The sequence below is a fragment of the Lysobacterales bacterium genome, from assembly GCA_016721845.1.
Taxonomy (GTDB): Bacteria; Pseudomonadota; Gammaproteobacteria; order Xanthomonadales; family Ahniellaceae; genus JADKHK01.
Genome location: JADKHK010000013.1, coordinates 1 through 54971 on the forward strand (window position 1 = coordinate 1; position 54971 = coordinate 54971).

Annotated in this window: 56 protein-coding genes, 3 pseudogenes and 1 riboswitch (1 of these 60 running past the window's edge); of the genes and pseudogenes, 33 read left to right on the top strand and 26 right to left on the bottom strand. The window is 65.3% G+C overall.

Translation table 11 applies throughout. From position 1 onward, the window contains the following. Positions 1-653: 653 nt before the first annotated feature. From IPP28_07305 to IPP28_07320, 4 genes are all read right to left on the bottom strand, one after another. The gene (locus tag IPP28_07305) at positions 654-1085 is read right to left on the bottom strand and encodes a hypothetical protein (protein MBL0040840.1); all 432 of its coding nucleotides are present in this window, start codon (positions 1083-1085) and stop codon (positions 654-656) included. Positions 1086-1276: 191 nt separating this feature from the next. After that, on the bottom strand, positions 1277-1882 hold the full coding sequence (locus tag IPP28_07310; protein ID MBL0040841.1) for a hypothetical protein: 606 nt from the start codon (positions 1880-1882) through the stop codon (positions 1277-1279). Beyond that, entirely contained in the window at positions 1857-2507 is a 651-nt protein-coding gene (locus IPP28_07315; protein MBL0040842.1) for an FAD-dependent monooxygenase, read from the bottom strand. Before IPP28_07315 ends, IPP28_07310 begins: the two co-directional genes overlap by 26 nt. 106 nt (positions 2508-2613) lie before the next feature. Next, positions 2614-3663, bottom strand: coding sequence for a DUF4215 domain-containing protein (locus tag IPP28_07320; protein MBL0040843.1), 1050 nt, complete (start codon positions 3661-3663; stop codon positions 2614-2616). A 129-nt stretch (positions 3664-3792) separates the two neighbouring features. Here IPP28_07320 and IPP28_07325 point away from each other — a divergent pair. The 3 genes and pseudogenes from IPP28_07325 to IPP28_07335 all read left to right on the top strand — a co-directional run bounded on the left by IPP28_07325 (position 3793) and on the right by IPP28_07335 (position 7546). After that, a pseudogene (locus IPP28_07325) lies at positions 3793-4762 on the top strand (sodium-dependent bicarbonate transport family permease). A 45-nt stretch (positions 4763-4807) separates the two neighbouring features. Further along, a riboswitch (TPP riboswitch) is annotated at positions 4808-4905 on the top strand. A gap of 41 nt (positions 4906-4946) precedes the next feature. Further along, positions 4947-6822: pseudogene (gene thiC / locus IPP28_07330) on the top strand (phosphomethylpyrimidine synthase ThiC). Between the two features lie 118 nt (positions 6823-6940). Next, the gene (locus IPP28_07335; GenBank protein ID MBL0040844.1) at positions 6941-7546 is read left to right on the top strand and encodes an outer membrane beta-barrel protein; all 606 of its coding nucleotides are present in this window, start codon (positions 6941-6943) and stop codon (positions 7544-7546) included. 6 nt (positions 7547-7552) lie between these two features. Here the strand turns inward: IPP28_07335 and IPP28_07340 are convergent, their stop codons facing one another. From IPP28_07340 to IPP28_07350, 3 genes are read right to left on the bottom strand one after another with little or no spacing between them, the layout of a single operon-like run. Beyond that, positions 7553-8143 (bottom strand): LON peptidase substrate-binding domain-containing protein, encoded by a 591-nt coding sequence (locus IPP28_07340; GenBank protein MBL0040845.1) that lies wholly within the window; start codon positions 8141-8143, stop codon positions 7553-7555. After that, the gene (gene mpl, locus IPP28_07345; protein MBL0040846.1) at positions 8140-9498 is read right to left on the bottom strand and encodes a UDP-N-acetylmuramate:L-alanyl-gamma-D-glutamyl-meso-diaminopimelate ligase; all 1359 of its coding nucleotides are present in this window, start codon (positions 9496-9498) and stop codon (positions 8140-8142) included. Before mpl ends, IPP28_07340 begins: the two co-directional genes overlap by 4 nt. Continuing rightward, positions 9495-10022: a hypothetical protein gene (locus IPP28_07350; GenBank protein ID MBL0040847.1), complete on the bottom strand. Its 528-nt coding sequence runs from the start codon at positions 10020-10022 to the stop codon at positions 9495-9497. Before IPP28_07350 ends, mpl begins: the two co-directional genes overlap by 4 nt. A gap of 31 nt (positions 10023-10053) precedes the next feature. On the opposite strand from IPP28_07350, the gene IPP28_07355 reads away from it, so the two are divergent. Further along, a complete protein-coding gene (locus tag IPP28_07355) occupies positions 10054-10290 on the top strand; it encodes a sulfurtransferase TusA family protein (GenBank protein ID MBL0040848.1) in 237 nt (78 codons plus the stop codon). Between the two features lies 1 nt (position 10291). Here IPP28_07355 and IPP28_07360 read toward each other — a convergent pair whose 3' ends face one another. After that, the gene (locus IPP28_07360; GenBank protein MBL0040849.1) at positions 10292-10861 is read right to left on the bottom strand and encodes an adenylate kinase; all 570 of its coding nucleotides are present in this window, start codon (positions 10859-10861) and stop codon (positions 10292-10294) included. A gap of 202 nt (positions 10862-11063) precedes the next feature. Between IPP28_07360 and IPP28_07365 the strand changes: the two genes are divergently transcribed. Next, positions 11064-12332, top strand: coding sequence for a 6-phosphofructokinase (locus IPP28_07365; GenBank protein ID MBL0040850.1), 1269 nt, complete (start codon positions 11064-11066; stop codon positions 12330-12332). Positions 12333-12382: 50 nt separating this feature from the next. Here IPP28_07365 and IPP28_07370 read toward each other — a convergent pair whose 3' ends face one another. The 3 genes from IPP28_07370 to IPP28_07380 form a co-directional block, all read right to left on the bottom strand. Then, entirely contained in the window at positions 12383-13111 is a 729-nt protein-coding gene (locus IPP28_07370) for a hypothetical protein (protein ID MBL0040851.1), read from the bottom strand. Between the two features lie 79 nt (positions 13112-13190). Then, positions 13191-14138 (bottom strand): cation transporter, encoded by a 948-nt coding sequence (locus tag IPP28_07375; protein MBL0040852.1) that lies wholly within the window; start codon positions 14136-14138, stop codon positions 13191-13193. Positions 14139-14170: 32 nt separating this feature from the next. Then, a complete protein-coding gene (locus tag IPP28_07380) occupies positions 14171-15277 on the bottom strand; it encodes an acyltransferase (GenBank protein MBL0040853.1) in 1107 nt (368 codons plus the stop codon). A 152-nt stretch (positions 15278-15429) separates the two neighbouring features. Between IPP28_07380 and IPP28_07385 the strand changes: the two genes are divergently transcribed. The 3 genes from IPP28_07385 (at position 15430) to IPP28_07395 (ending at position 18959) form a co-directional block, all read left to right on the top strand. Then, positions 15430-17472: a sodium-translocating pyrophosphatase gene (locus IPP28_07385; GenBank protein MBL0040854.1), complete on the top strand. Its 2043-nt coding sequence runs from the start codon at positions 15430-15432 to the stop codon at positions 17470-17472. A 121-nt stretch (positions 17473-17593) separates the two neighbouring features. Continuing rightward, positions 17594-18142 carry an inorganic diphosphatase gene (ppa, locus tag IPP28_07390; protein ID MBL0040855.1) on the top strand — a complete coding sequence of 183 codons (549 nt, stop codon included), beginning with the start codon at positions 17594-17596 and terminating at the stop codon, positions 18140-18142. A gap of 43 nt (positions 18143-18185) precedes the next feature. Beyond that, the gene (locus tag IPP28_07395) at positions 18186-18959 is read left to right on the top strand and encodes a hypothetical protein (GenBank protein ID MBL0040856.1); all 774 of its coding nucleotides are present in this window, start codon (positions 18186-18188) and stop codon (positions 18957-18959) included. Here IPP28_07395 and IPP28_07400 read toward each other — a convergent pair. Next, positions 18956-19996: a DUF2333 family protein gene (locus tag IPP28_07400; protein MBL0040857.1), complete on the bottom strand. Its 1041-nt coding sequence runs from the start codon at positions 19994-19996 to the stop codon at positions 18956-18958. The genes IPP28_07395 and IPP28_07400 overlap by 4 nt on opposite strands. A gap of 130 nt (positions 19997-20126) precedes the next feature. Here IPP28_07400 and gap point away from each other — a divergent pair, with 130 nt between their 5' ends. Further along, on the top strand, positions 20127-21140 hold the full coding sequence (gene gap / locus IPP28_07405; protein ID MBL0040858.1) for a type I glyceraldehyde-3-phosphate dehydrogenase: 1014 nt from the start codon (positions 20127-20129) through the stop codon (positions 21138-21140). A gap of 93 nt (positions 21141-21233) precedes the next feature. Continuing rightward, entirely contained in the window at positions 21234-21629 is a 396-nt protein-coding gene (locus IPP28_07410) for a hypothetical protein (GenBank protein ID MBL0040859.1), read from the top strand. Positions 21630-21748: 119 nt separating this feature from the next. On the opposite strand, the gene IPP28_07415 is transcribed toward IPP28_07410, so the two are convergent. Further along, on the bottom strand, positions 21749-24400 hold the full coding sequence (locus IPP28_07415) for a M1 family metallopeptidase (GenBank protein MBL0040860.1): 2652 nt from the start codon (positions 24398-24400) through the stop codon (positions 21749-21751). A 177-nt stretch (positions 24401-24577) separates the two neighbouring features. On the opposite strand from IPP28_07415, the gene IPP28_07420 reads away from it, so the two are divergent. From IPP28_07420 to IPP28_07440, 5 genes are all read left to right on the top strand, one after another. Next, entirely contained in the window at positions 24578-25723 is a 1146-nt protein-coding gene (locus IPP28_07420; protein MBL0040861.1) for a glycosyltransferase family 1 protein, read from the top strand. A 62-nt stretch (positions 25724-25785) separates the two neighbouring features. Beyond that, on the top strand, positions 25786-26259 hold the full coding sequence (locus tag IPP28_07425; GenBank protein ID MBL0040862.1) for a phosphatase PAP2 family protein: 474 nt from the start codon (positions 25786-25788) through the stop codon (positions 26257-26259). A gap of 74 nt (positions 26260-26333) precedes the next feature. Continuing rightward, entirely contained in the window at positions 26334-27167 is an 834-nt protein-coding gene (locus IPP28_07430) for a 23S rRNA (adenine(2030)-N(6))-methyltransferase RlmJ (protein ID MBL0040863.1), read from the top strand. Continuing rightward, positions 27149-27628: a Slp family lipoprotein gene (locus IPP28_07435; protein ID MBL0040864.1), complete on the top strand. Its 480-nt coding sequence runs from the start codon at positions 27149-27151 to the stop codon at positions 27626-27628. Before IPP28_07430 ends, IPP28_07435 begins: the two co-directional genes overlap by 19 nt. A 16-nt stretch (positions 27629-27644) precedes the next feature. After that, positions 27645-28103 (top strand): SET domain-containing protein, encoded by a 459-nt coding sequence (locus tag IPP28_07440; protein ID MBL0040865.1) that lies wholly within the window; start codon positions 27645-27647, stop codon positions 28101-28103. On the opposite strand, the gene IPP28_07445 is transcribed toward IPP28_07440, so the two are convergent. Further along, positions 28100-29008: a cation transporter gene (locus IPP28_07445; GenBank protein MBL0040866.1), complete on the bottom strand. Its 909-nt coding sequence runs from the start codon at positions 29006-29008 to the stop codon at positions 28100-28102. The genes IPP28_07440 and IPP28_07445 overlap by 4 nt on opposite strands. Before the next feature lie 97 nt (positions 29009-29105). Between IPP28_07445 and IPP28_07450 the strand changes: the two genes are divergently transcribed. Next, positions 29106-29687: a GNAT family N-acetyltransferase gene (locus IPP28_07450; protein MBL0040867.1), complete on the top strand. Its 582-nt coding sequence runs from the start codon at positions 29106-29108 to the stop codon at positions 29685-29687. Here IPP28_07450 and IPP28_07455 read toward each other — a convergent pair. Next, positions 29679-30032: an MmcQ/YjbR family DNA-binding protein gene (locus IPP28_07455; protein ID MBL0040868.1), complete on the bottom strand. Its 354-nt coding sequence runs from the start codon at positions 30030-30032 to the stop codon at positions 29679-29681. The two genes, IPP28_07450 and IPP28_07455, sit on opposite strands and share 9 nt — an antisense overlap. Positions 30033-30100: 68 nt before the next feature. Here IPP28_07455 and IPP28_07460 point away from each other — a divergent pair, with 68 nt between their 5' ends. Then, positions 30101-30784 carry a DUF1275 domain-containing protein gene (locus IPP28_07460; protein MBL0040869.1) on the top strand — a complete coding sequence of 228 codons (684 nt, stop codon included), beginning with the start codon at positions 30101-30103 and terminating at the stop codon, positions 30782-30784. Here IPP28_07460 and IPP28_07465 read toward each other — a convergent pair. After that, positions 30776-31525 (bottom strand): murein L,D-transpeptidase, encoded by a 750-nt coding sequence (locus tag IPP28_07465; GenBank protein MBL0040870.1) that lies wholly within the window; start codon positions 31523-31525, stop codon positions 30776-30778. The genes IPP28_07460 and IPP28_07465 overlap by 9 nt on opposite strands. A 65-nt stretch (positions 31526-31590) precedes the next feature. Between IPP28_07465 and mfd the strand changes: the two genes are divergently transcribed. Further along, positions 31591-35031 (top strand): transcription-repair coupling factor, encoded by a 3441-nt coding sequence (mfd, locus tag IPP28_07470; GenBank protein ID MBL0040871.1) that lies wholly within the window; start codon positions 31591-31593, stop codon positions 35029-35031. 27 nt (positions 35032-35058) lie between these two features. On the opposite strand, the gene IPP28_07475 is transcribed toward mfd, so the two are convergent. The 3 genes from IPP28_07475 to IPP28_07485 are packed head-to-tail and all read right to left on the bottom strand — an operon-like array spanning position 35059 to position 37281. Beyond that, positions 35059-35688 (bottom strand): HAD hydrolase-like protein, encoded by a 630-nt coding sequence (locus IPP28_07475; GenBank protein ID MBL0040872.1) that lies wholly within the window; start codon positions 35686-35688, stop codon positions 35059-35061. A 1-nt stretch (position 35689) separates the two neighbouring features. Beyond that, positions 35690-36112: a hypothetical protein gene (locus IPP28_07480; protein MBL0040873.1), complete on the bottom strand. Its 423-nt coding sequence runs from the start codon at positions 36110-36112 to the stop codon at positions 35690-35692. Continuing rightward, positions 36109-37281, bottom strand: coding sequence for a phosphoglycerate kinase (locus IPP28_07485; protein ID MBL0040874.1), 1173 nt, complete (start codon positions 37279-37281; stop codon positions 36109-36111). Before IPP28_07485 ends, IPP28_07480 begins: the two co-directional genes overlap by 4 nt. Before the next feature lie 148 nt (positions 37282-37429). On the opposite strand from IPP28_07485, the gene hemN reads away from it, so the two are divergent. The 4 genes from hemN to IPP28_07505 are packed head-to-tail and all read left to right on the top strand — an operon-like array spanning position 37430 to position 41312. Further along, complete coding sequence (hemN, locus tag IPP28_07490) at positions 37430-38824, top strand: oxygen-independent coproporphyrinogen III oxidase (GenBank protein MBL0040875.1); 1395 nt, start codon at positions 37430-37432, stop codon at positions 38822-38824. A 3-nt stretch (positions 38825-38827) separates the two neighbouring features. Continuing rightward, positions 38828-39583, top strand: coding sequence for a helix-turn-helix domain-containing protein (locus IPP28_07495; GenBank protein MBL0040876.1), 756 nt, complete (start codon positions 38828-38830; stop codon positions 39581-39583). A 37-nt stretch (positions 39584-39620) separates the two neighbouring features. Further along, complete coding sequence (locus IPP28_07500; GenBank protein MBL0040877.1) at positions 39621-40022, top strand: SirB2 family protein; 402 nt, start codon at positions 39621-39623, stop codon at positions 40020-40022. Between the two features lie 39 nt (positions 40023-40061). Then, positions 40062-41312: a DUF4010 domain-containing protein gene (locus IPP28_07505; GenBank protein MBL0040878.1), complete on the top strand. Its 1251-nt coding sequence runs from the start codon at positions 40062-40064 to the stop codon at positions 41310-41312. Between the two features lies 1 nt (position 41313). Here IPP28_07505 and IPP28_07510 read toward each other — a convergent pair whose 3' ends face one another. Then, entirely contained in the window at positions 41314-41856 is a 543-nt protein-coding gene (locus tag IPP28_07510) for a hypothetical protein (protein MBL0040879.1), read from the bottom strand. Positions 41857-41952: 96 nt separating this feature from the next. On the opposite strand from IPP28_07510, the pseudogene pyk reads away from it, so the two are divergent. The 4 genes and pseudogenes from pyk to IPP28_07530 all read left to right on the top strand — a co-directional run bounded on the left by pyk (position 41953) and on the right by IPP28_07530 (position 45415). Further along, positions 41953-43433: pseudogene (gene pyk, locus IPP28_07515) on the top strand (pyruvate kinase). A gap of 148 nt (positions 43434-43581) precedes the next feature. Beyond that, positions 43582-43983 carry a DUF1801 domain-containing protein gene (locus IPP28_07520; GenBank protein ID MBL0040880.1) on the top strand — a complete coding sequence of 134 codons (402 nt, stop codon included), beginning with the start codon at positions 43582-43584 and terminating at the stop codon, positions 43981-43983. Positions 43984-44016: 33 nt separating this feature from the next. After that, positions 44017-44301 (top strand): MoaD/ThiS family protein, encoded by a 285-nt coding sequence (locus IPP28_07525; GenBank protein ID MBL0040881.1) that lies wholly within the window; start codon positions 44017-44019, stop codon positions 44299-44301. Between the two features lie 4 nt (positions 44302-44305). Beyond that, entirely contained in the window at positions 44306-45415 is a 1110-nt protein-coding gene (locus IPP28_07530) for an exo-alpha-sialidase (GenBank protein MBL0040882.1), read from the top strand. Positions 45416-45524: 109 nt separating this feature from the next. Here the strand turns inward: IPP28_07530 and IPP28_07535 are convergent, their stop codons facing one another. The 4 genes from IPP28_07535 to IPP28_07550 form a co-directional block, all read right to left on the bottom strand. Continuing rightward, positions 45525-47639 carry a S9 family peptidase gene (locus IPP28_07535; GenBank protein ID MBL0040883.1) on the bottom strand — a complete coding sequence of 705 codons (2115 nt, stop codon included), beginning with the start codon at positions 47637-47639 and terminating at the stop codon, positions 45525-45527. A gap of 164 nt (positions 47640-47803) precedes the next feature. Further along, positions 47804-48160, bottom strand: a complete 357-nt coding sequence (locus IPP28_07540; GenBank protein ID MBL0040884.1) for an HU family DNA-binding protein — start codon at positions 48158-48160, stop codon at positions 47804-47806. A 104-nt stretch (positions 48161-48264) separates the two neighbouring features. Further along, a complete protein-coding gene (locus tag IPP28_07545; GenBank protein ID MBL0040885.1) occupies positions 48265-49554 on the bottom strand; it encodes a PrsW family intramembrane metalloprotease in 1290 nt (429 codons plus the stop codon). 4 nt (positions 49555-49558) lie between these two features. Next, entirely contained in the window at positions 49559-50041 is a 483-nt protein-coding gene (locus IPP28_07550; protein MBL0040886.1) for a hypothetical protein, read from the bottom strand. Between the two features lie 114 nt (positions 50042-50155). Here IPP28_07550 and IPP28_07555 point away from each other — a divergent pair, with 114 nt between their 5' ends. The 6 genes from IPP28_07555 to IPP28_07580 all read left to right on the top strand — a co-directional run bounded on the left by IPP28_07555 (position 50156) and on the right by IPP28_07580 (position 53628). After that, complete coding sequence (locus IPP28_07555) at positions 50156-51379, top strand: RNA polymerase sigma factor (protein MBL0040887.1); 1224 nt, start codon at positions 50156-50158, stop codon at positions 51377-51379. 73 nt (positions 51380-51452) lie between these two features. Beyond that, positions 51453-51731: a PepSY domain-containing protein gene (locus IPP28_07560; GenBank protein MBL0040888.1), complete on the top strand. Its 279-nt coding sequence runs from the start codon at positions 51453-51455 to the stop codon at positions 51729-51731. A gap of 8 nt (positions 51732-51739) precedes the next feature. Then, positions 51740-52306, top strand: coding sequence for a cytochrome b/b6 domain-containing protein (locus tag IPP28_07565; GenBank protein ID MBL0040889.1), 567 nt, complete (start codon positions 51740-51742; stop codon positions 52304-52306). 167 nt (positions 52307-52473) lie between these two features. Continuing rightward, positions 52474-52890: a glyoxalase/bleomycin resistance/extradiol dioxygenase family protein gene (locus tag IPP28_07570; GenBank protein ID MBL0040890.1), complete on the top strand. Its 417-nt coding sequence runs from the start codon at positions 52474-52476 to the stop codon at positions 52888-52890. Position 52891: 1 nt separating this feature from the next. Then, positions 52892-53251 (top strand): YciI family protein, encoded by a 360-nt coding sequence (locus tag IPP28_07575; protein ID MBL0040891.1) that lies wholly within the window; start codon positions 52892-52894, stop codon positions 53249-53251. A gap of 14 nt (positions 53252-53265) precedes the next feature. Further along, positions 53266-53628 (top strand): DUF1428 domain-containing protein, encoded by a 363-nt coding sequence (locus tag IPP28_07580; protein MBL0040892.1) that lies wholly within the window; start codon positions 53266-53268, stop codon positions 53626-53628. Positions 53629-53644: 16 nt separating this feature from the next. On the opposite strand, the gene yedA is transcribed toward IPP28_07580, so the two are convergent. Beyond that, positions 53645-54487, bottom strand: coding sequence for a drug/metabolite exporter YedA (gene yedA / locus IPP28_07585; protein ID MBL0040893.1), 843 nt, complete (start codon positions 54485-54487; stop codon positions 53645-53647). Positions 54488-54519: 32 nt separating this feature from the next. Further along, positions 54520-54783, bottom strand: a complete 264-nt coding sequence (locus tag IPP28_07590) for a hypothetical protein (GenBank protein ID MBL0040894.1) — start codon at positions 54781-54783, stop codon at positions 54520-54522. 52 nt (positions 54784-54835) lie between these two features. Here IPP28_07590 and IPP28_07595 point away from each other — a divergent pair, with 52 nt between their 5' ends. Next, positions 54836-54971, top strand: partial view of a Rieske 2Fe-2S domain-containing protein gene (locus tag IPP28_07595; GenBank protein ID MBL0040895.1) — the start only. The gene runs 227 nt beyond the window's last position; only the first 136 of its 363 coding nucleotides appear in the window; the start codon lies at positions 54836-54838; its stop codon lies off the right edge, out of view.

Genomic DNA, 54971 nt, shown 5'->3' on the forward strand with positions numbered 1-54971 from the left:
GCTGATGTACTTCCGGTCGAGCAGTTGGCGATGGCGTTCGAGCCTGGCGTCGGCCAGCGCAAGATCTGCTTCGGCCGAGGCCACGGCTTCCTCGCTAAGCGCTGACTTGCAGGTTCAAGTCGTCGGGGACGAGGGTGAGAGTGCTCACTCTTTGCGCACGCGGGAACCTTCACATCGACCAGCCGCTTTGCCGATCTTGCCGGCGACCCGTGCCCAACGTGCTCTGCACGCGCGCACGCACGTCGCCGGCATAGGTTTCCTGATCGCCACGGCTTCGAGTGGGAATCGGCTTGACCACGATCGCGGCTTGGCCGGCTCCAGCGGTTTGCCGGAGCCGCCACAACCGGCTGCAACGAGAACGAACATGGACACGAGTGCAGCAACGACAGGCGCGCGGGCAAGGACACGGCAGATTCCGGTGGACGGGTTAATGAACCGGCATGGCATAGCATGGTTACTAAACCGAACTGTCCAGTATTGTTGCGACCAAATCCGTGAAGCCCGTGTCGAAGAAAAACCGCATGCCAGGGGCGGCCCAAGGACATGGGCAAGCGGATGCCATCCCTCGACGCCGCTAGCACCATAGTTCGACACCCATGGCTTCGACGGTACCAGCATGGACACGATCGCGAAAGTCGCCGAGGTGTCCAAACTCACCGTCTACACGCCTCACTTTCGGCGAGAAGGACGCACTGTTCAAGGCCGCGGTCGAGTCGAAGTGCGAGCAGCAGATGCCGGGCGGCGATCTTCCACGAGCCGGATGGTGCGCCGATCCGCGACGCCCTGCTCGATTGCATTACGGCTTTCACGGCCTGATTCATTGCAGTCCGGAATCGTTGTCCTTGCATCGCATGATGATCGCGAATGCCGGGCTTTCGACGCCCATCTGGCCGAGTTGTTCGACGCCGGTCCAGCAAGACATTGTCGGATTTCCGAGCGATTTCGAACCAGGCGATCGCCGCCAGCCTGACATCCTCGATCCGCCGCGCGCTGCGCAACACTTCTTCCGCCTGCCTGGCGCAGTGGTCATCCAGCAACCGTGCGGGCTGCTCGAAGCCGGTGCCGCGCGAAATTGCCGCGCACATCGACAGCGTCGTAGATGTTCCTTGCGCGCCTACGGGCGGCCCAGCGCGGATCGCGGTCGCTGACTGCGGTGCTGGCAGCGTGACCCGTCTCCGCGCGCTGATCCCGGGTCAGCCGACGTCGCAGGCACCACGAGTTCTCCCGAGAGCACGGTGCGGCAACGCAGTTCGAGCGCAGCGGCGGCGCTGCCGGATTAACAGCGCGCCCGTCCTGGCAGCAATGCCGCCAAGCGTGCGATCAGGCGCAGCGGCATCGGCGGGCGCGTTTCGCGGCCAGCCAGTCCGCATGAGCAGATCCGGAACGGCGCTGGCATGCCCGGCGACGCAGCAATGCCCGACGCAGGACACGCATCAACGGACGGTCGTCGCCGTACAGGTACGACCGACAGCGTCGCGAGATAGAGCGGGTGCGCGATGGCGCGCAGGTCACGCTTTAAGTCGACCAGCACATCCATGGCCGCGAAATCGCGACCGCGACGTTGCGCGAGCAGGATGCGGTCGGCCAGCAAGGCGATGCCGCGCAGGCCGAGGTTGTAGCCGTGCGGTGATCGGGCATGCCGATCGCGGCGTCGCCGATGCAAGCGAAGCGTTCGGCCACGACGCGTTCCCGGCGCCACGCCGACCAGCGGATAGACATGGCGTTCGCCGACCAGATGCATCGCGCCGAGCCGATGCGCGTAATGGCGCGCGACCTCGTCGTTGAACGCTTCGGGCGACAGCGACTGCAGACCTGCGATGTCCGCGGGCGGCAAGGTGATGACCACCGAGGCGAGATCATGCTGCAGCGGCAACAGGGCCAAGGTCTGGCCATACGCCAGCCACTCCCAGGCGATGCCGGGCTGCGGTTTTCGAGGCGCATGCGACAGACCAGCATGCTGCGCCTGAAATCGCGATGACGCGGCAATGCCGGCGGCGCGGCGACTGCTGGAGAAGCGGCTGTCGGCCGCGACCACGAGCCGGGCTCGGCAGAGCGTTCCATCGTCGAGTGTGACTTGAGCATGCGTGGCCTCGTTCCTCACCTCGACGACCTTGCGCCCGAGCCGCCAGTCGATCCCCTCCTGCGCCGTCGCCACCGCGTAAGCGACGCGACGCAGCGCGTGGTTGCTGGCCATCCAGCCGAGCGCGGCCGCGCCCTGCGGTGTCGACACGCGCATCGGCTCGGTCGAATCGCCGTCGAAGACTTGTGCCTCGCGCAGTCGCGCGAATTCGTCGGAGCCGAGCAGCGGCCATTGCCCCAGTCTCGAGCAATTGCCGCGACAGTGGGGTCAAGGCGATCTCGCGGCCATCGTCCAGCGGTTGCGCCAGCGATTCGCGCGTGCCCGGGTCCACGATGCAGACTGCCAAGCCCTGGCGCGCGAGCACGCCGGCCAGGCTTAGGCCGGCCGGGCCGGCACCGATGACGAGAATGTCGTGGATATCGTGCATGGCCGCGCTCCGTGGGATGCGGCATCGTCGAGCATGGCCCGCGGCCGTGCGTTGACTCAGATCAGGTCGGCGCGGCGCGCATCGACTCGGTGTCGGCGGGGGTGCGTCACTGCGACACGCACAGGGCCAGCAACCACGCATTCAAGGTCCCGATGTCACCGCTCGCGTCGTCAGCAATGCGCAGCTGCCAGGCGCCTTGGGCCTGTTTCCCGTTGAACGCGACATAGGACGACTCCGGGCGGAAGCAGCCCGTAAATGGCGCCGATCCGCTGGTGATCGCGGTGGCACAGGCCGAGTTGAATATCGTGTTCGTGTAGTTGGCGCCTGAGGCACCATTGTCGGTGGAGGTCTCGACGCTGGTGGCGTCCGGTGCGAGCAGGGCGATGTCGAGGTCCGAATCGAACGTGTGGGTTGCGTTCAACCGCATCACCACGCGCTGCACCTGTCCTCGCCCGCCGACCGCGATTGCGCTGCCGACGCCGACGGGCTGGTTGTCCGGGATCGACTTGGGGACATCCGCGGAGGTGTACACCACGGCGGTCTGGCCCGCGGCGCATGCACCCACCGATGCATTGCAGTGCAGGGCACAACGGGCGTCGGCACAGTCGATGAGTCCGTTGCCATCGTTATCGAGGCTGTCGTTGCAGTTGATTTCGAACGGCGACTGGCAGACAGAAGGGCTGCCGATGCAGGTATAGGGTGCCTCGATCGTGCACGTGTCCGAACAGCCATCGTTGTTCAGCAGGTTGTCGTCGTCGCACTGCTCGTTGCTGGCAATCACGCCGTCGCCGCAGATCGACAGGCAGACCGACGGTTCCCCGATGCATTGGTAGCCGGTTTCGACGAAGCAGAATCGGCGATTGCAGCCGTCGCCGCCGTCCGGGTTGCCGTCGTCGCATTCTTCGTAGGGACCGTCGAGCACCCCGTCGCCGCAATTGAAGAATCGGCAGTTGGCGGCGCAACCGTCATTCGCTTCCGCGTTGTTGTCGTCGCACTGTTCCGCATCCTGGACGATGTTGTCCGGACAGAGCGACGCCTCCATGCTGGTTCTGAACAAGGGCGAGAACACATCGCCGACGCCGCTGTCGCCGGCAAGAACGACAGGGCTCGACGCGACGCCGAACACGAGCAAGCTTGCGATCAGGTTCCGAGTCAAGACGGGTTCTCCGGCGACGCCGCGAGCGTAGCCGGGACGAAAACCGCAGTCACGCCGCTCGAGCCCGTCGGATTGACGCGTTCGCGACACGCGTGATGAAACAATCGTGCGGTTTACTTCGAGGTTGCCATGCAGAATCTGCTCGACCCCGCCATCCTGTTCTTCGTGTTCGGCTTGCTGGCCGGATTCGTTCGCTCCAATCTCGAGATCCCCGCCGATCGCACGGTTCCTGTCCCTGTACCTGCTGATGGCGCTGGGTCTGAAGGGCGGCTTTGCGTTGCGCGAATCCGGCCTTACCCCGGATGTGGTCTCCAGTTTGGCGCTAGCGGTGTTGATGGCCGTCAGCGTTCCTGCGCTCGGCTACCTGATCTTGCGTCGGTTCCTCAACGGCTATGACGCGGCGGCGTTGGCGGCGACCTACGGTTCGGTGAGCGCGGTCACATTCATCACGGCCGTCCAGTTCCTCGAGCAGAACCACGTGTCGTATGGCGGACATATGGCGGCGGCCATGGCGCTCATGGAATCACCGGCCATCGTCATGGCGGTCATGCTGGCGAACTGGACGCGGCAGCAGCAAGCCGGTGGCGAGGGGTCGCGGTCGGCGATCTCGCCGTCCAAGGTCCTGCATGAGTCCTTCACCGATGGCGCGCAGCTGCTGTTGCTGGGCGCGATGGTCGTGGGTGTAGTGACGGGGGAGTCCGGCGAACGCGCCATGCAACCGTTCTCGGGCGATCTCTTCAAGGGCATGCTGTCGTTCTTCCTGCTCGACATGGGCCTGCTCGCTTCGCGCAACATCGGTGAGCTGCGCGGCAAGTCGCCGTGGTTGCTGCTCTACGCCTTGCTGGCGCCCTGGGTCCATGCCGCCATGGCCCTGGGGCTGGCGCGGGTTGCGGGCTTGTCCGTCGGCGACACCACCCTGCTCATGGTGCTGGCCGCCAGCGCGTCCTACATCGCCGTGCCTGCGGTAGTCCGACAGGCGATCCCCGAGGCGAATCCGTCGCTGTACTTCGGCATGTCGCTCGGTCTGACCTTTCCCTTCAACATCCTGTTCGGCATTCCGATTTACCACGCGGTGGCGCGATGGGCTGCTGAACAGTGAGCGCCTGCGACGCGACTCCCGCCTGGCCCTGAAACCTGCTTCAATGCGCGCCAGCGGGGGTGCCGCGCCATGCGCCGGCTGAGAGAGACCCTTTGAACCTGATCCGATTCGCATCGGCGTAGGGAAGCTTCGATGAGGACTTGCGTCCGGCATCGGCACTCCGCATCCATTCCGAGGAGTTGCCATGAATGCGTTGCCCAGCGATCTGATCCGTCGAACCAGCGAGTTGTCCGAGGCGGTGACCCAGCCGATCCCTGGCTCCCGCAAGATCCATGTCGAAGGGCCAGGCGGCGTGCGGGTGCCGATGCGCGAGATCGCGTTGAGCGACACGCCGAAGGTGTTCGGTGCCGAGAAGAATCCGCCGTTCGCCGTCTACGACACCTCGGGACCGTATACCGATGACTCGGTGCGCATCGACCTGACGGCCGGCCTGGCCGAGCTGCGTGCGCAGTGGATCGACGCGCGCGACGACACGACGCGTCTGCCCGACCTCAGTTCGCAGTACGGGCGCCAGCGCGCGGCCGATCCGAAACTCGCCGCGGTGCGCTTCCCGCGCGTGCATGCGCCGCGTGTCGCGAAGTCCGGCGCCAACGTCACGCAGATGCACTACGCGAAGCGCGGGATCATCACGCCGGAGATGGAGTACATCGCGATCCGCGAGAACGCGAAGCTCGAATCGCTGCGCGCGCTCGGCGGTTTCAAGCAGCATGCAGGCGAGTCGTTCGGTGCGGCGATCCCGAACCTGATCACGCCCGAGTTCGTGCGCGACGAAGTCGCTCGCGGCCGCGCGATCATCCCGAACAACATCAACCATCCGGAAACCGAGCCGATGATCATCGGCCGCAACTTCCGGGTGAAGATCAACGCCAACATCGGCAACTCGGCGGTGACGAGTTCGATTGCCGAGGAAGTCGAAAAGATGGTGTGGGCGATCCGCTGGGGCGCCGATACGGTCATGGACCTGTCGACCGGCAAGCACATCCACGAAACCCGCGAATGGATCATGCGCAATTCGCCGGTGCCGATCGGCACCGTGCCGATCTACCAGGCGCTGGAAAAAGTGGACGGTCGCGCCGAAGAACTGACCTGGGACATTTTCCGCGACACCCTGATCGAACAGGCCGAGCAGGGCGTCGACTACTTCACGATCCATGCCGGCGTGCGTCTCGCCTACGTGCCGCTGACCGCGCGTCGCGTCACCGGCATCGTCTCGCGCGGCGGTTCGATCATGGCCAAGTGGTGCCTGGCGCATCACCGGGAATCGTTCCTGTACACGCATTTCGAAGAGATCTGCGAGATCATGAAGGCCTACGACGTCGCCTTCTCGCTCGGCGACGGCCTGCGTCCGGGCTCGATTGCCGATGCCAACGATCGCGGCCCAGTTCGCCGAACTGGAAACGCTCGGCGAACTGACCAAGATCGCCTGGAAGCACGACGTGCAGACCATGATCGAAGGCCCCGGCCACGTGCCGATGCAGCTGATCAAGGAGAACATGGACAAGCAGCTGCGCGAGTGCGGCGAAGCGCCGTTCTACACGCTCGGCCCGCTGACCACCGATATCGCGCCCGGCTACGACCACATCACCAGCGCGATCGGCGCGGCGATGATCGGCTGGTACGGCACCGCCATGCTCTGCTACGTCACGCCCAAGGAACACCTCGGCCTGCCGAACAAGCAGGACGTGCGCGACGGCATCATCACCTACAAGATCGCCGCGCACGCGGCCGATCTCGCCAAGGGTCATCCGGGCGCACAGGCCCGCGACAACGCGCTCAGCAAGGCGCGTTTCGAGTTCCGTTGGCAGGACCAGTTCAATCTCGGTCTCGATCCCGAGAAGGCCAAGGAATTCCACGACGAGACCTTGCCCAAGGAAGCCGCCAAGCACGCGCATTTCTGTTCGATGTGCGGCCCGAACTTCTGCTCGATGAAGATCACCCAGGACGTGCGCGACTACGCCGCCGAACAGGGCGTCGACGATCAGGCTGCGCTCGAGAAAGGCATGGCTGACAAGGCGCGGGAATTCCGCGAGCAGGGTGCGGAGATCTATCGGCCGGAGTGATTTCACTCCGGCTTCGCACGCGTGAAATCGATCGCGACGATTTCTTGGCGCGGCCTTGAGTTCTCTCCGTGTTGAATGCGGCCACCCGAAAGGGCCCACAACAACCGAGGAGAACCCGATGAACACCGCAATCCGCAATACCGCATTGGCCTTGGCCCTGCTGCTGCCGCTGTCGGCATCGGCAGAAGGCTTCCGTGCATCGCTGAGCGCCTTCAACCTGAACCCGAAATCCGACAACGGCGCGCTCGCCAACGGCGCGCTCGACGTGTCGGTCAACAGCGAAACCAACTTCACCCTGGCCGGCGAATACGCCTTCACCGACAACTGGAGCGTCGAAGTGCAATACGGCTTCGGCTTCGACCACGAAGTCAGCCTCAACGGCGCCAAGTCGCTCGAGATCACACACAAGCCGCTGACCGTGGCCGGCAAATACACGTTCGGCGGCGACAAGCTGCGTCCGTATCTCGGCCTCGGCCTCAACCGCACCAGCTTCGGAGATGAGCGCGAGTTCGGACCGATCGCCGGTACCAATACTTCGCTGGACGATTCGACCGGACTGGCTGCCCTGGCCGGTGTGGAGTTCGCACTGAACGAGCGTTTCGCGTTGCGCGGCGAAGCCCGCTTCATCGACATGGACACGGATGTGGCTGTCAACGGCGATGATGTCGGTACGGCGAACGTGGATCCGCTTCTGATCGGCGTGTCGGCTGTCCTGAAGTTCTGATCGCGCTCAGTCCGACTGGAAGCGCGGCAGCTGTTCGATGATCCATTGCAGGCGCTGGAGCGGGTCGCCCTGTTCCAGCGCCTGCTGCTTTTCGGCAGTGTCGAGCGGCAGGCGCTCGATCACGCGCCAGCTCACCCAGTCGGCATCGTCGAAGCGCGCCTTCTCGGCGGCTGCGAGTTGCGAATGGCCATGTTCGGCGAGGCGTTCGAGGATCGTCACCAGCACGGCGTATTCGACCGGAACCGGCATCGCGGGTGCGGGCTCGGACCATGCCACCTCGGCGACGCGCAGGCCGTTTCCCTCGACCTGACTGTCGAGGACGCGAAATCGCCGGGCCCCTTCGACGCGGATGCCGAGCAGGCCGTCGGGCAGCGTGTTGAAGTCGATGATGCGTGCCTCGCAACCGACCGCGTGAATCGTGCTGCCGGCATCGGTGTCTTGTCCTTCCTGGATCAGCACGACGCCGAATCCGCAGCCCTTACGGCTGCAGTCGCGGACCAGATCGAGGTAGCGCGTTTCGAAGATGCGCAAGTCCAGCCAGGCACCCGGCAGCAGCACCGAATTCAGCGGGAACAACGGCAACGTGTCGTGGCTCATGCGCCGATCCTTTGCGCGTACCGGCGCGGCGCATTGTCGAAGCCGCCGTTGGACATGAACACCACGCTGTCGCCGGGGCGAGCGCGCATTTGCAATTCGTCCAGCAGTGCATCGACGGTCGTGACCGCGATCGCGGCGCCACGGACCGCAGCGATGACCTGGTCGGCATGCCAGGGCAATTCCGGGCGCGCGAGAAAGACGACGACATCGGCATCGGCCAACGAGGGTGCCAGTCCGTCGGCATGTGCGCCCATGCGCATCGAATTCGAGCGCGGCTCGATCGCGACGACGATGCGGCCCTCGCCGACTTTGGCGCGCAATCCGGCGAGCGTGGTCGCGATCGCGGTCGGGTGATGCGCGAAGTCGTCATAGACGCGGATGCCACTGCGATCGGCCACCCGTTCCATCCGACGTTTCGGATTGCGGAAGCCGGACAAGGCCTCGACTGCACGTGCCGGTTCGATGCCATAGGCCGCTGCGGCCGCGACCGCCGCGAGTGCGTTCATCACGTTGTGGCGGCCCAGGGTTTCCCAATGTGCGTCGCCGATCGCGACGCCGCGATGCAGGACGCGGAATGCACTGCCGTCGGGCGCGAGCAGTTCGGCGCGCCATTCGGCGTCGCGGTCGATCGCGAAGCGTTCGACGGGTGTCCAGCAGCCTTTCGCGAGCACGCGCGCGAGTGCATCGTCTTCGCCGTTCACGATCAGGCGGCCATTGCCGGGCACGGTGCGGACCAGATGATGGAACTGGCGCTCGATGTCGGCGAGCGAATCGAAGATGTCGGCGTGGTCGAATTCGAGATTGTTGAGCACCGCGATCTCGGGCCGGTAATGCACGAACTTCGAACGCTTGTCGAAAAAGGCGGTGTCGTACTCGTCGGCTTCGACGACAAAGGCGTCGCCGGCACCGAATCGCGCCGAGACGCCGAAGTTTTCCGGCACGCCACCGACCAGAAAGCCGGGATGCGCGCCGCAGGCGTCCAGAAGCCATGCGAGCAGGCTGGTGGTCGTGGTCTTGCCGTGGGTGCCGGCCACCGCGAGCACACGCTTCGACGCGAGCACCCGTTCGCCCAGCCATTGCGGCCCGGAGATATAGCGCAGGCGCTGGTCGAGCGCGTATTCCATGGCGGCATTGCCGCGCGAGATCGCATTGCCGACGATGGTCAGGTCCGGTGCCGGCTGCAGGTGTTCGGCGCGATAACCCTGCAGCAAGGTGATACCGAGTTGTTCGAGCTGGGTGCTCATCGGCGGATAGACGTTCTGGTCCGATCCGGCGACGGTCTCGCCAAGCTCGCGCGCCAGTGCGGCGATGCCGCCCATGAACGTGCCACAGATACCGAGGATGTGCAGGGTCATCGAAAAGCCTGTGCGAAGAGGAGGGCGATCACGAATTCGGCGGCGGCAATCAGCAGGACCAGGGCAAGTGCCCGCGACCAGGCGATGTCCAGCGCCTGGCGCAGCACATGCACTCGCAGCGCCAGGTACCAGATCAGCAGCGGCATCATCAGGCCCATCAACACGGCCTGTCCGGGCTTCAGATCCTCGGGATTCTTGGGGATCGGCAGCACCGCGGCCAGCAACACCAGCGTCAGCAGCGACAGCGCCACACGCACCAGCAGCAGTGCGGTCGCGGTCTGCACGAAGCGTGCCCGCTTGTCCGCCATCGTGAGCAGACCGTGGATCAGCAGCAGGGCAACGCCGTTGTTGATGGCGGCCAGCAACGGATCTCCGGCCTGACCGGTCAATGCGCGGGCCGCGACGGCGTCGATCACGATCATCGCGATGAACAGCACGGGCAGCAGGCTCGGCGCGTACGGCACATCGGCCGGGCCGCGGCGGAACAGGAACAGATCGCGGAGCACGCTCAGCCAGACATTCATGTCATGCGCTCGCCGATGGCATGATGGTGCGATGGACCAGCCCGAACCCATCATCGTCGACGCACGCGGACTGCAGTGTCCGCAGCCCGTGTTGCAGGCGCGTGCGAGCTTGCGTGGCCTCGCCCCTGGCGCGCAGATCGTGCTGCTCGCGACCGATCCGCTGGCCAGCGTCGACGTTCGTGCATTCTGTCTGCGCGCCGGTCATCGCATCGTGTCGGAAGAACGGGTCGGCGATCATCTGCGCTTCACGCTCGCGCGCGGCGACTGACTCAGGCGACGGCCTTGACCGCCGCGAGGATGCGCGCCGTCACGTCGGCCAGTTCGCCCACGCCGTCGATCTCGACCAGCTTGCCGCTGCGCGCGTAGAACTCGGCGACCGGGGCGGTCTGTTCGGCATACACGGCGAGACGGCCGCGCACGACTTCCGGGTCATCATCCTTGCGGCCCTGTTCGGCAAAACGCTTGGCGCAGCGCGCGAGAATGGCCTCGTTCGGCACGTTGAGTTTGATCACGATGTCGAGCGGCTGCCCGATGCGCGCCAGCAAGGTCCCGAGCGCATCGGCCTGGACCAGGTTGCGCGGATAGCCGTCAAGGATGAAGCCGGGCTTGGCGTCGGCTTCGGCGAGGCGGTCTTCGAGCATGCCGAGCACCAGGTCGTCGGACACCAGCTGACCGGCTTCCATCACCGCCTTGGCCTTGCATCCGAGTTCGGTGCCGCGTGCGACATGACCGCGCAGCAAGTCTCCGGTGGAGATATGCGGAATGCCGAACGTGCTCTTGAGGATTGCCGCCTGCGTGCCCTTGCCGGAGCCGGGCGCGCCAAAAAACACGATGCGCATGAGAATTCCAGGACGGTCGAACCGGCCAAAAGCAAGGCTGGACGCGGCTCGGGTGAAAGGGGATGACGGCACCGTAGCGGCTGGCCTGCCTTGCGTCAATGAAGCCGGGCGGGCACTGTTCATGCAGGAAAATCAAACGCTTGAATCGAATGGGCGGTCTGGCCGATAGTCGGGCTGTCCAAGGTTGGAGAAGGAGCATTTCATGGCCGCAGGGAACCTGTTGTACGCACAATCGGGCGGTCCGACCGCGGTGATCAACGCGACGGCCGCCGGCGTCATCGACGCGGCGCGCAAGCACAGGAAGGCCGTCGGCAAGGTCTTTGCCGCGCGCAACGGCATCATCGGTGCGCTGCGCGAGCAGCTCTACGATCTCTCCGGCGTCGACGCGACGTGGACGCGACAATTGCGCACGACGCCGGGCAGCGCCTTCGGCTCCTGCCGCTTCAAGCTCAAGGGCATCGACGAGAGCCGGGCCCATTACGAGCGGCTGATCGAGGTCTGCCGTGCCCACGACATCCGCTATTTCCTCTACAACGGCGGCAACGATTCCGCCGACACCGCGAACAAGATCGCGCAGATCGCGTCGCAGTTGGGCTACAGCCTGCAGGGCATCGGCGTGCCGAAGACGGTCGACAACGACCTAGTCATCACCGACAACTGCCCGGGTTTCGGATCGGCGGCGAAATACACCGCGATCTCGATGCTCGAAGCCAGCATCGACGTCGAGGCGATGTACGAGTCCTCGACCAAGGTGTTCGTGCTCGAAGTGATGGGCCGCCACGCCGGCTGGCTCGCGGCCGCGGCCGGCCTGGCCGGGAAGAAGCCGGACGAGCCGCCGCAGATCATTTTGTTTCCGGAAGTGCCGTTCGACGAAGCGACGTTTCTTGCAGCGGTGAAGCGCAGCGTCGATCGCAATGGCTACTGCTCGATCGCCGTTTCCGAGGGCGTGCGCTACGCCGATGGTCGACTGCTCGCCGAAACCGGCACGCGCGACGCCTTCGGCCACGCGCAACTCGGCGGTGCCGGCGAACTGATCGCGAAGCTCGTGAAAGACCGCCTCGGTCTCAAGTACCACTTCGCCGTGCCGGACTACCTGCAGCGTTCGGCGCGCCACGTCGCGTCGAAGACCGATGACGAACAGGCGTATGCGGTCGGCCAGGCCGCGGTGCAATACGCGGCAGCCGGGATGAATGCGGTGATGCCGACGATCAGGCGCGCACCGGGCAGGACTTATCGCTGGACCATCGAGCCGGCACCGCTGGCGAAGATCGCCAACCATGAAAAGATGATGCCCAAGAACTTCATCCGCAGCGACGGCTACGGCATCACCGCCGCCTGCCGCAAGTACCTCGAACCGCTGATCGCCGGCGAAGCCTATCCGCCCTACGAGAACGGCATCCCGGCCTACCTTCGCGTGCCGAAGAAGTTCGTGAAGCGCAAGCTGGGTGAATATGTGATCGCGGACAAGTGACTTGGAATCAGAGACGGGCTCCGGGGGATTTCCCAGAGCCCGTACCGGCATCAATTGTCGGACTTGCCTCGCAGTTTTGGTGCGTTGGCAACACGTTCAGCCATTCGCTCCAGTGAGTCTTTGAGTGCGAGTCTGTAGGCCTCGGCGAAGACATTTGCGGCATCTCCGCAGGCTCCGCCCGCATCACCATCAAAGGTCTTGCTTGATCCAACGGAAGTCCCAAGCATCCTGCCGTCGGGACCATTCACTTCAATCCCAAAAGACAGATCTGCGGTTGCGGTACAAGTGGCAGACCAAAAACCCTGTTGACAGGCAAGTCTCGGTTGGAATGAATCCAATCGGACGATAACAACGCCGGCCAGAGAATTTGCCTTGATTTCTTCGGCAGTAGGAGCGGAGGATCTTGTTACAACTTCGTGGAAGACATTACCCATCGTCTGTGTAATCGACGACTTGATGGTGTCGCCAGCGCTGAAGGGGTACTTGTGAGCACTGCAGACATAGGTTGAAGGTTTAATTTCACGCTGAAATTCAGCGCTGGGGTCGACAACCAGCACCCACGTCCCAGCAATCTTCGAGTCATAAGAAGAATAGACGTTCACCGCAGGCGCGGCAGTTGGTGCGACGTTGTAGGCACAGCCGCTTAACGCAACGGCGATGGTGAGGCAGCAGAGTGACATTGCAGATTTCATCGGTTTCCCCAGTGGTTGATGATGTTCCCCCGAACCCCATTCTGAATACTCAGTCGATGTATTTCCGTCAAGGTTCACATTCTTCATCTGCCGGCAATTGTTGAGTCAAGTGTCAACGAAGACTTAGCACGTGCCAAATAGCGAGACTGCTGCGGGTTCGCTGCGCTCAGTGCGTACCTTCGCAGTGCCGATCGCAGCCGATGTTCTCGAGTTGGATGGTGGTGTGCGAGATGCCGAAGCGTTGCTGGATCGCGGCTTCGGCATCGCGCAGCAGGGCATCGCCGTCGCGGGTGCCATCGTGCTCGACGTGGGCGGTCAAGGCGTTCACGGTCGTCGACAGCGGCCAGACGTGCAGGTCGTGCACGTGGCGTACGCCCGGGACGTCGCGCAGTGCGGCTTCGATGGTCGCGACGTCGAGCCCTTTCGGGACCGCGTCCAGTGCCAGTGCCAGGGATTCGCGCAGCAAGCCGAAGGCGCCAAGCGAAATCGCGATGGACACCAGCAGGCCGGCGAGCGGATCAAGCCAGTACCAGGGCTTGAACATCAGGATCAGGCCGACCACCAGCACGCCGAGCGACACTGCGGCATCGGCGACCAGATGCAGGAAGGCCGCGCGCAGGTTGCTGTCGTGCTTGCTGCCGCTCCAGAAGGCCGCGGCCGAGCCGGCATTCACGATCAGGCCGACGGCCGCCGCGATCATCACCCAGAATCCCGGCACCGCCACCGGATCCCCGAAGCGGCGGATGCTTTCGACCGCGAGTGCGCCACTGGCGATCAGCAGCAGGGCCGCGTTGATGTTCGCGGCGAGAATCGTCGAGCGGGCGTAGCCATAGGTGTGGCGTGCGTCGGGCTTGCGTTTCGCGAGCCGCATCGCCCATAGCGCCAGGATCAGCCCGAGCACGTCGCCGGCGTTGTGGCCGGCATCGCCGAGCAGGGCCATCGAACCGATCGCGAAGCCGACCGCGGCCTGGACGATGACCAGCAGGATATTGAGTGCGACGCCGATGTAGTAGCGCCGGTTCGCGCCGGCGTGGGCGATGGCATGGCGATCATGCGGATCGTCGTGCGCATGGCCGTGGTCGTGGTCGTGGGCGCCGTGATGGTGGTTATGCATGCGTGGATTGTCCTGCGACCCGGGCCGCGTTGTCACCGCGCGCGCGCGAACTCAGGAACGGCCGCTCGAACAGGCGGTACGCGATCCAGGTCGCGACGGCCGTCAGCGCCAGCGCGATGACGGCACGTGCCGCCAGCGGCCAGCCGGACACGACGGGGGCGTACTTGAACACCCACACGAAGATCGGGAAATGCCAGAGGTACAGCGAGTAGCTCATGGTCCCGGCGAGCAGGGCGATCCTGCCTTCGAAGCATCGGGCCAGTGGCCGCCAGCCCGCGGCGATGGCCAGAATGATCATTGCCTGCGGAATCGCCGGCGGTGTAGTTGACGTACATCCAGGGCCGGATCGCGTCTTCGAACCAGCGCGGAACGAACCATCCGACATGGATGAACACGATCGCGAACAGCCCGAGGCCGATCCATCCGATCCGACGCGCCTGGTCGGCGCTCAGTCCGCGCTCGAAGAACCATGCCGCGAGCACGCCGATGGCGAACTGGTCGAAACGCGACCTCAGGTGGCGGAAATCCAGCGGTTGCCACCAGAACGAGGTGTCGCCGGCGAAGAAATGCTGGACCAGGCTCCAGCGCGTCCACAGTACGAAGGCCATCACCAGGGTGAGCCACAGCCAGATCGGCAACCGCTTCAGCGCCAGCACCAGCGGCGGCAGCAGGAAGTACGCCCACCACTCGACCGGCAGTGTCCACCAGACCGGATTCAGGATCAGCGACTGGTCCGGCAGCGTGTACCAGAACAGGAACCCGAGATAGCCGAAGTACTCGAGCGCGCTCATCGGCGAGCCGCCCGTACCCGCCCAGATGAACAATGCGAGCAGGCTGACGTTGGCCCAGTACGCGGGCACGACGCGTCGCACCCGGCGCATCAGGTACTGACCGAACGCCGGCATCCGGCCCAGTCCCTGGGCGGCGCGGACATAGGGGCGCACGACCAGGAATCCGGATAGCACGAAGAACATGTCCAGGCCGAAGTAGGCGTTCTTGATGAACGGCCGGAGGTCCAGGCCGCCGGCGGCGATGGCCGGGAAGCCGATGAATTCCCAGAAATGATGGGTCAGCACCCACAACGTGGCGAGGCCGCGCAGGCCGGTCAGGGCAGGGATGTCGTCCGGGGTTCGGTTCATGGCGGTTTCGGGACAAGCCGTGCAGCCTAGCAACAGGACCCGGTTCGGGCCATGTCCGGTTTGCCGCCGTTCATCCCACCCCGTAGAATCGACGGGCTTTGTTATCGCTTCCGGCAGTTCCGCCGGGGTTCCTCTGCTTGTGGGAGACAGAAATGCTGGAACAAAACGGTCTTTGGATCGCGATTGCCTGCGGCTTGTTGGCCGTGGTCTATGGCGCGATTTCGGTGCAATGGATTCTCGCGCGCAGCGCCGGCAATGAACGCATGCAAGGGATCGCCGCGGCGATCCAGGAAGGCGCGGGTGCTTACCTGCGTCGTCAGTATCAGACGATCGCGATCGTCGGCGTGATCCTGTTCCTCGTCATCGGCTTCGCCCTGAAGAGCTGGCCGACCGCGACCGGTTTCGCGATCGGTGCGGTACTGTCAGGTGCGGCCGGCTTCATCGGCATGTTCGTCTCGGTGCGCGCCAACGTGCGGACCGCGCAGGCCGCTACCGAGGGATTGAACGCGGCACTCGCGGTGTCGTTCCGCGGTGGTGCCGTCACCGGCATGCTGGTGGTCGGTCTTGGCATCATCGGTGTCGCCGGCTACTTCATGTATGTGATGGGCGGCAAGCAGATCGACGCGGAAACGCTGAAAGTTGCGCTGCAGCCGATGATCGGCCTGGCCTTCGGGTCCTCGCTGATCTCGATCTTCGCGCGTCTCGGCGGCGGCATCTTCACCAAGGGTGCGGACGTCGGTGCCGATCTCGTCGGCAAGGTCGAAGCGGGCATTCCGGAAGATGATCCGCGCAATCCGGCGGTGATCGCCGACAACGTCGGCGACAACGTCGGCGACTGCGCCGGCATGGCCGCTGACCTGTTCGAAACCTATGCGGTGACCATCATCGCGGCGATGCTGATCGCCGGCATCGTGTTCGGCACCTACGGCTCGGCCGGCGTGATCTATCCGCTGATCCTCGGTGCGGTCTCGATCATCGCCTCGATCGTCGGCACCTATTTCGTCAAGGCGCGCGAGGGCGGCAAGATCATGAACGCGCTGTATCGCGGCCTCGGCGTCTCGGGCCTGATCTCGGCGATCGCGTTCTATTTCGTGTCGAAGGAAATGTTCGCCGCCGAACTGGCCATGCCGCTGTTCTACTGCGCGATGATCGGCCTGGTGCTGACCGCCGCGATGGTCGTCATCACCGAGTACTACACCGCCACCGAATACGCGCCGGTGCGTCAGGTCGCCGCTGCATCGGTGACTGGTCACGGCACCAACGTCATCGCTGGCCTGGCGATCTCGATGAAGTCGACTGCACTGCCGGTGCTTTCCGTCGCTGCCGCGATCTGGGGCTGCTACGAAATCGCCGGCCTGTACGGCATCGCCATTGCCGCCACCTCGATGCTGTCGATGGCCGGCATGATCGTCGCGCTCGACGCCTACGGCCCGATCACCGACAACGCCGGCGGCATCGCCGAAATGAGCGAGCTCGGCCCGGAAATCCGCAAGGTGACCGACGCGCTCGACGCGGTCGGCAACACCACCAAGGCGGTGACCAAGGGCTACGCGATCGGTTCCGCCGGCCTCGCTGCGCTGGTGCTGTTCGCGGACTACGCGCACAAGCTCAAGGACAAGATGGGGGACGGTTATTCCGATGCGATCTTCGCGATCAATGACCCGAAGGTCGTGATCGGCCTGCTGATCGGCGGCATGATTCCTTACCTGTTCGGTGCCTATGCGATGCAGGCTGTCGGCCGCGCCGCCGGCGCGGTGGTGGAAGAAGTCCGCCGCCAGTTCCGCGACATCAAGGGCATCATGGAAGGCACCGGCAAGCCGGAATACGACAAGGCCGTCGACCTGCTGACCAAGGCCGCGATCAAGGAAATGATCTTTCCGTCGATGCTGCCCCTGTTCATTCCGGTGCTGGTCGGCGTATTCCTCGGCCCAGGTGCGCTCGGCGGCCTGCTGATGGGCACCATCGTCACCGGCCTGTTCGTCGCGATTTCGATGTGCACCGGCGGCGGCGCCTGGGACAACGCCAAGAAATACATCGAGGAAGGTCATCACGGCGGCAAGGGCAGCGATGCCCACAAGGCCGCGGTCACCGGCGACACCGTCGGCGACCCGTACAAGGACACCGCCGGCCCGGCCGTGAACCCGCTGATCAAGATCATCAACATCGTCGCCCTGCTGCTGATCCCGATGCTGTAACGGCATCCGTCCACGCAAGGCACACAAGAACCCCGCTCCGGCGGGGTTTTTGTTGGGCGACTAGAGTCGACGTTCAGCGCCACGTGGCTAAGATCGCCGGCCTTTGCTGCAGGAGTACGCCATGGGTCTGGATCTCGTTGAAAGCGGCCGTTCGGTGCCGGACGACGTCAATGTGATCATCGAGATTCCGATGAATTCGGAGCCGGTGAAGTACGAAGTCGACAAGGCCAGCGGCGCGATCTTCGTCGACCGCGTGCTGATGACGCCGATGCGCTACCCCTGCAACTATGGTTACATCCCGCACACGCTGTCGGGCGATGGCGATCCCGCCGACGTGCTGGTGATCATGCCTTTGCCCTTGCTGCCGGGCTCGGTGATCCGCTGCCGCCCGATCGGCATGCTGAAGATGACCGACGAAGCCGGCGCCGACACCAAGATCATCGCGGTGCCGGTCGACAAGGTGTTCCCCGCCTATTCGAAGATCGCCACGGTGCAGGACCTGCCCGAGTACACGCTTGACCGGATTCGCCATTTCTTCGAGCACTACAAGGATCTGGAAAAGGGCAAGTGGGTGAAGGTCGAAGGCTGGGAAGGACCGGACGCGGCGCGTGCGGAGATCATGGCCTCGATCGAGAGCTACCAGGCCGCGCCGGACAAGCCGCACTTCTGATCGTCGCTTGCGAAGCCCGCGGCGATGGCAGCATGATCGCCGCATGGCCCAGGCATTCCTCAGTGGCGGCAGCCCTCCCACGATCGGCGTGAATCATCGTCGGCGCGCGGTCTACACGGCGCTCACCGACGTGCTGAACGACGCGACGCGCGTGCATGACCTCTTCAGTTTCTGCGAAGCCTTCTGCACGGTCGAGCCGAAGTTCCTGGTCAATCGTTTCCTGCTGCATGCCGAACAGCGCAAGCTGATCGACGACCGCGAACGCCATCGCGTCGCCAAGGCGATGTATTTCGCGATGGCGAAGCCCTATGACGCGCTGTCGCGTTATCCGGCGCACCTGGTCGGTCTGGAGGAAGCGCCGGAGGAGTCGCAGCCGATCCCGGCCGAGATCAGCGCGTTCGCGGATTTCGGCCTGCACTCGATTCCGGAATCCGCCCTGGTCACGCATCGTGATGCAGCCCCTGCGGCGCACAAGGTGTTCCAGACCGTGATGGCGCACCTCGCCACCGACCTGTTCCGGAATTTCGGCCATCGCGTCGCCCGCATCACGCTGGCGATCGGCGACGCGCGTACCCAGGTCGGGGCCGGCGACGACGTGCTGTCGATGCTGGTCGACTGGCTCGATGGCGACCTGCACGAAGACGCGATCCCCGATCATCTCGCGCTCGCCGAAATGCGCACCGCGATGCGGGTGTTCTATCTCGCCTCGACCAATCTCGTCGGGCGCACCGCCGCCGCGCGCACGCTCGCACAGGCCCTGCGCCTCGCCGGCAACTTGCGCGAGTCGCAGGTGTTCGCGCCGAGGTTGCTGGTCTAACCGCGCTCCAGCAGCTTCCGCAACTCGATGATCGAGGCGTTGGCGCGGGCGATGTAGTTCGCCATGACCAGTGAATGGTTGGCGAAGAAGCCGTAGGGCGAGCCGTTGAGGATGATCGGGCTGCCCAGCGGTTCCTGGGTGGCTTCGAGTTCGCTGATGATCTGGCGCAGCGTCACGGTCGCGTTCTTGTCCTTCAGCACCTCGGCGAAATCGTGCTCGATCGCCTTGAGGAAATGCACCAGCGCGAAGCAACTGCCGCGGGCTTCGTAGAACACGTCGTCGATGTCGCGCCAGGGCGTGCGAACCTCGCGTGGCGTGCCGGTCGGCTTCGATTGGCGCGCGCTCGGATCGTTGGCGAGATCGGTGTCCTGACGGGTCGGGCCGACGGCCGCGGACAGACGCTGCGACAGGCTGCCGAGGCGTGCCTCGACCATGCCGAGGTAATTCGCCAGATTGTCGGCGCGAGCGTAGAACTGCGCATCGTGGGTGTCGCCATCGCCAAGGCGCACCCGATAGGCATCGATATGCGCAACCGCGGCGCGATACTGGCTTTCGGTCGACGGCAGCAGCCAGCGGTCGTTGGTGGTCGAGAACAGCGGCTGCGCCTCGGCCAGATCCTTGTCCTCGATCGATTGCGTGAGCGAGCGCGAAAAATCGCGACGCAGCGCCAGGGCCAGGTCGCGGCTTTGCTCGATCACGCCGAATTCCCAGTTCGGCATGTCGTCGAGGAAGATGCCCGGTGGCATCACGTCGTTCGAAATGTAGCCGCCGCCCTTGTCGAGCAGGAGTTCGCCGACGCGGGCCAGCGCGGCCGTGGTGGTGACGCCGACCACCAGTGCGCCGCTGCCGTTGCGCGACTTCGCCTGCAGCAGCGGGTCGAATGCCCGCGGCGGCGTGCTCCAGCGCCACATCAGTACCGCGAGCGCGGTCGCAAGCAACAGCAGCACGGCCAGCAGCAGGCGCCAGAGCCAGCGCCGGCGAGGCGCGACGACCGGCGCGTCGGTCGCGGCCGAGGTGACGGGTGGTAGAGGTTCCATGGCGCGATCCCGATGCGGAGACGGCTTAGTCTAGCCAGCCGTCGCCCGGAATTTGACCGGCTTCGGGGTACCGGCCCGCTGACCCGGCCGGTAGAATCGTTGCCCCTTTGTCCTGTTCCCGGAGAGCGTCATGGCGATCAAGGTCGCGATCAATGGCTACGGCCGCATCGGCCGCAACATCCTGCGTGCGTTGTACGAATCGGGTCGCAATGGCGAGATCCGGATCGTCGCGATCAACGACCTCGGCGACGCCGAGACCAATGCGCACCTGACCCGCTACGACACCGCGCACGGCAAGTTCAACGCCCAGGTCAGTGTCGAGGGCGATCACATGATCGTCAACGGCGACCGCATCCGGGTCTGCGCCGAGCGCGATCCGGGCAAGCTGCCTTGGGCCGAGCTGGGCATCGACGTGGTGTTCGAATGCACCGGGCTGTTCACCTCGAAGGCCAAGGCCGGCGCGCACCTCACCGCCGGCGCGAAGAAGGTGATCATTTCCGCGCCGGGCGAAAAGGACGTCGACAACACCGTCGTGTTCGGTGTCAACGACGGCACCCTGAAAGCCTCCGATACCGTCATCTCGAACGCGTCCTGCACGACCAATTGCCTGGCGCCGCTGGCCAAGGTCCTGCACGAGAAGATCGGCATCGTGCATGGCCTGATGACGACCATTCATGCCTACACCAACGACCAGGTGCTGACCGACGTGTTCCACAAGGACCTGCGGCGCGCCCGTTCGGCGACGATGTCGCAGATCCCGACCAAGACCGGCGCCGCCGCCGCGGTCGGGCTGGTGCTGCCGGAATTGAACGGCAAGCTCACCGGCTTCTCGATGCGCGTGCCGACCATCAATGTCTCGGTCGTCGACCTCAGCTTCGTCGCGAAGCGCGAGACCACGAAGGACGAAATCGACGCGGTCGTGAAGGCGGCATCGGACGGAGCGCTCAAGAACATCCTCGGCTTCAACACCCAGCCGCTGGTCTCGGTCGACTTCAACCACGATCCGCACAGCTCGATCTACGACAGCACGCTGACCCAGGTCATGGGCGGCACCCTGGTCAAGGTCTGCGCCTGGTACGACAACGAGTGGGGTTTCAGCAACCGCATGCTCGACACCACGCTGGCGCTGATGGCCGCGAAGTAAGCCACGCCGTCGACGTTGCACATGAAAAGGCCGCTGCATCGCTGCAGCGGCCTTTTGTTTGTCGGATCATTCATTTGCGATCGGAGTCCATTGATGAATGCAGAATTGAGTACAGACCATGCGGGCAGGTTGCTTGGACTCCGTTGTCACGATGGCTACCTGATTGCAGTATCGGTGAGCGAGCCGCATTCTGCTCGACTCGACTTTCGTCGTCTCGACGGCTCGCTTGCAATGCTCAGTCTGTCGGGTGTCCGATATCTTGCCGTCGATAGTTTCCTACATGGGAATATTGTGGACACGGCCTACCTTTGGCCAGTTCTTGAAGCGCCGAAGTATCAGCGTCTGGACGCAGCCAAGGCATTCTCGATCAACGAGCCTTCGTTGGATCGGGAAAACTCGCTTGGAGCGACTTCGCTCTTCGTGCTCGAATGTTCATATGGTGCGACCGTGCATGCATTGATCTCGAATGCGGTGATGTCCGAGGGATAATCGAAGCATGATTCGTCATGGATGCGAATAGATCCGCATCTGTTTGGACGACTCGGATTGCCGATAACGAAAAGGCCGCTGCATCGCTGCAGCGGCCTTTTGTTTTGGTGCAGGGCGGATCAGTGCTGTTGGTGCTTGGCGACGCGCGCGGCGCAGAGCTTCACGCCTTCGACCGACTGCGCAACCGCGCGCGGGCCGCCGTCGAGGTTCTTCGCACGAGCGCCGAAGAACTGCTGCAACTGTTCGGCGCCTTGCGGCGTGCAGGCCGCGACCGACGCGTAGTAGACGACCTTGCCCTGCCACACCGACGGCACCTTGGCGACGAAAGCGTCGTAGTGACCGATCACGAAGTCCCACAGCAGCGGATGCAGTGCGGGATCGCTTGCGGCACTGAAATAGATGCGGCCCATCTCGCCGGACTTCACGTGCGTCCCAAGACCCAGCGCCAGCGCGCGCTTCATCAGCGCGACGTCCTTGCTGCTCGTCAATGCCGCCATCAGTGCCGAGCGCACGACCGAGTCCTCGTTGCGGGCGAGATGTTGCTCGGCGAGATCGAAGGCTTTGGCACCGTCCGTCATCACCGCGGCGCGCAGCGACGGCGCGAGCAGGTCGCGATGCACACTGTCGATGGCGAGACGACCGTCGCCGCCGAGGCCGAGCACGCGACGACCGCGTGCGGCGAGCTCATCCATCAGCCACTTCGGTTGACCGTGTTCGATCAATGCATCGACGAGATCCGTGCGCAGGGACTTGGTCGACTCGCTCTCGGTGGCGCCCGGCTCGATGCCGAGTTTGCGCAAGTGTTCGCCCCAGATATCGCGCAGCATCGCGTCGATGCGATCGCGCTGCGCCGCAGTCGCGACACGTTCCTTGATCCATTCGAGGTTGCCGAGCGGGGCCGTGATCACGTCACCCTGGGTCGCGGTCGCGAAGCGCGGCGCGGCGTCGAGGTATTCGCTGACGCTCAGCGCGCCGGCGTCGAAGGCGGCACCGACGCTGTCGGCCAGCACGCGCTGTTCGAACGGATTGAGCTTGGCGAAGGCGGCATTCAGCGCGGTCTGTGCCGCAGGATCCAGGCGGAAGCGGTAATAGCCGGCGCCGTCGGCATTCGGATGGACGTAGTCGGGGCAGGTGTCGCCCGACAATGCGACCGAACTGTTCGCGGCATCGAGCAGATGGCATTCGACCGCACTGGCGTCGCCGCGACCAACGCGTACGCACATCGGCACGAGCCACGTGCCCGTGCCGGGAAAGCTGGCGCCGATCGGCGCATAGCGCGATTGCGCCACGCGGAGCGTCGCCTTGCCGTCGGTACAGGCCAGCGTGGTATCCAGCATCGGCACGCCGGGCTGGTCGGTGAAACTGGCGAAGGCCTTGCGCAACACATCCGGTTGGTCGCTCTGGGCCGACAGCGAATCGGCGAGGTCGGTGCTGGTCGCGTTGGCAAAGGCGAACTTGCGCATGTGTGCGCGCAACGCGGCGCGGAATTTGTCCCGGCCGAGATAGCGTTCCATCATCGACAGCACGGCGCCACCCTTCTGGTAGGTGATGCCGTCGAACGTGCTGCTGACCTCGGTCCAGTCGTCGACCGGGTTATGGATGCGGCGCGCGGTCGCGAGGCTGTCCGAGCCCATCGCGTCGAGGCCGCGGCCGAGCAGGTCCATGTCCGCTTCCAGCTCCGGGTAGAGGCCGTGCGTGATCTTGGCCGAAATCCAGGTGGCGAAAGCTTCGTTCAGCCAGATGTCGTCCCACCACGGCATGGTGACGACGTCGCCGAACCACTGGTGGCCGAGTTCGTGCGCGTGCGTGCCGATGGCACCGCGGCGCTGCGAAGTGGCCGACTTCAAGTCGACGAACATCAGCGAATCGCGATAGGTGATCAGGCCCGGGTTCTCCATCGCGCCGTAAGCGAAATCGGGCGCGGCCAGCAAGTCGAGCTTGTCGTAGGGATAGGCGAAGTCGAAGTAGTCCTCGAGCGCGATGACGATCTTGGCCGTCTCGCCCAGCATGTAACGCATGCGCGGGCTCTGGCCCTTTGCGGCCACACCGCGCAGGGGAATGACGTGATCTCGCAACGCGGTCTTCGGAATCGCGTCGAACTCGACCAGTTCCCACGGCCCGACCGCGAACGCGATCAGGTAACTCGGCAGCGGCTTGGTCTGTGCGTAGCGGTGCTTGACCCAGCCGTCGGCAAGCGTTTCGACGCCGGTTTCCTGCGTATTGAAGATCGCGGTATCGCCCTTCGGTGCCGAAATCGTGAACGTCCACGGCGTCTTGAAGGCCGGTTCGTCGAAGCTCGGAAATGCATTGCGCGCACCCAGCGGTTCCATCTGCGTCATCACGTAGTCGGCGCCGCCGGTCTTGACCTTGTAAGCGCCCTGCAGGCGCTGGTCGTAGGGCGCGTCGAAGCGCAATTGCAGCTGCCAGTGCCCGGGCGTGATCGGCTGCGTGCTGTCGACGCGCACGGTGCCGCCGGCGGCGTCGACCGTTTCGGTCTTCGCGGCGATGCTCGGCGTGCCTGCGCGAACCAATTGCACGTCGGCCATCGTGCTGCCGCGGGCGTGGATGAAGAAATGGTCGGTCGCTTCCTTCACGTCGAGATCGATGCGGACGACGCCGCTGTAGCGATCGGCGCGGGCGTCCATGCGCAGATCGACCTCGTAGGCGGTCGGCACGACTTGCCGCGGCAACTTCCCGCGCGGTACGTCGGATGGGGCCGCAGACGCATTCACTGCAACGAAGACGGCAGCAAGCAACAGGGTTCTGAACATGGGCGATCCTCCGTAATCCGCCGATGCTAACGAGGCGGCGTGTGCGCAAACGTGACGCGGGACGGATCGTGCGTGCGCTGCGGCTGGCCGTGGCCCGGACGCGTCATGGCGGCGTCATCGTCGCTTCATCGCAACGTCAAGCACGAGCGCCAGCATGCCGGGAAACCGGAGCACTGCATGCGCATCGCTGTCGTCACCGAGACCTATCCGCCCGAGATCAACGGGGTTGCGTTGACGGTGCAGAATTTCGTCGAGCAACTTGCAGCCCTCGGTCACGACGTGCTGCTGACGCGCCCCGGCCAGCCCGGAATGGACGATCCCGCGATGCCCGCGGGCGTACGTGAGCATCGGGTCCGCGGCGCAGCACTGCCGCGCTATCCGGGTCTGAGCTTCGGGTGGCCGGCCGGCGCCGCGCTTCGGGCTTTGTGGCAATCCTGGCGCCCGGATGCGGTCTATATCGCGACCGAAGGGCCGCTCGGCTGGTCGGCATTGAACGTCGCCAACCACTACGCCATTCCGGCCGCGACCGGATTTCATACCCGCTTCGACGAATTCGTCGCGCATTACGGCGCCGGTGTGTTGACGGCGCTGGCGTTCGCGTGGATGCGCCGCTTCCACAACCGCGGGCAGGCCACCTTGGTGCCGACCGGCGAGTTGCAGCAGTTCCTCGAAACGCGCGGCTTCCGCCATGTGCGTCAGCTGGCGCGTGCGGTCGACACGCGTCAGTTTCATCCCGATCGCCGCAGCGAGGCGTTGCGTGCGCAATGGGGCCTGACGCGGGGGCAGCTTGCGGTGATCCATGTCGGGCGCATCGCGGCGGAAAAGAATCTGGCCTTGCTGGCGCGCAGCTTCGATGCGATCCAGGCGGCGCGTCCGGATGCGCGCTGCATCGTCGTCGGCGATGGTCCGGCCTTGCCGGCCCTGCGTGCGCAGCAGTCCGGGTTCGTCTTCACGGGCATGCGTCGCGGCGACGATCTGGCCGCGCATTTTGCGTCCGGGGATCTGTTCCTGTTTCCGAGCCTGACCGAGACCTTCGGCAACGTGACCCTCGAAGCCATGGCCAGCGGCGTTCCGGTGGTCGCGTTCGACTATGGTGCGGCGCGCGAACATCTGCGCGACCGCCACTCCGGTGCGGCGGTGGCGTTTGGCGACGCGGATGCCTATGTCGGGGCCGCCGTGGGCCTGGCCTTCGACGACGATTTGCGACGGCGCTGCGCACTCGCGGCACTCGATCGCGTGCGTGGACTGAGCCAGCGCGCGGTCGCCGAGGCGCTGGTGCGCTTGCTGTCCGAGCCGCGGACGGGCACGGCGAGGGCGGTCTGATGCGCCACGTGCCGCGCTTCGATCACCCGGTGACCGCACCCGAATTGCGCCTGTGCCTGCGCATGAATCGCTACGGCGCGGCGCCTGCGGTCCGTCGCGGCTTCGCCTTCGTCAGTCGGCTCGGCGATGGCGTGCTCTGGTATGCGCTGATGCTGCTGTTGCCCCTGTTCGACGGACTCGCCGGCCTGCATGCCAGCCTGCACCTTGCCTTCGTCGGCCTGATCGCGCTCGGGTTGTATCGCGGGCTCAAGCACTGCACGCGGCGGCCGCGACCGTTCGCGCGACACCGTTCCATCACGGCGCACATCGCGCCGCTGGACGAATTCTCGTTTCCTTCCGGGCATACCCTGCATGCGGTCGCATTCACCCTGGTCGCGACGCATTACTACCCGGCGCTCGGGCTCCTGCTGTGGCCGTTCGCGATCCTGGTGGCGCTATCGCGGGTGGTGCTCGGACTGCATTACCCGAGCGACGTGCTCGCGGCGACGGTCATCGCCCTCGGGCTTGCCCGCGGCAGCATCGCCTTCATCGCCTGATCCGCATCCGGCCCTTGCGGTCCGGGGTGCCCCTTGCCGATACTGGCGGTTGCCGTGTCCATGGAAAGGGGCCGATGAATTACCGCCACGTCTATCACGCAGGCAATTTCGCCGACGTGCTCAAGCATGTCGTGCTGATTGCGCTGATCGAAGCGTTGAAGACCAAGCAGACGCCGTTCGCCGTGCTCGATACGCACGCCGGTGCCGGGCGCTATTCGCTGGCCTCGGAAGAGGCGCTGAAAACCGGTGAATTCCGTGATGGTGTGATGCGCCTGCTGGCGGCCGAACGCCTGCCGACCCTGGTCCATGCCTATCTCAACCTGGTGCGGCCGCAGAATGGCGTGCAGCATTATCCGGGCTCGCCCTTGATCGCTGCGCAGTTGCTGCGCGACAGCGATCGCCTGATCCTGTGCGAAGTGCAGGACACCGAAGTCGAGTCGCTGCGGCAATTGTTCGCCCGCGATGGCCGCGTCGCCGTGCACCAGCGTGATGGCTATCAAGCGATGGCCGCACTGTTGCCGCCGGCGGAAAAACGCGGCCTGGTCTTGATCGACTCGCCGTTCGAGGCGCAGGAACAGGAATTCCGCATCATCGAGGGGGCGCTTGCCGCGGCGCACAAGCGCTTCGCGAACGGTGTTTACGCAGTCTGGTATCCGATCAAACTGCGCCAGTCGGTGCTGCCTTTCCATCGCTGGCTGAAGGAATCGGGCATGCGCAAGGTGCTGGTGGCCGAGATCTGCGTGCATCCGGACAATTCCGCGCTGCGCCTGAATGGTTGCGGCATGGCCATCATCAATGCGCCGTACAAGCTCGATCGCACGCTGGCGGAAATGTTGCCGACGCTCGCGACCACCCTGGCACAAAGCCGCTACGCGCAGTTCAAGCTCGAATGGCTGGTCGAGGACTGATCGCGGCGGCGCTGGCCGCCCTGCTTGCCGCCTGCGCGGCGCCGGCGCCCTTCGTGTCCGACGGTGCACGCGTCGATGTCCCGGCTTATGCCGCGGCCCAGGCGGACGTGGGTGACATCGAGGTGATCTGGGGCGGCATGATCGTCGCGGTGCGCGATCATGCCGACGGCAGCGAGATCGAGGTGCTGGCGCAACCGCTCGATCGCCGCCAACGGCCGATCACGCAGGCGCCGACACAGGGTCGGTTCGTGATTCGCGTGACGCAGCGACTCACGCGCTTCGACGCACCCGAGGGTCGTTACCTGACCGTACGCGGCCGCATCATCGGCAGCGCCGAGGGACACATCGGCCAGGCGCCGTATCGCTATCCGATCCTCGCCGACGCGCGTTGGGCGTTGTGGAAGTCCGGATTCCAGTTCGACGACGCGCAATGGTCGCTCGGCGTCGGCGTCTCGCTGTGACAACGCCGTCATGAGTGTGCCGCGCATCGTCGTGCGGCGCTCGCCGATCCATGGTCGCGGCGTGTTCGCGAATGTCGACCTGCCGGCGCGGACGCGCGTGCTCGAATACCGCGGCGAACGCATCGACAGCGCCGAAGCCTTTCGCCGTCATGGCGACAACAGCGGGCTCGGTGAAACCTACCTGTTCGCAGTCAACGCGCACTGGCTGATCGACGGCAACGTCGGTGGCAGCAGTGCACGTTTCGTCAACCACAGCTGTGCGCCGAATTGCGAAGCGTTGGTCTGGGTCGACATCGACGGCGACGAACGCCGCGACCGTGTCTACATCGAGACCTTGCGCCGGATCCGCAAGGGCGAGGAACTGGTGTTCGACTACGCACTCGAACTCAGCCATGAAGTCTCGCGCGCCGAGCGCGAACGCTGGCGTTGCCGCTGCGGTGCCAGGCGTTGCCGCGGCAGCATGCTCGCCGCCTAGTCGAGCGTGTCCGGCTCGACGAAGCTGAAGCGGATTTCCGGGTGCTGCCGGCGCACTTCGACTTCGACCCGATTGATCGCGGCGCAGGCGTCTTCCATGCTGCCGTTCGTGGCAAGTTCGATCTTCGCGGCCAGCATCACGTCATTGCCGAGCTGCAGCGTGATCAGGTTGAACACGCGCTTCACTTCCGGCTGCTGTTCGATCAGCGTGCGCAGCTGATGATCCAGCGCCGGGTCGGCGCTCTGGCCGATCAGCAGCGCTTTCACTTCGACCGAAATGAAAACGGCGACCACGATCAGCAGGACGCCGATGCCGAGCGTGCCGTAGGCGTCGTAGGCCGGATTGCCGGTGGCCATGGTCAGCAGGATCGCGACCAGCGCGAAGCTCAGGCCGAACAGGGCGGCGAGGTCTTCGCCGAAGATCACGATGAGCTCGCTTTGGCGCGAGTCGCGGAACCAGCGCCAAAGGCTCTGGTCACCGCGCGACTTGTTCACTTCACGCAGGCAGCCCCACATCGAGAAACTCTCGGCGACGATGCCGAACGCGAGTACGCCGACCGCCAGCCAGGGCAAACGCAGCGGTTCCGGATGCTGCAGCTTGTGCAGGCCCTCGTAGAGCGAAAACATGCCGCCGACCGAGAACAGCATCAGCGCGACCAGGAAGGACCAGAAGTAGATCGCCTTGCCGAAGCCGAGCGGGAAGTCCGGCGTGGGCGGTCGCTTCGAGCGCTTCAGTCCCCACAGCAGCAAGGCCTGGTTGCCGCAGTCGGCCAGCGAATGCACGGCCTCGGCCATCATCGCGCCGGAGGTGGTCAGCACCGCGGCAAACAGCTTGGTCGCGAAGATCGCGAAGTTCGCGCCCAGCGCATACAGAATCGCCCGGGTCGAATCGCCTTTGCCGGCCATGTGCACGCCTTGTGTTCGAGTAGGCCGCCGATTATGACCGATGGTGACGGAAACCGAGCAGGGACTCGGATTGCTGCAGTGCATAATCCGCCCCGACATGAACGCTGCATTGCAATTGCCGGTCGCCCCCGGGTCGATCCGGCGTGAACGCATCGGCACCTGGCGCGAGCGCCTGTGGCTGCCGGATGGTCGCGAACTGCTGATGCGACCGATCGCGCCGATCGACGCCGAGCCGCTGCGCCGCAGCTTCGCACGCCTGAGCCCCGAAGAAGTGCGGCTGCGTTTCCTGCACCCGATCACCGAGATGACCGCGGCGTTCGCGCGCCAACTGTGCGAACTCGAACGAGATACCGGCTTCGCGCTGGTGGTCACCGAGCCCTTGCCGGCCGGCGAGGCCCTGATCGGTGCCGTCGCACGCCTCGCGCTCGATCCCGAACAGCGCAAGGCCGAATTCGCGTTGATCGTCGGTCGCGAGATCGCCGGACAGGGCGTCGGCACCTTCCTGATGAAGCGCCTGATCGACTACGCCCGCCGGCGCCGGATGCTGGAACTCTGGGGTGACGTACGCGACGACAACGCGGCGATGCTCGCGGTCTGCGACGAACTCGGTTTCAGCCGCAGCCACGCCAGCGACGAGCCCGGCGTCGTGCACGTGCGCAAGCCGCTGCGCTCAGCCTGAGCCGAGTTCGCGCTGGGTCTTCTTCGGCAGCTTGGCCCGCACCAGCACATAGGAATGGCGCACCAGCGCCTTCAGTTCGTCGATAGGCATGGCGGCCGACGACAGCACCGAGATCCAGTGCGCGCGCGCCATGTACGGCGCCGGGATGACGTGCGGCCGGTCGGTGAATTCGAGAAAGCGCTCGTCTTCCACCTTGAACGAGACCTGGCCGCGATGCTGACCCTGAAAACAGAACACGCAGAACATCTTGCCGGCGACCATGAACACGAGATCGTCGTGCCATTTGATGTCCTGCGTGACGCCGGGCCAGTCGCGTACCCAGGATTCGATCGTCGCCTGATCCATGCCTTGCTCCCGCGTTTCGCCACAGTCTAGCGGTGTCGCACTCGCTCGCTGCGCGCTAGATTCGGAGGATGATTTCGAAACTGCCGACCTGGGTCTGGATCTGGGCATGGTGGCTGGCCTTCATGGCCGGCATGATGAATGTCGTCGGCTTCCTGAGCTTCGAGCCGCAGGCGATCTCGCACATGACCGGCACCACCTCCCTGCTGGCGATGGCGCTGGCCCAGCAGGACGTCGCCAAAGCCTGGCACTGGCTGTCGATCATCGCCGCCTTCGTGTTCGGCGCCATGCTCAGCGGCCTGCTGTTGCGGCACAGCGCATTGCGGCTGGGGCGCCGCTACGGCGTTGCGCTGGTCATCGAAGCGGTCCTGCTGGTCGTCGCCGCGCGGATGCTGATGCACCACAACGCTGTCGGCATCTACCTGGTCGGCATCGCCTGCGGCCTGCAGAACGCGATGGCGACGACTTACAGCGGCACGGTGCTGCGCACCTCGCACCTCACCGGCATGTTCACCGACCTCGGCATCACGCTCGGGCATGTGCTGCGCGGGTCCGGTTACGACAAGCGCCGCCTGCAACTCTGCCTGATCGTCATCTCGGCGTTCTTCATCGGCGGCATCGCCAGTGCGTTGCTGTTCGCGCGCATCCGTTACGCCACCCTCTACGTCCCCGCTGCCCTCGCGCTGTTGTTCGCAGGCAGTTATGCGGTGTATCGGTGGCGGAAATCAGCTCAGGTCGTCAGCCTGTCAGAGTGAGTATCGCTTGCCTGTCACCCGCACACTTGGCGGCACATGCTCCGAGTCGAAGCGCGCATCGATGGCGGCCAGGTCGCGCCAGAAATCGCGCCAGGGGGAATCCCGCTGCGCCTGTTCCCAACCGGGCGCGAAGCGGAAGGGCAGGGCGTGCACCTGCACCTGAGCCTGGCCGTGTGCGAGCGCAGCGGCGACGACGGAATAGATCTCCTCGATGCCGGCGTCGGTCATCGCGTAACAACCGATCGAGACACAGCTGCCATGCACCATCAGGTACGAACCGGTGCGCGCGTGGGCGCGATCGAAGGCGTTCGGATAACCGAGGTCGAAGCTCAGGTGGTAACTGCTCTGCGGATTCAGTTGTCCTGCGCCGACCTGATAGATGCCCTCCGGCGCCTGGCCATCGCCCTCGCGTTGCTTCGGACCGAGTGCCCCCGAATACCTGCAGATCGGCCAGGTATCCAGCAACGCGTACGGGCCGGCGTCGGTTTGCGCCCAGACTTCGAGTTCGCGTTCCTGCTTGTAGATGCGCACGAAGACCGGTGCACCCCAGTGCGAGTCGATGGCACGCAACCGTCGGGTGACATCCTCGCGCACGCGGGCTTCGGCTGCCGTCGCACGCCGGGACGAGGCCAGGCCGGTCGCGGCCAATACCGAGTGTCCGATCAGCGGCCACAGGCACAGCGCGATGCTGGCGACCGACAGTACGAAGAACAACAGCCCGCGACGGCGTGAAGGGAACATGTCGTGAGCATATCGCGGGCTGCTGCCGCTATCCTTCGCCCCCGATTTTTGCGTGGTTATCCGACGTGAGTTCAGTGTTTGATCCGGTGTTGCCGGGCGGTTCGCAGTTGCGTGCGTATTGGCGCGCACCGGAAGGTTCGGCGCTGGCCCTGGCCCTGGTGCAGGCGGCGCGCAAGCATCCTGGCCTGCTGGTCGCGGTGACCGCCGATACCCACGCGGCTCACGCGCTCGAGACCGAGCTGCGCGTATTCGCGGACCCCGGCCTCCCGATCCTGCACCTGCCGGACTGGGAAACCTTGCCCTACGACGTGTTCTCCCCGCATTCGGAGATCGTCGCTGCGCGCATCGCCACCCTGTACCGGCTGCCGTCGCTGACGCGCGGCGTGCTGGTGGTGCCGGTGTCGACGCTGATGCAGCGGGTGACGCCGAAGCGCTGGCTGTCCGGACAGAGTCTGGTGCTCAAGGTCGGGCAGAAGTTCGATCTCGACGCCGAGAAGCGCATGCTCGAAGCGGCGGGGTACCGGCATGTGCCGCAAGTATTCGAACCGGGCGATTACGCCACGCGCGGTGCCTTGCTCGATCTCTATCCGGCCGGTGCCGAGGCGCCGTATCGCATCGAGTTGCTCGACGACGAGATCGATTCGATCCGCAGTTTCGATCCGGAGACGCAGCGCTCGCAGGACAAGGTCGCGCAGGTGTCGATGCTGCCGGCACGCGAATTCCCGCTGACCGAAGCCGCGACCAAGGCGTTCAAGAACGAGTTGCGCGAGCGCTTCGACATCGATCCGCGCCGCTCGCCGCTGTACCTGGATCTGCGCGAAGGTGCGGCGCCCGCCGGCATCGAGTCCTACCTGCCGCTGTTTTTCGAAACGCTCGATACCCTGTTCGACTATCTGGGCGGCACACCGATGTTTGCGCTGTCGCCGGGCGCGCTCGACGCTGCCGAACATTTCTGGACGCAGACCGGCGAACGCCACGAATCGCGCCGTCACGACATCGAGCGCCCGGTGCTGTCGCCGGCCGAGCTGTTCCTGCCGCCGCAGCAATTGCGCGAAACCCTGAATCGGCATCCGCGCATCGAACTGGTGTTTGCGGGCAGCGACAAGCCGATGCTGGCACTGGGTACCCAGCCGGCACCGAGTGTGCCGATCGATCGCAAGCACGAGGATCCGGTCGCCGCCCTGCGCCAGTTCCTGCGCAGCTATCCGGGGCGGGTGCTGATCGCCGCCGATTCGCCGGGCCGGCGCGAAGCCCTGGTCGACCTGCTCGGCGGCTTCGAGCTGCGCCCGCAGACTGTCGGCTCCTGGCACGGTTTCGTCGACTCCGATGTGCGGCTTGCGATCACCGTCGCGGCGCTCGAAGACGGCCTCGCGCTCGACGATCCGAAGCTGGTCGTGCTCACCGAACGCCAGTTGTACGGCGAGCGCGTGCAGCAGGTGCGGCGTCGAAAACGCGCCGGGCGCGATCCGGAAACCATCATCCGCGATCTCGGCGAACTCGCGATCGGTGCCCCGGTGGTGCACGAAGATCATGGCGTCGGCCGCTACCTCGGCTTGATGACGCTCGATGTCGGTGGCCAGAGCGGCGAATTCCTCGCGATCGAATATGCCAAGGGCGACAAGCTGTACGTGCCGGTCGCGAACCTGCACCTGGTCGGGCGCTACACCGGGTCTGCGCCCGAACATGCACCATTGCATTCACTCGGGGGCGAGGCCTGGGCCCGGGCCAAGCGCCGCGCCGCCGAGAAGGTGCGCGACGCCGCCGCCGAACTGCTCGACATCTATGCCCGACGCGCCGCCAAGCCCGGCGTCGAGATCCACCTCGATGCGCCGGCCTACGAGCAATTCGCCGCGAGTTTCCCGTTCGAGGAAACCCCGGACCAGGCCAGCGCGATCGAGGCCGTGATCGCCGACCTCGGCAAGCCGTCGCCGATGGATCGTGTGGTCTGCGGCGATGTCGGTTTCGGCAAGACCGAAGTGGCGCTGCGCGCCGCGTTCGTGGTGGCCCAGTCCGGCAAACAGGTGGCGGTGCTGGTGCCGACGACCCTGCTGGCCCAGCAGCACTTCCGCAACTTCAGCGACCGCTTTGCCGACTGGCCGATCCGTGTCGAGGTCCTCTCACGCTTCAAGTCCGCGAAGGAAACCAACGAGGCGCTGAAACTCGTCGCCGACGGCAAGATCGACGTGATCATCGGCACCCACAAGCTGCTCGCGCCCGAGGTGCGCTTCAAGGATCTGGGGCTGGTCATCGTCGACGAAGAACAGCGATTCGGCGTGCGCCACAAGGAGATGTTCCGCAAGTTGCGGGCCGAAGTGGACCTGCTGACCCTGACCGCGACGCCGATTCCGCGCACCTTGAACATGGCCATGGCGGGCTTGCGTGATCTCAGCATCATCGGCACGCCACCGGCGCATCGCGTCGCCGTGCAGACCTTCGTGACGGTGTGGGACAACGCCTTGCTGCGCGAGGCCTTCCAGCGCGAACTGGCGCGCGGCGGCCAGATCTACTTCCTGCACAACGAGGTCGAGACCATCCAGAAGATGGCGACGACGCTGGCCGAACTGGCGCCGGAGGCGCGCATCCGCATCGCGCACGGGCAGATGGCCGAGAAGGACCTTGAACAGGTGATGCTCGACTTCTACCGCCAGCGTTTCAACGTGCTGTTGTGCACGACCATCATCGAGTCCGGCATCGACGTGCCGAGTGCGAACACCATCATCATCCACCGCGCCGACAAGTTCGGTCTGAGCCAGCTGCACCAGTTGCGCGGTCGTGTCGGCCGTTCGCACCATCGTGCCTATGCCTACCTGGTCACGCCCGAGCGCAAGGCGATGACCGCCGATGCCGAGAAGCGCCTCGACGCCATCGCGTCACTGGACGAGCTCGGCGCCGGGTTCACCCTGGCCACGCACGATCTCGAGATTCGCGGCGCCGGCGAACTGCTGGGCGAAGAGCAGAGCGGCCAGATCAGCGAAGTCGGCTTCACCCTGTACACGGAAATGCTGGAACGCGCGGTCGCGGCACTCAAGTCCGGCAAGGTCGTCGACCTCGAGAATCCGCATGCCGATCGCGTCGAGGTCGAACTGCGCGTGCCGGCGTTGATTCCCGAGGACTATCTCGGCGACGTGCACGAGCGCCTGACCCTGTACAAGCGCATCAGCATGGCCCGCGACGACGAGGCCCTGCGCGACCTGCAGGTCGAGATGATCGATCGCTTCGGCTTGCTCCCGGCGCAGGCGCAATCGCTGTTCGCGGTGGCCCGCATCAAGCTGCTGGCCGACCGGCTCGGCATCCGCAAGCTCGATGTTGACCGCGCCGGCGGGCGCATCCACTTCCGCGCCAAGCCGAACGTTGAGCCGATGACCATCATCAAGCTGGTGCAGGCCCAGCCCAAGGTGTATGCGCTCGACGGCCAGGACAAGCTCCGCTTCCGCCAGGAACTGCCGGAGCCGGCACAGCGCATCGAGTTCGTGCAGAAGTTGCTGGATCGCCTCTCCGGCCGTTGACGCCAAACCTGCGGCGCGATGTCGTCGTCAGACGGCGCCCAGCAATTCGCCCGGCGTACCGACCCGCAGATCGGCCAGGGCGAGTTCGTCGGCGTCACCGAATCCCCACAGCACGCCGATCGAACGCATGCCGTGATGGCGCGCGCCGTCGATGTCCATGCGGCGGTCCCCGATCATCGTGCACTCGTGGGCATGCAGGGCCAGTCGGGACAAGGCTTCGCCGATCAATTCCGGCTTGTGGCTGATGCGACCGTCGAGGGTGGCGCCGACGATGGTGTCGAAGCGCGCCGCGAAGTCGAAACCGCCGACGATCTTGCGTGCATGCGGTTCGTTCTTCGCCGTCACGATGGCGATGCGGTGGCCACGATCGGACAGGGCATGGATCGTGTCGGCAATGCCGTCATAGAGCGCGTGTTCGGCGTAGCCGATGTCCTCGAAGCGTTCGCGGTAGAACTCGACGGCCTGTTCGACACGGATCGGATCCTGCAACAACGGCGCGAAACTGTCGCGCAACGGCGGACCGATCCAGCGACGCAACGCGGTGTCATCCGGCACTGCTTCGCCGACACGCTCCAGCGCATAGGCGACGCAGCGGGTGATGCCGGTGGCCGAGTCGATCAAGGTGCCGTCGAGATCGAAGAACAAGGTGCTGCACATGTCAGCGCGACGCCGGCTTGCGCAATTCGACGGCAAGGAAGCCGGCGACCGCAGCGAGGAACAGGCCGACCGCGGTCCACAGACCGAAGTCGATCCAGTAGCTCGCGCCGAGATGGACCTCGCCGCCCGCACGCGTCGCCCACCAGATGCGCAGCAGGCTGATCGGCATCACGAACAGCGTCGCCGCCAGCGAGGTCAACGCGCCATGCAGCGGGCCGTCGCGCCGCGCGATGAAGCCCGCGATGGCGCCGCCACCGATGTCCGCCAAGGCAGAGACGATGCGCAGGGCAAAGGCGAGCAGTGCGAATCGCGACGGGTCGACCATGCCGAACAGAAACCCGCTGCCGAAACTCATCATCAGACTCAGCGCGACGTTGAAGCCGGCACCGGCCAGCAGCGCACGCCAGACCAGTGCGCCGCTCATGCCGCGCGCGCCCTCAGCGCCGCGACGGCGGGCAATTCCTTGCCTTCGAGGAATTCGAGGAAGGCGCCGCCACCGGTCGAGATGTAGCTGATCCGGTCGACCACGCCATATTTGTCGATCGCCGCGAGGGTGTCGCCGCCGCCGGCGATCGAGAAGGCGTTCGATGCCGCGATCGCGTGCGCCACGGCCTCGGTGCCAGCGCCGAAGGCATCGAATTCGAACACGCCGACCGGTCCGTTCCAGACCACGGTGCCGACCTTCATGATGCGGTCGGCATACGCCTTGGCCGTCTCGGGGCCGATGTCGAGGATCAGGTCGTCGACACCGACATCAGCGACGCGTTTCACCGTGGCCGGCGCATTGGCGTTGAACTCGGGCGCGACCACGTCGACCGGTAGCGGGATCTCGGCACCGCGGGCCTTGGCATCGGCCATGATCTGCTTCGCGGTATCGATCAGATCGGCCTCGAACAGCGACTTGCCGATCGGATAGCCGCTGGCGGCCAGGAAGGTATTGGCGATGCCGCCGCCGACGATCAGTTGGTCGACCTTGCCGATCAGGCTCGCCAGCAGTTCCAGCTTGGTCGAGACCTTCGAGCCGGCAACGATCGCGAGCAGCGGCCGCGCTGGATGCTCCAGTGCCTTGGCCAGTGCATCGAGTTCGGCGGTCAGCAGGGGGCCGGCACAGGCGGTTTTCGCGAAGCGGATCGCACCATGCGTCGAGGCCTGGGCGCGGTGTGCGGTGCCGAAGGCGTCCATCACGTAGACGTCGCAGAGTGCGGCGTACTTGCGCGACAACGCTTCGTCGTCCTTGCCTTCGCCGACGTTCATGCGGCAGTTCTCGAGCAGCACGATCTGTCCGGGCTGCACCGCCACGCCGTCGACCCAGTCGCGCTTCAGCGGCACGTCCATGCCGAGCAGTTCCGACAGCCGCTTCGCCACCGGTGCCAGCGAATCCGCCTCACTCCACTGGCCTTCCTTGGGACGGCCGAGGTGCGAGGTGACCATGACCGCGGCGCCCTTTTTCAGGGCCAGCTTCAGGGTCGGGATCGAGGCGATGATGCGCTGGTCCGAGGTCACGCGGCCGTTCTCGACCGGCACGTTGAGGTCCTGGCGGATCAGCACGCGCTGACCGGCGACATCGAGATCGGCAAGGCGAAGCACGGACATCGATCACCCCGTAGGCATTGGAAGGCGCGCATTACAGCCGTATCACCGCGGCACTGCAACGCAATCCGGATTGGCGCCGGGACTTGACCCGGATCAAAACCCCAGGGGGCCGGACTGCGTAGGCTTCGCAACACATCCGGAGGATCCCGTGTCCGTCATTCCCGTCTTCGATCGCGACCTGCTACGCCGTTACGATGGCCCGGGTCCACGCTACACCTCGTATCCGACTGCGCCGCATTTCGACGCGCGCTTCGGTGAGGCCGACTATCGCCGTCAGGCCCGCGCCAGCAACGATGACCCGGTGCCCAGCCCGCTCTCGGTGTACGTGCACGTGCCGTTCTGCCACAGCGCCTGCTACTACTGCGGCTGCACGCGCATCATCGCGCGCAATCCGGCCCGCGGCCGCGAATACATCGAACGTCTGGCGATCGAGATCGACCTGCAGTCGAAGCTGTTCGACCGCGATCGTCCGCTGACGCAAATCCATTTCGGCGGCGGCACGCCGAACTTCCTCGGTGCCGAAGGCATCCTGGCGATCATGGCTCGACTGGAATCGGCCTTCACCTTCGATCCGGAAGCCAGCCGCGAATTCTCGGTGGAACTGGACCCGCGCCACGCCGACGCCCAGCTGGTCGCCGAGATCGCCGCAGCCGGCATCAATCGCATCAGCCTCGGCATCCAGGATTTCGATGCCGACGTGCAAAAGGCGATCAACCGCATCCAGTCGGTGGCACAGACGGCCGAGCTGATCGATGCCGCGCGCGCAAACGGCATGCGCTCGATCAATGTCGACCTGATTTACGGACTGCCGAAGCAGAACGAGCGCGCGTTCGGGCAGACGCTGGACACGGTGGTCGGCATGCGCCCGGACCGCGTTGCCGCCTACAGCTACGCGCACCTGCCGAGCCATTTCAAGGCGCAGAACCAGATCCGTGCGGAAGACCTGCCCAGTGCCGAAGACAAGCTCGGCTTGCTCGCGCTGGCCATCGACAAGCTCACGGCGGCCGGATACGTCTACATCGGCATGGATCATTTCGCCCTGCCCGACGACGAACTGGTGCGTGCCCAGGCGCGTGGCGGCCTGCACCGGAACTTCCAGGGCTACTCGACACGCGCCGAATGCGATCTGATCGGGCTCGGCATGAGCTCGATCGGCAAGGTCGGCAACGCTTACGTGCAGAACGCCAAGGAGCTGCCCGCCTACTACACGGCGCTGCTGTCCGGGCACCTGCCGATCGTGCGCGGCTACGAGCTGACGGCGCAGGATCGCATCATCGGTGACGCCATCCAGAGCCTGATGTGCCATTGCCGGCTGGAAAAAAATATCTTCGGTCGGCGCCATGATCTCGTCTTCGACGAGTATTTCGCGTCAGAATTGGCACGTCTCGCTCCTCTGGCCGCCGATGGACTCGTCAATCTCAAACCCGACTGCATCGAAATCACCCCGCGCGGGCGGCTGCTCATGCGCGTCGTCGCGATGTGTTTCGATCGCCACCTGCACAAGGCGCAGGTCATCCCGCACAAGTTCTCGCGCGTGGTGTAGGCCATGAGCCCGCAGGGCGGTGTCCTGCGCTGGCCGACTCCGCAGGATCAGGGCGATGGCGACATCCAGCGCTTCTGCACGACGTGTGCGTTCGGCCGGGTCTGTCTGACCGATGGCTACGACAAGCGCGCGCTGGAGGACCTGCATTGCCTGGTCGAACACACCACGCCGATGCATGCCGGCGACGAAGTGTTTCGCTACGGCGAGCCGTTCGCGGCGATCTACGCGGTGCGCGCCGGCATGGTCAAGACACGGCGCATCGACGAACAGGGTCGCGAACAGATCTTCGGGTTCTTCCTGCCCGGCGAGTTGATCGGCCTCAATGGCCTGTACACCGCGCGCTATCCCTGCGACGCCGTCGCGCTCGATACCGTGACCCTGTGCCGTTTCGCCTTTCCTGCGCTGAGCGTGCTGGCGACGCGTCTGCCCGGCATTCAGGAGACCTTGTTCAAGCTGATGAGCAAGGACATTGTCAATGCCGCCTTGCTGGGTGGCGATTACAGCGCCGATGAGCGTCTCGCGGCCTTCCTGGTGAACCTGTCCGATCGTTTCGCCGAACGCGGTTATTCGGCGTCGCGCCTGCACCTGATGATGCCGCGTTCGGACATCGCCAACTACCTGCGTCTCGCGCCCGAAACCGTCAGTCGCGTGCTGCGCCGCTTCCAGGACGACGGATTGATCGACGTCGACAAGCGCGAAGTCACGCTGACCGATATCGATCGTCTCAAGCACCTCGCGCGCTGCGTCCTGCAGCCGTAGCGGCGGCAGCGATGCCCATTCCGGACCCGACACCACGATGATGGCCTATTACCCGCAGATCAAGGCCGTGCACGTGCACGCCATCGGTCTCAGTTTCGCGATTTTCTTCCTGCGCGGTCTGCTGATGCTGATGCGCTCGAAGTTCACCAACCATGCGCTGCTGCGCTATGCCAGCTATACCGTCGATACCGTTCTGCTGACCGCGGCGCTGATGCTGGCGGCCCTGTTGCACCAGTATCCGTTCGTGCACGCCTGGCTCACCGCCAAGGTCGTGCTGCTGGTCGCCTACATCGTGCTCGGCGTGCTCGCGCTGCGACGTGCGAAGACGCGGCAGGCGCAGGTCCTCGCGTTCATCGCCGCCTGCCTGACCTTCGCGATGATGTTCGCGATCGCGCGGGCGCACCACTGGGCAGGCCCGTTTGCGGCGTATCTGCGCTGAAGACTTGCACCGCACACCGTGATTGCGCAGGCTAGGCGCATGGCCCTTGAACCTGCGGACAACCATGTGCTGATCGGCCTTGCGGTCGCGCTCGGCATCGGGCTGCTGATCGGCATCGAGCGCGAGCAGCGCAAGGGTGAGGATCCGGCGCACATCGTCGCCGGCGTGCGCACCTTCGTGCTGATCGCGCTGGCCGGTGCGATCAGCACCCTGCTCGGGACGGCCCTGATCGCGGTCGGTGCGGCCTTCGTCGCGCTGGCGGCGCTCGCGAGCTATCAGCGCTCGCGCGAAGCCGATCCCGGCCTGACCACCGAAGTCGCGATGTTCGTCGCCTTTCTGCTGGGCGTGCTGGCGATGTCGCAGCGTGAGCTCGCGGCCGGCATCGGCGTGGGCGTCGCCTTGATCCTGGCGCTGAAGTCGCGCCTGCATGCGTTCACGCGCGAAGTGCTGACCGCGCAGGAATTGCACGACGGCCTGTTGTTGATCGCCGCGGCGCTGATCGTGCTGCCCTTGCTGCCGGATCGCGCGGTCGATCCCTGGCAGGTGTTCAACCCGCACAAGCTGTGGCGATTGGTGGTGCTGGTGATGGCGATCAATGCCCTCGGATACGTCGCGCAGCGCGCGCTTGGTACCCGACTCGGCCTGCCCCTGTCCGGATTCGCCGGCGGCTTCGTGTCGGCGACCGCGACGATCGGTGCCATGGGCGGCCGCGCCCGGTTGCATCCGGAACAACGCCCGTCCTGCGTGGCCGCGAGCACGCTCGCGAACGTCGCCACGATCATCCAGCTGTCGCTGGTGCTGGGTGCCCTGTCGCGGCCGCTGCTGCAGGTGTTGGCGCTGCCCCTGGCGGCATCGGGACTGACGACCATCGTGGCGGCAGGATTCTCGGGTTTCGCGGCCTGGCGCGACGGTCGCGACGCGGTGGCGCCGATGAAGGGGCGACCTTTCCAGCCGACGCAGGCGCTGGTGTTCGTGGCGCTGGTGTCCGGCGTCCTGTTCATGGCCGCGGTGCTGGCGCACTGGTTCGGCGATGCCGGCGCACTCGCCGCCGCCGCCGCGGCCGGATTCGCCGATGCGCATGCGGCCGCGGCCTCGGTCGCGCAAGTATTCAACGCCGAGCAGGTCGACCTCGACGTCGCCTGCCTCGGCGTGATGATCGGATTCGCGACCAACACGATCAGCAAGACCATCGTGGCGTTCGGCACCGGTGGTCGCAGTTTCGCGCTGCATCTGCTGCCCGGCCTGCTGGCGATGCTGGTGGCGTTCGCGGGCGTGTGGCTGCTGCGCTGACTCAGTCTTCGACGAAGCGCAGTTCCACCGGTACATCGACCAGTCGCTGGATCAGTTTCAGGCCGGCGCGCAGCTCGAAGCGGTCGAACAGCAGGATGTCGAGGGGACGCCACAACGCGACCCAGCCGAGGATCAGCAGGCCTTCGTCGATGATGCGCAAGCCGGCATGGGCGCTGTCGCCGAACCTTGCCGAAATCAGCGTGCCGAGCAGGACGCATCCCGCGAGCAGGGCCAGCCCGACACCCAGCGCACGCCAGCCCGACCCCATGCGCCAGCGCAGTTCCCGGCGCGCCTGGTCGAGTTCGAAGCGGAAGTGGTTGTGGATCGCGTCCGGCAGGTTGTGTGCGGCGATGCGCAGGCTCTCCGGCAGATGCACCACGATGTGCAGCGGCGCATCGCGCGCATGCTCGCGCACCGAGTCCAGCAACCAGCGCGCGGCCTTGTCGTCCAGCGCCTTCTCGCGAAACGGCGACGGATCCATCGAATCGAACAATTGCGCGAATGAACGGATGCGCAAGTCGATGCGGGCGGCGGGTTGCGGCATGCAGCGAGGATGCCAGAAAGGCCGCCACTGATCGCGACCGGTGGGTCGTCGATCCACGGGCTGCTACATTCGCGACCGATCGACATGGAAGAAATCATGAGCCACGACACACCCAATGCCCCGCTTCGCCGCACCAAAATCATCGCCACGTTGGGTCCGGCCTCCGATGCGCCGGGCGCGATCGAGCCCTGATCGCCGCGGGCGTCAACATCGTCCGCCTCAATTTTTCGCATGGCGCCAAGGAGCACCACGCCGCGCGCATCCAGGCCGTGCGCGACGCCGCACACAAGCTTGGGCGCGAGGTCGGCGTGCTCGCCGACCTGCAGGGTCCGAAGATCCGCATCGAGAAGTTCGAAGAAGGCAAGGTGCTGCTCAAGTCCGGCGATCCATTCACGCTGATCTGCAGCGCCGACGCGCCGCCCGGCGACCGCACACGCGTCGGCATGAGTTACCTCGGCCTGATCAATGACGTGGCGGTGGGTGACACGCTGCTGCTCGACGATGGCCTGATGGCGGTCCGCGTCGATGCCATCGAGGGCGTCGAGATCCGCACCACGGTACTGACCGACGGCAAGTTGTCGGACCGCAAAGGCTTGAACCGCCTTGGCGGTGGCCTGTCGCTCGGCGCGCTGACCGACAAGGACAAGCGCGACATCGTCACTGCAGCGGAGCTGAAGGTCGACTTCGTCGCGGTGTCGTTCTGCCGCAACGCTGCCGACATGCACGAGGCGTGCGCTGTTGAAAGCGGCCGGTTGGGAGGCGGCTCTGGTTGCGAAGATCGAACGCGCCGAATCGATTCCGCTGCTCGGCGAAATCATCGATGCGTCGGACGTGGTCATGGTCGCGCGCGGCGATCTCGGCGTGGAAATCGGCGACGCCGAATTGCCCGGCCTGCAGAAGAAGATCATCCGCGAGGCGCTGGAGCGCAACAAGGTCGTGATCACCGCGACGCAGATGCTGCAGTCGATGGTCGAGCATCGCCGATCCCGACCCGCGCCGAAGTGCTCGACGTCGCGAACGCCGTCATCGACGGTTCCGACGCGGTGATGCTGTCGCAGGAAACCGCGGCCGGCAATTATCCGACCAAGGCGGTCGAGGCGATGGTGCGCATCTGCCTCGGCGCCGAGCGCCAGTTCGAGATGGACACCGACTTCGAAGCCGCGCCGCGCAATCTCGCGCGTGTCGACCAGGCGGTCGCGATGGCTTCGATGTTCCTGGCCGAGCACATCAAGGTGCGCGCCATCATCGCGCTCACCGAATCCGGCGGCACTGCGCGTTATCTGTCGCGGTTCCGCTCGGAAGTGCCGATCTATGCGCTATCGCGCCACGCCGGCGCGCGTCGGCGCATGGCGATGATGCGCGATGTCTTCCCGATCGACTTCGACACCCGCGGCCTGCCGCCACGCGAAGCCGCCCGCGAAGCCATCCGCCGTCTGCACGCGCTCGGCCACTTGCACGAAGGCGACCGGGTGATGATCACCAGCGGCGACAGCATGGAAAACCAGGGCGCCACGAACACGCTGCGCCTGCTCGAAGTCGGACCGGAGGGCAAGGCGGAAGGCCTCGGCGATCTGTGATCGCTGGGGTTGATGAGGCGCGATGCCGATCGAATCCGTGTGGGACGATCTGCTCGCCACGACGGCGTCGGTGCTCGGCGCTGGCCTCGTGGAACGCTACGCCAGCGGATAGTCGAACGATCTACACGCGACGGGGGCTTCGATGGCCATGCATGCAGACACCGAACGCTACAACGCCATGCAGTCCCCCGACGACCGTCGCATCTGCGACCGGCTCGCCGCGGAAATCGAACGCGTGTTGCCCGAAGCCGAAAACAAGGTCTGGCATGCGCATCCTGTCTGGTTCCTCGACGGCAATCCGATCGTCGGCTACAGCAAGTTGAAAGGTGGCGTGCGCCTGCTGTTCTGGAGCGGGCAGTCCTTCAAGACGCCGGGCCTGAAGCCGGAAGGCAAGTTCAAGGCGGCCGAGGCGCGTTTCACCGCCGCCGAAGAGATCGACACCGCATTGCTCGCAGGATGGCTGGCCGAATCCCGCGAGATCCAGTGGGACTACCAGAACATCGTCCGCCGCAAGGGCCGACTGGAACCGCTGACGCCCGGCACGTGCTGACGTAAGCTCCGCGCATTCGCCGGAGTCCGCTGCATGGCGCGTGTCGTCCTTGCTTCTGCCCTGTCGCGCTGGTTGCCCGCGGGCGCGTCTCGCGAGGCGGCGCTCGACATCGATGCCGCCGATCTGCGCGCGGTGCTCGACGCCTTGTTCGTGCGACATCCGAACCTGCATGGCTACGTGCTCGACGAACAGGGCGTGGTGCGCCATCACGTCGCGATCTTCATCGACGGCCAGGTCCTCCGCGACAAGGCCGATCTCGGGGTGCCGCTCGCGCCTGCGGCCGAGGTCTACCTCATGCAGGCGCTGTCGGGAGGTTGAACGCATGTCGCAGCCGCAGGACACATTGCTCGTCTCGACCCGCAAGGGCCTGTTCGTGCTGCATCGGGCCGGCGAACGCTGGGAGGTCGACCGCACGCATTTCCTCGGCGACAAAGTGACGCTGGCGCATGTCGATGCACGTGACGGCGCCTGGTACGCGGCGATGGATCTCGGGCACTTCGGCTGCAAGCTGCATCGTTCGAATGATCGCGGCCGCAACTGGACCGAGATCGCCGTGCCGACCTATGGTCCCGAGGAAACGGTGCCGGTCGGTGATGGCAAGCCGGAATTGCCGGCGACGCTGAAGCTGATCTGGGCAATGGCCTCAGGCGGCGCAAACGAGCCCGGACGACTGTGGCTCGGCAGCAATCCCGGCGGTCTATTTCGCTCGGACGACCACGGTGCCAGTTGGACCCTGATGCGCGACCTGTGGGACCGTCCCGAGCGCAAGGGCTGGTTCGGCGGCGGTTATGACGCACCCGGCATCCACTCGATCTGCGTCGACCCGCGCGACGCACGCACGCTGCGCGTCGCGATTTCCTGTGGCGGCGTCTGGCGCAGCGACGACAGCGGCGCCACCTGGCGCCTGAGCGCACAAGGCATGCGCGCCGACTACATGCCGCCCGATCTCGCGTACGAGCAGAACATCCAGGACCCGCACCAGATGGTGCAATGCGTAGCCGCGCCGGACACGCTGTGGGTGCAGCACCACAACGGCATCTTCCACTCGACCGATGGCGCCGCATCCTGGCGCGAGATCACCGACGTGGCGCCTTCCGGCTTCGGTTTCGCGGTCGCGGTGCATCCGCACGACCCGAACCGAGCCTGGTTCGTGCCCGCCATCAAGGACCAGTTCCGCATCCCCGTCGACGGCCAACTCGTCGTCACCCGCACGCGCGACGGCGGCCGCAGCTTTGAATCACTGCGCAACGGCCTGCCGCAACAACACGCCTACGACCTGATTTACCGTCACGGTCTCGCCATCGATTCAAGCGGCGATCGCCTCGCTATCGGTTCCACCACCGGCGGACTCTGGATCAGCGAAGACCAGGGCGAGTCGTGGACCGCACTCGACGCACGACTGCCACCGGTGCATGCGGTGACATTTGCGTGAGAGGGTGGAAGCGCCGCCCTCATGCAGCTCATTCGCAGACGCGGGCGAATTGATCGACCGATGCTTTCCCGTCGTGATCAATCCGTGGTTCTCGCCATGCGGTGAATGCTTACCCCTCGGTCGCGCCGAACTCCGGCTTGGCCATCGGCGTGCCGCCGATGTAGCGGGCCAGCCAGGTCTGCACCTCGTAGTTCCAGTAGATCGCATTCTGCGGCGTCAGGATCCAGTGGTTCTCGTCGGGGAACACCACCAGCCGCGAGGGTACGCGCATGCTTTGCAGGATGCCGTACAGCGCGATGCCCTGGCCGTAGGGCACGCGGTAATCCTTCTCGCCATGGATGATCAGCATCGGCGTCGAGAAGTTCGCGGCGTAGGAAATCGGGTTGTTGCGCTGCATGGCCGCAGGGCCGTCCCATGGCGTGCCGCCCAGCACTTCCTTGGTGAAGCCGTAGGTGGTGGTGTCGGCGCCGTACTGCCCCATGAAATCGCTCACTCCGGCGTGATTGACGAATGCCTTGAACACCTTGGTGTGGCCGAGCAGCCAGGTCGCCAGATAACCCCCGTAACTGCCACCGGCGGCGGCCACGTGATCGCGGTCGATGGCGGGCACGGTGGCGAACAGGTAGTCATTGGCCTTGAGCACGTCTTCGGTCGGCTGGTCGCCCCAGGCACCGTTGATGCTGCGCGCGAACGCCTCGCCGAATCCGGTGGAACCGTGCCGGTTGACCCATGCCACGATGTAGCCCGGGCTGGCGAAGACATGGCTGTTCCAGCGATAGCTGAAGGCGTCACGATTCATCGTGTGCGGCCCACCGTGCAGCAACTGCACCAGCGGATACTTTTTCTTTGCGTCGTAGCCGGGCGGATAGATCAGCCATAGCTGCACGGTGTCGCCGCCGGCACCCTGGAATTCGTGCGACTCCACCTTGCCCAGGTCGAGCCCGGCGAACAGCGCGTCGTTGAAATGGGTGAGCTGGCGCGGCTTGCCGCTTGAAGCATCGAGTGCGAACAGTTCCGGCGCGCGGCTGCTGGTTTCGTTGAGGAAGACCAGCTGACCGTTGGCGCTGTCGAGCTCGGTGTTGCTGCCTTCCGCCACCTGCTTCGTGAATCCGGTACCGTCGGCGTTCATGGTGAACACGGGTACGCGGCCACGATCTTCGGCCTGCACCCACAGGCGCTGACCATCGGCGGAAAATGCGATGTCGTCGATGCTGAGGTCGATACCGGCGCTCAGCGGCGTGGCTTTGCGATTTGCCAGCGACACCTGCCACAGCCGACGCGCCTCGCCCATGCTGTTCGCAGTGGCGAGGCGGGTGTACAGCACCGAGCGGCCGTCCGGCGCGAACTGCGGGTTGTCGTCGCCGTAGGGATTGTCGGGCGTGAGGTTGACGAACGCGCCGCTGCCATCGGTGGGCAGCAGCACGATGTCACTGTTGGGCTGCACCGCATACGGCGGCGGCGTGGAATTGAGGGAGAGTGCGACGTGGCGGCCATCGGGCGCGATGTCGAAACGGACCTCGCCCGACGCTGCGAACAGGTGGTCGTACTTCGGCGTGAGGTCGGTCAAGACCTTGCTGCCGACGTCGATCTTCAGCAGGCGGTTGGCGAGATTGTCGGTGAGGTTCTTGTCGAAGAAGCGATACTGCCGGTACTCGGTGACGTAGGCCGTCATCTTCGAGTCCTTGCGGCGCTTGGCTTCCTTCTTCATCGCCGCGAGGTCGGCCTTGGCGAACGTGCCTGCCAGCTCCGGGATGGCTTGGGTGGCAAACACGATGCCCTTGCCGTCGGGCAGCCACTGCGGCGCAGCCAAGCCCCATGGCAGCTCCACCAGCTTCTCGGCTTCGCCGCCGTCGACCGGGATGACATACAACGCCGCCATCTCGTCCTCGCCGCGCTTGCTGACGAAGGCGATGCGGCGACCGTCCGGGCTCCAGGCCGCCGCCGAATCGCTGCTGGTGCCCGCGGTCAGTCGGCGCGTGTCGCCGTCAGCCACATCGACCAGCCACAGGCTGGCGCTGGGCTTGTTCTTCTCGATCGACCACTCCTGCACGCTGACCACCGCGCGTGCGCCATCCGGCGACAGCACCGGCGCGCCGACGCGCTTGATCGCCCACAGATCCTGCGCGGTGATCGGGCGCTTGGCGGGTTGTGCAAGGCTGGCCAGCGGGGCCATGCAGGCGAGCGCGAGCAACAATCCCAAGCAGTTGCGCGGAATGACGTTCATCGGGTTGCTTCTCCTGAAAGTCGCGGAACTTTGCCGTGGCGCGGTCAGGGTTGGGGGCAACGACACGTTGCGGCCTGCCGGAGTGCGATCCGTTGGGGATCGAGGACGATGGCGCGGATCCGTGGAACCCGCGACGGCCGCAAAGCCGTCGCGGGTTCGGGGGCTCAGTTTGCGGCGTCTTTCAGTTTCTTCAGCGCGCGCACCTTGACCTTGGTGCTGGCCGGCTTGGCGGCGAACCACTGTTCTTCCTTGGTGAACGGGTTGATGCCCTTGCGCTTCGGCTTGGCAGCGACCTTCACCGAGGTGACCTTGAGAACGCCGGGCCACACGAATTCGCCGGCGCCCTTGCTGGACACCGAGGCCAGTGCGGCCGATTCGAGACCGGCCAGAACGGCCTTGACGTCCTTGGCGGCGACGCCGGACTGCTCGGCGATGAAGGTCACCAGACCCGACTTGTTCATTACTTCCTTGACCGGCTTTGCGGCTTTTGCCGACTTCGCCGGCGCTTTCTTGCTTGCCATGGGGTGCTCCGTTGGTTGGTGCGCGATGCGCCTGCGAACGCTAGCAACATTGATGGGTGCAACGCGAGAGGGAGAACGCACTTTTCTCGCGAATCGCGCACAAATCAGGGCTTTTTCTGCAGCGCGCCGATCAGCCCCGCGCGACTGAACACCGCGGTCGCGCCGCTCAGCTGGGCCTGACCTTCGGCCTCGGCCATCTGCGCGGCCTTGATCTGCTTGAGGCCGGTCTGCAGCAGGCTGAAGGCGATGACCCACGCGATGACGCCGAGCGCGAGGTGTTTGGCGAAATAGGGCAGGTCGATCAGGCCGAGGTTCCACAACGCATGCAGCGGCATCACGACGGCGAGCATGCGCAGCACGCGCGGATGGAACAGCATGTCGGTACGCAGCGGCTGGTCCAGCTTCACGCGCCACAATGCGCCTGCGGCCAGCGCCGTCCAGACCACGTGCGCGAACGGCGCGAGCAGGCCGCGGGCGATGATGATCTGCATCATCGCGCCGAAGTCGCCGTTGGTCTCGACCAGATAACTCAGTGCATAACCCATGGTCTCGAAGATCGCGAAACCGGCGCCGACGCAGGCGCCGAACAGCAGGCCGTTGAGGATGTAGGGATAGCGCCTAGCATCGAGCCCTCTCGCGATCACGAACACGGTGACCACCTTGCCGATCTCCTCGACCAGGCCGGCCAGCGGCGGACCGACCCAGCTCAGGCCGGCGGTGAGCTCGAACAGCAGCAGCGAGAAACCGATCGACACCAGCCCGCCGATCATCAACATGCGGATGACCTGATACAGCGACACGTTGCGGGGTGAGTTCAGTTCGTAGAAGAACACCACCGTCGCCATCGGTGCCGCGAGGCTGCCGAGCACGATGATGGTCGGGATCAGCAAAGGATTGCCGAAGGTCTTCGCGAGAAACACGGCGCCGCCGAACAGCAGCACCGAGAGCAGCAACAGGCGCACGAACATCCATGGCTTCGGCCAGCCGGTCTCGATCTGCGCGAGGCCGGGCGTGGTCTCGGGCAGCCCGGTCGAAAAATGCCGTTCGATCGCGTCCGGATCCTGCTTCTGGAAGGTCGCCGACAACAACTCGCCGAGGCTGAAACCCTCCAGTCGTTCGACCCTTGCCAGGTCGGCGATGTGATCGGTCAGGCCCTTGGCGGCCGAGCGGGAGGACGATGCAGTTGCCGCGACCGGAAGGGCAGGCAATGCGGGAGGCTGCGCAACGCTGCCCGTCAGTTCCGGCAGCGCTTCCTGCGGACCGATCCATCCGGCCAGGCCGTTGCGCCAGTAGACCGCGCCCGGTGGCAACTGGCCACCGCGAATGCGGGCGAGCACCTCGGCCGCGGCGAACGGTCCCTGCGACCGACCATCGAACGCGATGAACCACTGCATCAGGTCATTCCGCGGTTGTCGGTTTGGAGATGCGCTTGTGCGCGTCGGGAACCAGCATCAATGCCGCGGACCCGAAAAAGGCGTGGAATTCCGGCACCATTTCGCCCTGGATCACCACGGGGTCGGTGGCCACCAGCGCTTTGGCTTCCTCGATGTCCTTCACCGCGAACACGAACATCCCGCGCCAGCCGTCGACGCCGTCGAACGGGCCGGCAACGGCAAGCTTTCCGGCCTTCGCCAATCGCTCCATGTTCGCGAAATGTCCCTTGAACATCTCGTCGCGCGCTGGCCCTTTCGGCATCGGCGTCGGTCCCGTCTTGAGCAGGACGAAGACGTATTGCCGCATGCCGTTTTCGTTGGCACCGACCGAGCGCGCCAAGTCGGCATCGTAGACCGGTGCGGCAGGCGTATCGGCCGCCTGCACGACCGCGGCCGCCGACATCCATCCACACAGCGAAACGGCAATGACACGAGAGGACATCGGCATGGGGATCGCTCCTTGGAAGTCTGGCGCGGATGCTAGCGCCATCGGCAAGCTTGCAAACAGGTCGTGCTCCCGCGAGTGTGCGCGTGATCGCCGCGCTGCGCTTCGAGAAGACGAATGGACTATGCCGAACTTTATCGCAGCGAATCGCGCGCCGTACTGGCTACCTTGATCCGGCTGCTGGGCGACTTCGATCTGGCCGAAGAGGCGATGCACGAGGCGTTCCGGCTGGCGCTGGAGCAATGGCCGCGCGACGGCGTGCCGGACAAGGCGCGGGCGTGGCTGGTGTCGACCGGACGCTTCAGGGCGATCGATGCGCTGCGTCGGCAGCGGCGATTCGACCGGCTCGATCCGGCACAGCATGATCTTGCGATCGAGGACAGCGATGCGTTCGCCGTCGAACCGGTCGAAGACGATCGTCTGCGCCTGATCTTCACCTGCTGTCATCCGGCCTTGTCCAGCGACGCCCAAGTGGCGCTGACCTTGCGCGAAGTCTGCGGCCTGACCACCGAGGAAATCGCCGCCGCGTTCCTGACGCCGGCGCCGACCCTGGCGCAGCGCATCGTGCGCGCCAAGGCGAAGATCCGCGATGCAGGAATTCCCTACGAGGTGCCGGTGCGCGCGACCTTGCCGGAGCGACTCGATTCGGTGCTGCGGGTGATCTATCTCGTCTTCAACGAAGGTTATGCGGCCAGCACCGGCGAGTTGCTGGTCCGGCACGAACTCAGTGCCGAGGCGATCCGCCTCGGGCGTTTGCTGGTGGACCTGCTGCCGGAGCCGGAAGCGCAGGCGCTGCTCGCGTTGATGCTGTTGCAGGATTCGCGACGCGATGCGCGCATCGATGCCGGCGGTGAACTGGTCCTGCTCGAGGACCAGGATCGCGGCCTGTGGCTGCGCGCGCAGATCGATGAAGCGATTCCGCTGGTCGAGCGCGCGCTGCGCAGCCGTCGTTTCGGTGCCTATGCGATCCAGGCCGCGATCGCCGCCATTCATGCCGAAGCCGATTGCGCCGAGGCAACCGACTGGCCGCAGATCGTGGCGCTGTACGACGTGCTGCTGACGATGGCGCCGAACCCGGTCGTCGCCCTCAACCGTGCCGTCGCCGTGGCGATGCGCGATGGTCCCGAAGCCGGACTGGTCCTGATCGACGCCTTGTTCGCACGCGGCGAACTCCAGGACTATCGCTTGGCCCACGCCGCCCGCGCCGACTTGTGCCGGCGTCTCGGTCGCGTTGCCGAGGCGCGCCTGGCCTACGCGCAGGCCATCGCGCTCGGCCGACCCGGCCCCGAACAGCGCTTTCTGCAACAACGACTCGACGCGCTGGAGGGATCAAGCCTCTAGTTGTTGCGAACGAATCGCATTTGCGGTTAGGCTCGCAGATCCAGATGCATCGCATCCCATCAAGGAGCTGTCCATGATCCTGCGTTCCATTGCGTTCACCGCTGCGTTGCTCGCCATCGGCCCGGTCACCGCCACCGGTCTCACCACCTGCGATTCGGGTGACCCGTCGACCTGGAAGAGCCAGGACGCACTGAAGGAGAAGCTCACTGGCGAAGGCTGGCAGGTGCGCCACATGAAAGAAGACGGCGGCTGCTACGAGGTCTATGCGATCGACGACAAGGGCAACCGCGTCGAGGCCTACTTTCATCCGGTCACGTTCGAACGCGTGCCCACCGAGCACGACGCGCACTGAGCGCAGCGATGACCGCGAACGCCGACACGGCGTCGCGCAGCACGGTGCCGGTCCACGACCTGCTCGTGCGTGTCGTGCACCTGTGTTTCATGGCCGGCGTGGCGGCGGCGTGGTTCACCCGCCACGCCCGCGGCGACTGGCATGAATGGATCGGCTACGGCGTGATGGGTGCGCTCGCGGTCCGCCTGCTCTGGGGCTTCATCGGCCGGCCGCCGGCGCGTTTCCTGCGTTTCGTCCTGGGGCCCGTGACGACCTTGCGTTATGCGGTGGCGTGGGTGCACGGGCGCGCGCCGCGCCATCTCGGTCACAACCCGCTTGGCGCGTGGATGATCGTGGCGCTGCTGCTGGTGCTCACGGTCATCGTCATCACCGGCTGGATGTTCACCACGGACCTCTGGTTCGGCTACGCCTGGGTCATCCGCACCCACGAGATCGCGACCTGGACCCTGTTTGCGCTGATCCCGATGCATGTCGGCGGCGTGATCCATGCGTCGCGCAAGCACCACGAGAACCTGGTCGCGTCGATGTGGCACGGCCGGAAGCCTGCCGCAACGGGCGACGACGTCCTGCCCTGAGCGGCCCGCAAATAAATCTCCAACCGCGATGTCGAAAGCGTCGGCACTCGTTCGACTACCGGATGAAGGTGCATGATCCGACCACCACGACTTTCCGATGGGGGTCGCATGACACTCAAGATCAGTTGCTCAGGAGCCTGCCCGTGACCACGTCTGAATCCCTACGCATCCAAGGCTTGTTCGTGAACCTGCCGGTGACCGACCTGAAGCGCAGCATCGCCTTCTTCGAGGCGCTCGGCTTCGCGTTCAATCCGCAGTTCAGCGACGACACCGCAGCCTGTCTGGTGCTGGGCGAGAACCAGTACGCGATGCTGCTCACGCACCCGAAGTTCGCGATGTTCACGCCGCTTCCGATTGCCGACGCGCGGCTGCAGACGGCCCATCTGGTCGCGCTGTCGCTGGCCGACCGCGCGGCGGTCGATCGTCTCGCTGACACCGCGATCGCCCACGGTGGCCGTGCCTTCCGTGCGGTCGAGGACATGGGCTTCATGTATTGCCGTGCTGTCGCGGATCTCGACGGTCATGTCTGGGAGCTGTTCCACATGGACCTCGACGCCTTCGCGACCCTGCAGGCCGGAGCTTGAAATGAAGTATCTCTGTCTGGTCTATGGCGAAGAAGACAAGATCGCGACGATGGACGACCACGAGTGCCTGGCCTGCGATGCCGAATTGCGCGCGGGCGGCCATTGCATCGCTTCGGAAGCGTTGCAGTCGGTCACGACCGCGACCACGGTGCGTATCCGCAACGGTCGGCTGTCGGTGTCCGATGGCCCGTTCGCGGAGACCAAGGAAGCGCTCGCGGGCTTCTACATGATCGAAGCGCGCGACTTGAACGAGGCGATCCAGCTGGCCGCGAAGATTCCGCCGGCCAAGATCGGTTGCGTCGAAATCCGCCCAATTCGCCCGATCCGCGAACAGCCGCGTTCGGGCATTCGCCACGATTGATTCAGGAGCAGCGCATGACGCGTTATGTCGACGGATTCGTGTTGCCGGTACCGAAGGCGAACCTCGCCGCGTACCGGAAGTTGTCGCGCAAGGCCGGCAAGATCTGGAAGGAATACGGCGCACTCGACTACGTCGAATGTGTGGCCGACGACGTCAAGCCCGGCAAGCGCACCTCGTTTCCGCAGGCGGTGAAACTGAAAGACGAGGAGACGGTCGTGTTCTCGTGGATCACCTACGCGTCGCGTCAGCAGCGCGACCGCATCAACAAGAAGGTGATGGCCGATCCGCGCATCGCCGCTATGTGCAAGGTCGAGGACATGCCCTTCGACGGCAGGCGCATGATCGTCGGGGGTTTCAAGTCGATCGTGCGGATGTAGTCCGACGATCTTCGCGTCAGCGCTTCCAGGTGATCAGCACGACACCGGCGAGGATGATCGCCATCGCGATCAGGTCCAGGCGATGCAGGGATTCGCCACCAAGCAGCACGCCGAACAGCACCGCGATCGGCGGGTTCACGTAGGCGTAACTGGTCGCGATCGCCGGGCGCACCTTGTCGAGCAGATAAACGTAGGCACCGAAGCCGATGATGGAGCCGAAGATCGCGAGGTAGACGAGTGCGCCGATCGACAGCGCGTCGATGCCGGGTCGGATCCAGCCGTCGCCGTGCAGCAGGGTCATCAGCGACAGGATCGGCGCTGCGATCAGCATCTGCGCCGCGGTGCTCATCATCGGTGCCGGCAGGTCACGGCCGCGGCTCCAGACCGAGCCGAAAGCCCAGGCGATCGGCGAGATCAGCAGGGCGATTGCGCCCAGCGGATTGGCTGCAAGGTCGCCGCCGAGATTGAGCAGGATCACGCCGACGAAGCCGATCGCAAGTCCGACACTTTCGCGACGGGTCGGCCAGCGCCCATACATCGCGCCGAACATCGCGGCCCACAGCGGCATGCTGGCGATGGCGACCGCGGTCAGTCCGGAGCCGACATATTGCTCGGCGTAGCACACCAGCCCGTTGCCGAAACCGAGCAGCAGGGTGCCCATCACCGCCATGTTCTTCCACTGCGCCCAGGTCGGTGCCGCGACGCCGCGCCAACGCAGCCACCCGTAAAACAGGCCGCCGGCGGCCGCGAAGCGGATCGCGGCCATGCCGAACGGCGAGAAGCCGACCAGCGCCCACTTGATCGCGAGATAGGTCGAGCCCCAGACGATGTAGAGCGACAGCAGGGCGGCAAGGATCATCCAGCGCTCGCGCTGGGCAGTACCGGCCGAGTTCAACGGCGGTCGCGTTCGATCGGCGTCAGCACGCCGCTGCCGGGACGGCGCACGACTTCGTATTCGGCGTCGAAGACACGGTCACTGGCGCTGCTGGCCGTGGCCTCACCACGTCCGCGCAGCAGTCGCGCCAGTGACACGCCGACAAAAATCGCGAAAGCCACCATCGTGCCGAACGCCAGTGCGCCAAGTGCGACGGCGCCGATCAGCAGCACCTTGAGCACGGCGATCACGGGGCGGAGCAGGGCAGACAGCATCGACATGGCATCATTCCGGACAAGTGGCCCTAGCATGCAGCAAAGGAGTGCCGAACACATGAACGACAGCCTCACACCGGGTGGCGAAATCGAGACCGTTCGTCGGATCGCGCTGGCCGACATCCCCGAGGGGGGCGCCGTCGCGGCGCACCTGCCATCCAGCACCGGCGGCTTCGATATCATCCTCGTGCGTG

What these genes read in the sequence shown, in the direction of transcription:
- IPP28_07305 (MBL0040840.1), bottom strand. Translation starts at nt 1,085, where the DNA reads ATGTGCGCGGCAATTTCGCGCGGCACCGGCTTCGAGCAGCCCGCACGG.
- IPP28_07315 (MBL0040842.1), bottom strand. Translation starts at nt 2,507, where the DNA reads ATGCACGATATCCACGACATTCTCGTCATCGGTGCCGGCCCGGCCGGC.
- IPP28_07335 (MBL0040844.1), top strand. Translation starts at nt 6,941, where the DNA reads ATGAACACCGCAATCCGCAATACCGCATTGGCCTTGGCCCTGCTGCTG.
- IPP28_07340 (MBL0040845.1), bottom strand. Translation starts at nt 8,143, where the DNA reads ATGAGCCACGACACGTTGCCGTTGTTCCCGCTGAATTCGGTGCTGCTG.
- mpl (MBL0040846.1), bottom strand. Translation starts at nt 9,498, where the DNA reads ATGACCCTGCACATCCTCGGTATCTGTGGCACGTTCATGGGCGGCATC.
- IPP28_07350 (MBL0040847.1), bottom strand. Translation starts at nt 10,022, where the DNA reads ATGAATGTCTGGCTGAGCGTGCTCCGCGATCTGTTCCTGTTCCGCCGC.
- IPP28_07355 (MBL0040848.1), top strand. Translation starts at nt 10,054, where the DNA reads ATGGACCAGCCCGAACCCATCATCGTCGACGCACGCGGACTGCAGTGT.
- IPP28_07360 (MBL0040849.1), bottom strand. Translation starts at nt 10,861, where the DNA reads ATGCGCATCGTGTTTTTTGGCGCGCCCGGCTCCGGCAAGGGCACGCAG.
- IPP28_07365 (MBL0040850.1), top strand. Translation starts at nt 11,064, where the DNA reads ATGGCCGCAGGGAACCTGTTGTACGCACAATCGGGCGGTCCGACCGCG.
- IPP28_07370 (MBL0040851.1), bottom strand. Translation starts at nt 13,111, where the DNA reads ATGAAGAATGTGAACCTTGACGGAAATACATCGACTGAGTATTCAGAA.
- IPP28_07375 (MBL0040852.1), bottom strand. Translation starts at nt 14,138, where the DNA reads ATGCATAACCACCATCACGGCGCCCACGACCACGACCACGGCCATGCG.
- IPP28_07380 (MBL0040853.1), bottom strand. Translation starts at nt 15,277, where the DNA reads ATGAACCGAACCCCGGACGACATCCCTGCCCTGACCGGCCTGCGCGGC.
- IPP28_07385 (MBL0040854.1), top strand. Translation starts at nt 15,430, where the DNA reads ATGCTGGAACAAAACGGTCTTTGGATCGCGATTGCCTGCGGCTTGTTG.
- ppa (MBL0040855.1), top strand. Translation starts at nt 17,594, where the DNA reads ATGGGTCTGGATCTCGTTGAAAGCGGCCGTTCGGTGCCGGACGACGTC.
- IPP28_07395 (MBL0040856.1), top strand. Translation starts at nt 18,186, where the DNA reads ATGGCCCAGGCATTCCTCAGTGGCGGCAGCCCTCCCACGATCGGCGTG.
- IPP28_07400 (MBL0040857.1), bottom strand. Translation starts at nt 19,996, where the DNA reads ATGGAACCTCTACCACCCGTCACCTCGGCCGCGACCGACGCGCCGGTC.
- gap (MBL0040858.1), top strand. Translation starts at nt 20,127, where the DNA reads ATGGCGATCAAGGTCGCGATCAATGGCTACGGCCGCATCGGCCGCAAC.
- IPP28_07410 (MBL0040859.1), top strand. Translation starts at nt 21,234, where the DNA reads ATGAATGCAGAATTGAGTACAGACCATGCGGGCAGGTTGCTTGGACTC.
- IPP28_07415 (MBL0040860.1), bottom strand. Translation starts at nt 24,400, where the DNA reads ATGTTCAGAACCCTGTTGCTTGCTGCCGTCTTCGTTGCAGTGAATGCG.
- IPP28_07420 (MBL0040861.1), top strand. Translation starts at nt 24,578, where the DNA reads ATGCGCATCGCTGTCGTCACCGAGACCTATCCGCCCGAGATCAACGGG.
- IPP28_07425 (MBL0040862.1), top strand. Translation starts at nt 25,786, where the DNA reads ATGAATCGCTACGGCGCGGCGCCTGCGGTCCGTCGCGGCTTCGCCTTC.
- IPP28_07430 (MBL0040863.1), top strand. Translation starts at nt 26,334, where the DNA reads ATGAATTACCGCCACGTCTATCACGCAGGCAATTTCGCCGACGTGCTC.
- IPP28_07435 (MBL0040864.1), top strand. Translation starts at nt 27,149, where the DNA reads ATGGCTGGTCGAGGACTGATCGCGGCGGCGCTGGCCGCCCTGCTTGCC.
- IPP28_07445 (MBL0040866.1), bottom strand. Translation starts at nt 29,008, where the DNA reads ATGGCCGGCAAAGGCGATTCGACCCGGGCGATTCTGTATGCGCTGGGC.
- IPP28_07450 (MBL0040867.1), top strand. Translation starts at nt 29,106, where the DNA reads ATGAACGCTGCATTGCAATTGCCGGTCGCCCCCGGGTCGATCCGGCGT.
- IPP28_07455 (MBL0040868.1), bottom strand. Translation starts at nt 30,032, where the DNA reads ATGGATCAGGCGACGATCGAATCCTGGGTACGCGACTGGCCCGGCGTC.
- IPP28_07460 (MBL0040869.1), top strand. Translation starts at nt 30,101, where the DNA reads ATGATTTCGAAACTGCCGACCTGGGTCTGGATCTGGGCATGGTGGCTG.
- IPP28_07465 (MBL0040870.1), bottom strand. Translation starts at nt 31,525, where the DNA reads ATGTTCCCTTCACGCCGTCGCGGGCTGTTGTTCTTCGTACTGTCGGTC.
- IPP28_07475 (MBL0040872.1), bottom strand. Translation starts at nt 35,688, where the DNA reads ATGTGCAGCACCTTGTTCTTCGATCTCGACGGCACCTTGATCGACTCG.
- IPP28_07480 (MBL0040873.1), bottom strand. Translation starts at nt 36,112, where the DNA reads ATGAGCGGCGCACTGGTCTGGCGTGCGCTGCTGGCCGGTGCCGGCTTC.
- IPP28_07485 (MBL0040874.1), bottom strand. Translation starts at nt 37,281, where the DNA reads ATGTCCGTGCTTCGCCTTGCCGATCTCGATGTCGCCGGTCAGCGCGTG.
- IPP28_07495 (MBL0040876.1), top strand. Translation starts at nt 38,828, where the DNA reads ATGAGCCCGCAGGGCGGTGTCCTGCGCTGGCCGACTCCGCAGGATCAG.
- IPP28_07500 (MBL0040877.1), top strand. Translation starts at nt 39,621, where the DNA reads ATGATGGCCTATTACCCGCAGATCAAGGCCGTGCACGTGCACGCCATC.
- IPP28_07505 (MBL0040878.1), top strand. Translation starts at nt 40,062, where the DNA reads ATGGCCCTTGAACCTGCGGACAACCATGTGCTGATCGGCCTTGCGGTC.
- IPP28_07510 (MBL0040879.1), bottom strand. Translation starts at nt 41,856, where the DNA reads ATGCCGCAACCCGCCGCCCGCATCGACTTGCGCATCCGTTCATTCGCG.
- IPP28_07520 (MBL0040880.1), top strand. Translation starts at nt 43,582, where the DNA reads ATGCATGCAGACACCGAACGCTACAACGCCATGCAGTCCCCCGACGAC.
- IPP28_07525 (MBL0040881.1), top strand. Translation starts at nt 44,017, where the DNA reads ATGGCGCGTGTCGTCCTTGCTTCTGCCCTGTCGCGCTGGTTGCCCGCG.
- IPP28_07530 (MBL0040882.1), top strand. Translation starts at nt 44,306, where the DNA reads ATGTCGCAGCCGCAGGACACATTGCTCGTCTCGACCCGCAAGGGCCTG.
- IPP28_07535 (MBL0040883.1), bottom strand. Translation starts at nt 47,639, where the DNA reads ATGAACGTCATTCCGCGCAACTGCTTGGGATTGTTGCTCGCGCTCGCC.
- IPP28_07540 (MBL0040884.1), bottom strand. Translation starts at nt 48,160, where the DNA reads ATGGCAAGCAAGAAAGCGCCGGCGAAGTCGGCAAAAGCCGCAAAGCCG.
- IPP28_07545 (MBL0040885.1), bottom strand. Translation starts at nt 49,554, where the DNA reads ATGCAGTGGTTCATCGCGTTCGATGGTCGGTCGCAGGGACCGTTCGCC.
- IPP28_07550 (MBL0040886.1), bottom strand. Translation starts at nt 50,041, where the DNA reads ATGCCGATGTCCTCTCGTGTCATTGCCGTTTCGCTGTGTGGATGGATG.
- IPP28_07555 (MBL0040887.1), top strand. Translation starts at nt 50,156, where the DNA reads ATGGACTATGCCGAACTTTATCGCAGCGAATCGCGCGCCGTACTGGCT.
- IPP28_07560 (MBL0040888.1), top strand. Translation starts at nt 51,453, where the DNA reads ATGATCCTGCGTTCCATTGCGTTCACCGCTGCGTTGCTCGCCATCGGC.
- IPP28_07565 (MBL0040889.1), top strand. Translation starts at nt 51,740, where the DNA reads ATGACCGCGAACGCCGACACGGCGTCGCGCAGCACGGTGCCGGTCCAC.
- IPP28_07575 (MBL0040891.1), top strand. Translation starts at nt 52,892, where the DNA reads ATGAAGTATCTCTGTCTGGTCTATGGCGAAGAAGACAAGATCGCGACG.
- IPP28_07580 (MBL0040892.1), top strand. Translation starts at nt 53,266, where the DNA reads ATGACGCGTTATGTCGACGGATTCGTGTTGCCGGTACCGAAGGCGAAC.
- yedA (MBL0040893.1), bottom strand. Translation starts at nt 54,487, where the DNA reads ATGATCCTTGCCGCCCTGCTGTCGCTCTACATCGTCTGGGGCTCGACC.
- IPP28_07590 (MBL0040894.1), bottom strand. Translation starts at nt 54,783, where the DNA reads ATGTCGATGCTGTCTGCCCTGCTCCGCCCCGTGATCGCCGTGCTCAAG.